This window comes from Arthrobacter sp. 8AJ, from assembly GCF_902506025.1.
Lineage (GTDB): Bacteria > Actinomycetota > Actinomycetes > Actinomycetales > Micrococcaceae > Arthrobacter.
Genome location: NZ_LR733289.1, coordinates 1 through 57,671, shown reverse-complemented (window position 1 = coordinate 57,671; position 57,671 = coordinate 1). Strand labels below are relative to the sequence as shown.

Annotated in this window: 52 protein-coding genes, 3 tRNA genes and 1 pseudogene (1 of these 56 running past the window's edge); 29 read left to right on the top strand and 27 right to left on the bottom strand. The window is 64.4% G+C overall.

Annotation, left to right across the window (positions count from 1 at the left end):
• Positions 1-432, bottom strand: the 5' portion of a protein-coding gene (locus BACI349Y_RS00275; protein WP_159629412.1) for a CCA tRNA nucleotidyltransferase. The gene continues 1,077 nt to the left of window position 1, outside the view; the window shows 432 of its 1,509 coding nt (coding positions 1-432); the start codon lies at positions 430-432; the stop codon falls past the left edge of the window.
• A gap of 208 nt (positions 433-640) precedes the next feature.
• On the opposite strand from BACI349Y_RS00275, the gene BACI349Y_RS00270 reads away from it, so the two are divergent.
• From BACI349Y_RS00270 to trxA, 5 genes are all read left to right on the top strand, one after another.
• Positions 641-1,141 carry an NUDIX hydrolase gene (locus BACI349Y_RS00270; RefSeq protein WP_159629410.1) on the top strand — a complete coding sequence of 167 codons (501 nt, stop codon included), beginning with the start codon at positions 641-643 and terminating at the stop codon, positions 1,139-1,141.
• A gap of 60 nt (positions 1,142-1,201) precedes the next feature.
• Complete coding sequence (gene murJ, locus BACI349Y_RS00265; protein WP_159629408.1) at positions 1,202-3,343, top strand: murein biosynthesis integral membrane protein MurJ; 2,142 nt, start codon at positions 1,202-1,204, stop codon at positions 3,341-3,343.
• 167 nt (positions 3,344-3,510) lie between these two features.
• Entirely contained in the window at positions 3,511-5,196 is a 1,686-nt protein-coding gene (locus tag BACI349Y_RS00260; protein ID WP_201302366.1) for a discoidin domain-containing protein, read from the top strand.
• Between the two features lie 215 nt (positions 5,197-5,411).
• Complete coding sequence (gene trxB, locus BACI349Y_RS00255; RefSeq protein WP_159629400.1) at positions 5,412-6,368, top strand: thioredoxin-disulfide reductase; 957 nt, start codon at positions 5,412-5,414, stop codon at positions 6,366-6,368.
• A 36-nt stretch (positions 6,369-6,404) separates the two neighbouring features.
• A complete protein-coding gene (trxA, locus tag BACI349Y_RS00250; protein ID WP_159629398.1) occupies positions 6,405-6,731 on the top strand; it encodes a thioredoxin in 327 nt (108 codons plus the stop codon).
• A gap of 4,752 nt (positions 6,732-11,483) precedes the next feature.
• On the opposite strand, the gene BACI349Y_RS00245 is transcribed toward trxA, so the two are convergent.
• From BACI349Y_RS00245 to rpmH, 8 genes are all read right to left on the bottom strand, one after another.
• Positions 11,484-12,758, bottom strand: coding sequence for a ParB/RepB/Spo0J family partition protein (locus tag BACI349Y_RS00245; protein WP_159629396.1), 1,275 nt, complete (start codon positions 12,756-12,758; stop codon positions 11,484-11,486).
• Between the two features lie 65 nt (positions 12,759-12,823).
• Positions 12,824-13,906, bottom strand: coding sequence for a ParA family protein (locus BACI349Y_RS00240; RefSeq protein WP_236560665.1), 1,083 nt, complete (start codon positions 13,904-13,906; stop codon positions 12,824-12,826).
• An 89-nt stretch (positions 13,907-13,995) separates the two neighbouring features.
• Positions 13,996-14,646: a 16S rRNA (guanine(527)-N(7))-methyltransferase RsmG gene (rsmG, locus tag BACI349Y_RS00235; protein WP_159629394.1), complete on the bottom strand. Its 651-nt coding sequence runs from the start codon at positions 14,644-14,646 to the stop codon at positions 13,996-13,998.
• A gap of 20 nt (positions 14,647-14,666) precedes the next feature.
• Positions 14,667-15,230, bottom strand: coding sequence for a Jag family protein (locus BACI349Y_RS00230; protein WP_159629392.1), 564 nt, complete (start codon positions 15,228-15,230; stop codon positions 14,667-14,669).
• On the bottom strand, positions 15,230-16,201 hold the full coding sequence (yidC, locus tag BACI349Y_RS00225; protein WP_159629390.1) for a membrane protein insertase YidC: 972 nt from the start codon (positions 16,199-16,201) through the stop codon (positions 15,230-15,232). The genes BACI349Y_RS00230 and yidC overlap by 1 nt, the downstream gene beginning before the upstream one ends.
• A gap of 15 nt (positions 16,202-16,216) precedes the next feature.
• On the bottom strand, positions 16,217-16,609 hold the full coding sequence (gene yidD, locus BACI349Y_RS00220; protein WP_201302365.1) for a membrane protein insertion efficiency factor YidD: 393 nt from the start codon (positions 16,607-16,609) through the stop codon (positions 16,217-16,219).
• Positions 16,602-17,012 carry a ribonuclease P protein component gene (gene rnpA / locus BACI349Y_RS00215; RefSeq protein WP_159629388.1) on the bottom strand — a complete coding sequence of 137 codons (411 nt, stop codon included), beginning with the start codon at positions 17,010-17,012 and terminating at the stop codon, positions 16,602-16,604. Before rnpA ends, yidD begins: the two co-directional genes overlap by 8 nt.
• 40 nt (positions 17,013-17,052) lie before the next feature.
• Positions 17,053-17,190: a 50S ribosomal protein L34 gene (rpmH, locus tag BACI349Y_RS00210; protein ID WP_003800212.1), complete on the bottom strand. Its 138-nt coding sequence runs from the start codon at positions 17,188-17,190 to the stop codon at positions 17,053-17,055.
• Positions 17,191-17,660: 470 nt separating this feature from the next.
• Between rpmH and dnaA the strand changes: the two genes are divergently transcribed.
• From dnaA to BACI349Y_RS00155, 12 genes are all read left to right on the top strand, one after another.
• On the top strand, positions 17,661-19,082 hold the full coding sequence (dnaA, locus tag BACI349Y_RS00205; RefSeq protein WP_159629386.1) for a chromosomal replication initiator protein DnaA: 1,422 nt from the start codon (positions 17,661-17,663) through the stop codon (positions 19,080-19,082).
• A 536-nt stretch (positions 19,083-19,618) separates the two neighbouring features.
• Positions 19,619-20,743, top strand: coding sequence for a DNA polymerase III subunit beta (gene dnaN, locus BACI349Y_RS00200; protein ID WP_159629384.1), 1,125 nt, complete (start codon positions 19,619-19,621; stop codon positions 20,741-20,743).
• A gap of 48 nt (positions 20,744-20,791) precedes the next feature.
• Complete coding sequence (gene gnd / locus BACI349Y_RS00195) at positions 20,792-21,736, top strand: phosphogluconate dehydrogenase (NAD(+)-dependent, decarboxylating) (protein ID WP_159629382.1); 945 nt, start codon at positions 20,792-20,794, stop codon at positions 21,734-21,736.
• A gap of 45 nt (positions 21,737-21,781) precedes the next feature.
• The gene (recF, locus tag BACI349Y_RS00190) at positions 21,782-22,987 is read left to right on the top strand and encodes a DNA replication/repair protein RecF (RefSeq protein WP_159629380.1); all 1,206 of its coding nucleotides are present in this window, start codon (positions 21,782-21,784) and stop codon (positions 22,985-22,987) included.
• The gene (locus tag BACI349Y_RS00185) at positions 22,977-23,531 is read left to right on the top strand and encodes a DUF721 domain-containing protein (RefSeq protein WP_159629378.1); all 555 of its coding nucleotides are present in this window, start codon (positions 22,977-22,979) and stop codon (positions 23,529-23,531) included. The genes recF and BACI349Y_RS00185 overlap by 11 nt, the downstream gene beginning before the upstream one ends.
• Before the next feature lie 378 nt (positions 23,532-23,909).
• Positions 23,910-25,997, top strand: coding sequence for a DNA topoisomerase (ATP-hydrolyzing) subunit B (gene gyrB, locus BACI349Y_RS00180; protein WP_159629376.1), 2,088 nt, complete (start codon positions 23,910-23,912; stop codon positions 25,995-25,997).
• Positions 25,998-26,051: 54 nt separating this feature from the next.
• Positions 26,052-28,730 carry a DNA gyrase subunit A gene (gene gyrA, locus BACI349Y_RS00175; protein ID WP_141158797.1) on the top strand — a complete coding sequence of 893 codons (2,679 nt, stop codon included), beginning with the start codon at positions 26,052-26,054 and terminating at the stop codon, positions 28,728-28,730.
• On the top strand, positions 28,723-29,373 hold the full coding sequence (locus tag BACI349Y_RS00170; RefSeq protein WP_159629374.1) for a DUF3566 domain-containing protein: 651 nt from the start codon (positions 28,723-28,725) through the stop codon (positions 29,371-29,373). The genes gyrA and BACI349Y_RS00170 overlap by 8 nt, the downstream gene beginning before the upstream one ends.
• Before the next feature lie 98 nt (positions 29,374-29,471).
• Positions 29,472-29,545, top strand: a tRNA-Ile gene (locus BACI349Y_RS00165).
• A gap of 71 nt (positions 29,546-29,616) precedes the next feature.
• Complete coding sequence (locus BACI349Y_RS20190) at positions 29,617-29,733, top strand: DLW-39 family protein (protein ID WP_210411329.1); 117 nt, start codon at positions 29,617-29,619, stop codon at positions 29,731-29,733.
• Positions 29,734-29,805: 72 nt separating this feature from the next.
• Positions 29,806-29,881, top strand: a tRNA-Ala gene (locus BACI349Y_RS00160).
• A gap of 83 nt (positions 29,882-29,964) precedes the next feature.
• Positions 29,965-30,921, top strand: coding sequence for a DMT family transporter (locus BACI349Y_RS00155; protein WP_159629372.1), 957 nt, complete (start codon positions 29,965-29,967; stop codon positions 30,919-30,921).
• A 3-nt stretch (positions 30,922-30,924) separates the two neighbouring features.
• On the opposite strand, the gene BACI349Y_RS00150 is transcribed toward BACI349Y_RS00155, so the two are convergent.
• The gene (locus tag BACI349Y_RS00150) at positions 30,925-31,800 is read right to left on the bottom strand and encodes a glycosyltransferase (RefSeq protein ID WP_159629370.1); all 876 of its coding nucleotides are present in this window, start codon (positions 31,798-31,800) and stop codon (positions 30,925-30,927) included.
• 103 nt (positions 31,801-31,903) lie between these two features.
• Positions 31,904-32,845 carry a hypothetical protein gene (locus tag BACI349Y_RS00145; protein WP_159629368.1) on the bottom strand — a complete coding sequence of 314 codons (942 nt, stop codon included), beginning with the start codon at positions 32,843-32,845 and terminating at the stop codon, positions 31,904-31,906.
• A gap of 154 nt (positions 32,846-32,999) precedes the next feature.
• Here BACI349Y_RS00145 and BACI349Y_RS00140 point away from each other — a divergent pair, with 154 nt between their 5' ends.
• From BACI349Y_RS00140 to BACI349Y_RS00130, 3 genes are all read left to right on the top strand, one after another.
• A complete protein-coding gene (locus tag BACI349Y_RS00140) occupies positions 33,000-33,545 on the top strand; it encodes a peptidylprolyl isomerase (RefSeq protein ID WP_141158792.1) in 546 nt (181 codons plus the stop codon).
• A gap of 9 nt (positions 33,546-33,554) precedes the next feature.
• Complete coding sequence (locus tag BACI349Y_RS00135; protein ID WP_159629366.1) at positions 33,555-34,433, top strand: rhomboid family intramembrane serine protease; 879 nt, start codon at positions 33,555-33,557, stop codon at positions 34,431-34,433.
• Positions 34,434-34,977: 544 nt separating this feature from the next.
• A complete protein-coding gene (locus tag BACI349Y_RS00130; RefSeq protein WP_159629357.1) occupies positions 34,978-35,445 on the top strand; it encodes a carboxymuconolactone decarboxylase family protein in 468 nt (155 codons plus the stop codon).
• Between the two features lie 214 nt (positions 35,446-35,659).
• Here BACI349Y_RS00130 and BACI349Y_RS00125 read toward each other — a convergent pair whose 3' ends face one another.
• Together BACI349Y_RS00125 and BACI349Y_RS00120 are read right to left on the bottom strand one after the other, a co-directional pair.
• On the bottom strand, positions 35,660-36,271 hold the full coding sequence (locus BACI349Y_RS00125; protein WP_159634951.1) for a DNA-3-methyladenine glycosylase I: 612 nt from the start codon (positions 36,269-36,271) through the stop codon (positions 35,660-35,662).
• A gap of 34 nt (positions 36,272-36,305) precedes the next feature.
• Positions 36,306-36,557, bottom strand: coding sequence for a cell division protein CrgA (locus BACI349Y_RS00120; protein ID WP_141158788.1), 252 nt, complete (start codon positions 36,555-36,557; stop codon positions 36,306-36,308).
• 173 nt (positions 36,558-36,730) lie between these two features.
• Here BACI349Y_RS00120 and BACI349Y_RS00115 point away from each other — a divergent pair, with 173 nt between their 5' ends.
• The 3 genes from BACI349Y_RS00115 to BACI349Y_RS00105 are packed head-to-tail and all read left to right on the top strand — an operon-like array spanning position 36,731 to position 38,336.
• Positions 36,731-37,525, top strand: a complete 795-nt coding sequence (locus BACI349Y_RS00115; protein ID WP_159629355.1) for a class E sortase — start codon at positions 36,731-36,733, stop codon at positions 37,523-37,525.
• A 2-nt stretch (positions 37,526-37,527) separates the two neighbouring features.
• A complete protein-coding gene (locus BACI349Y_RS00110) occupies positions 37,528-37,698 on the top strand; it encodes a hypothetical protein (protein ID WP_201302364.1) in 171 nt (56 codons plus the stop codon).
• Positions 37,695-38,336: an aminodeoxychorismate/anthranilate synthase component II gene (locus BACI349Y_RS00105; protein ID WP_159629353.1), complete on the top strand. Its 642-nt coding sequence runs from the start codon at positions 37,695-37,697 to the stop codon at positions 38,334-38,336. The genes BACI349Y_RS00110 and BACI349Y_RS00105 overlap by 4 nt, the downstream gene beginning before the upstream one ends.
• Positions 38,337-38,363: 27 nt before the next feature.
• On the opposite strand, the gene pknB is transcribed toward BACI349Y_RS00105, so the two are convergent.
• Genes pknB through BACI349Y_RS00070 form a run of 7 tightly spaced genes read right to left on the bottom strand, consistent with a single transcriptional unit; the run spans position 38,364 to position 47,889 of the window.
• On the bottom strand, positions 38,364-40,370 hold the full coding sequence (gene pknB / locus BACI349Y_RS00100) for a Stk1 family PASTA domain-containing Ser/Thr kinase (protein WP_201302363.1): 2,007 nt from the start codon (positions 40,368-40,370) through the stop codon (positions 38,364-38,366).
• 15 nt (positions 40,371-40,385) lie between these two features.
• Complete coding sequence (locus tag BACI349Y_RS00095; RefSeq protein WP_159629351.1) at positions 40,386-42,116, bottom strand: serine/threonine-protein kinase; 1,731 nt, start codon at positions 42,114-42,116, stop codon at positions 40,386-40,388.
• Entirely contained in the window at positions 42,113-43,573 is a 1,461-nt protein-coding gene (locus tag BACI349Y_RS00090) for a peptidoglycan D,D-transpeptidase FtsI family protein (protein ID WP_159629349.1), read from the bottom strand. The genes BACI349Y_RS00095 and BACI349Y_RS00090 overlap by 4 nt, the downstream gene beginning before the upstream one ends.
• Positions 43,570-44,958, bottom strand: coding sequence for an FtsW/RodA/SpoVE family cell cycle protein (locus BACI349Y_RS00085; protein WP_159629347.1), 1,389 nt, complete (start codon positions 44,956-44,958; stop codon positions 43,570-43,572). Before BACI349Y_RS00085 ends, BACI349Y_RS00090 begins: the two co-directional genes overlap by 4 nt.
• Positions 44,955-46,664 (bottom strand): PP2C family protein-serine/threonine phosphatase, encoded by a 1,710-nt coding sequence (locus BACI349Y_RS00080; RefSeq protein WP_442858391.1) that lies wholly within the window; start codon positions 46,662-46,664, stop codon positions 44,955-44,957. The genes BACI349Y_RS00085 and BACI349Y_RS00080 overlap by 4 nt, the downstream gene beginning before the upstream one ends.
• Before the next feature lie 2 nt (positions 46,665-46,666).
• Complete coding sequence (locus tag BACI349Y_RS00075) at positions 46,667-47,149, bottom strand: FHA domain-containing protein FhaB/FipA (protein WP_159629345.1); 483 nt, start codon at positions 47,147-47,149, stop codon at positions 46,667-46,669.
• Positions 47,146-47,889, bottom strand: a complete 744-nt coding sequence (locus tag BACI349Y_RS00070; RefSeq protein ID WP_159629343.1) for an FhaA domain-containing protein — start codon at positions 47,887-47,889, stop codon at positions 47,146-47,148. The genes BACI349Y_RS00075 and BACI349Y_RS00070 overlap by 4 nt, the downstream gene beginning before the upstream one ends.
• A gap of 395 nt (positions 47,890-48,284) precedes the next feature.
• Between BACI349Y_RS00070 and BACI349Y_RS00065 the strand changes: the two genes are divergently transcribed.
• Positions 48,285-48,367, top strand: a tRNA-Leu gene (locus BACI349Y_RS00065).
• Positions 48,368-48,523: 156 nt separating this feature from the next.
• Here the strand turns inward: BACI349Y_RS00065 and BACI349Y_RS00060 are convergent.
• Positions 48,524-49,243, bottom strand: coding sequence for a FadR/GntR family transcriptional regulator (locus BACI349Y_RS00060; RefSeq protein WP_159629342.1), 720 nt, complete (start codon positions 49,241-49,243; stop codon positions 48,524-48,526).
• A 23-nt stretch (positions 49,244-49,266) separates the two neighbouring features.
• Positions 49,267-50,394, bottom strand: coding sequence for an L-talarate/galactarate dehydratase (locus BACI349Y_RS00055; RefSeq protein WP_159629340.1), 1,128 nt, complete (start codon positions 50,392-50,394; stop codon positions 49,267-49,269).
• 152 nt (positions 50,395-50,546) lie between these two features.
• Between BACI349Y_RS00055 and BACI349Y_RS00050 the strand changes: the two genes are divergently transcribed.
• Complete coding sequence (locus tag BACI349Y_RS00050; protein WP_159629338.1) at positions 50,547-51,476, top strand: NADP-dependent oxidoreductase; 930 nt, start codon at positions 50,547-50,549, stop codon at positions 51,474-51,476.
• Between the two features lie 15 nt (positions 51,477-51,491).
• Here the strand turns inward: BACI349Y_RS00050 and BACI349Y_RS00045 are convergent, their stop codons facing one another.
• Positions 51,492-52,202, bottom strand: a complete 711-nt coding sequence (locus BACI349Y_RS00045) for a TetR/AcrR family transcriptional regulator (protein ID WP_236560664.1) — start codon at positions 52,200-52,202, stop codon at positions 51,492-51,494.
• An 82-nt stretch (positions 52,203-52,284) separates the two neighbouring features.
• Here BACI349Y_RS00045 and BACI349Y_RS00040 point away from each other — a divergent pair, with 82 nt between their 5' ends.
• Together BACI349Y_RS00040 and BACI349Y_RS00035 are read left to right on the top strand one after the other, a co-directional pair.
• Positions 52,285-53,730, top strand: coding sequence for a flavin monoamine oxidase family protein (locus BACI349Y_RS00040; protein ID WP_159629336.1), 1,446 nt, complete (start codon positions 52,285-52,287; stop codon positions 53,728-53,730).
• Between the two features lie 67 nt (positions 53,731-53,797).
• Positions 53,798-54,280, top strand: coding sequence for a pyridoxamine 5'-phosphate oxidase family protein (locus BACI349Y_RS00035; protein WP_159629334.1), 483 nt, complete (start codon positions 53,798-53,800; stop codon positions 54,278-54,280).
• Positions 54,281-54,308: 28 nt separating this feature from the next.
• Here BACI349Y_RS00035 and BACI349Y_RS00030 read toward each other — a convergent pair whose 3' ends face one another.
• Both BACI349Y_RS00030 and BACI349Y_RS00025 read right to left on the bottom strand, forming a co-directional pair.
• On the bottom strand, positions 54,309-54,917 hold the full coding sequence (locus tag BACI349Y_RS00030; RefSeq protein ID WP_159629332.1) for a DUF6919 domain-containing protein: 609 nt from the start codon (positions 54,915-54,917) through the stop codon (positions 54,309-54,311).
• A gap of 60 nt (positions 54,918-54,977) precedes the next feature.
• On the bottom strand, positions 54,978-55,604 hold the full coding sequence (locus BACI349Y_RS00025; RefSeq protein ID WP_159629330.1) for a hypothetical protein: 627 nt from the start codon (positions 55,602-55,604) through the stop codon (positions 54,978-54,980).
• Positions 55,605-55,766: 162 nt separating this feature from the next.
• On the opposite strand from BACI349Y_RS00025, the gene BACI349Y_RS00020 reads away from it, so the two are divergent.
• Positions 55,767-56,147: a VOC family protein gene (locus BACI349Y_RS00020; RefSeq protein WP_159629328.1), complete on the top strand. Its 381-nt coding sequence runs from the start codon at positions 55,767-55,769 to the stop codon at positions 56,145-56,147.
• Between the two features lie 90 nt (positions 56,148-56,237).
• Here the strand turns inward: BACI349Y_RS00020 and BACI349Y_RS00015 are convergent, their stop codons facing one another.
• Positions 56,238-56,639, bottom strand: coding sequence for a DUF5997 family protein (locus BACI349Y_RS00015; RefSeq protein ID WP_159629326.1), 402 nt, complete (start codon positions 56,637-56,639; stop codon positions 56,238-56,240).
• A gap of 58 nt (positions 56,640-56,697) precedes the next feature.
• Between BACI349Y_RS00015 and BACI349Y_RS00010 the strand changes: the two genes are divergently transcribed.
• Positions 56,698-57,423 carry a LysR family substrate-binding domain-containing protein gene (locus tag BACI349Y_RS00010; protein WP_159629324.1) on the top strand — a complete coding sequence of 242 codons (726 nt, stop codon included), beginning with the start codon at positions 56,698-56,700 and terminating at the stop codon, positions 57,421-57,423.
• Between the two features lie 104 nt (positions 57,424-57,527).
• On the opposite strand, the pseudogene BACI349Y_RS20470 reads toward BACI349Y_RS00010, so the two are convergent.
• A pseudogene (locus tag BACI349Y_RS20470) lies at positions 57,528-57,671 on the bottom strand (DUF3618 domain-containing protein); the annotation flags it as partial.

Below are 57,671 nucleotides of genomic sequence, written 5' to 3'. Positions count from 1 at the left end.
CACCAGCTCCATGGAGGGCAGCTTCAGCGCCATGGCGTTGATGGTGAAGTCCCGCCGCAGCAGGTCATCCGTCAGGGAGGAACCGAACGCCACCACCGGCTTGCGGGAATCAGGATCGTAGGCCTCGGCCCGGTAGGTGGTGATCTCGATCTGGAAACCGGCCTTGCGCATGCCGATGGTGCCGAAAGCCCGGCCTATCTCCCAAAAGTTGTCCGCCCATTTCTTGACCAGGGCCACGGTCTGGTCCGGGGTGGCATCAGTGGTGAAGTCGAGGTCGGGGGAGGTCCGGCCAAGGAACAGGTCGCGCACGGGACCGCCCACCAGGGACAATTCGTGGCCGGCGTCCACGAAGCGCTGTCCGAGCTCCAGGACCACCGGGGGCACCTTGAAGTCGACAGTTTGGGAATCAATCTTGTGATGTGCGTGCGCCATAGTTCCTTAAGCTTGGCAGAAACCAGCGCCTTGGCAGTCCAAAAAAGCGTCACGATCCGCGCTGATTCGTGTTCCCCTCCGGAAAGTGCGTCATATCCCGTCCATGTTGGTGTCATGTTCCGGTCATCACGGGAGGGCAACAGTCGTTAGAGTGGACTCCATGGCCCATCCAGTACCGAGCGCTCCAGGCAGGAGGACAAACGCACCATTGCCGTCGGCAATCGGTGCGCACGTTGCCCCTGCCCAGCAGTCGGCACCGGCATCGCTGCCCACGGTTGAGGAAGTGTCAGCCGGCGGCGTTGTGGTGGACACGTCCGACGCCGAATTGAGGGTGGCGATTATCGCCCGCCTTAACAGGGGTGGACGCCTCGAGTGGTGCCTGCCCAAGGGCCATCCGGAGGGCAAGGAAAACAACGAAGAGGCCGCCGTCCGGGAAATCGCCGAGGAAACCGGCATCGAGGGCATCATCCTGGCACCGCTGGGCAGCATCGACTACTGGTTCACCGTCAGCGGCCACCGGGTCCACAAGACCGTGCACCATTACCTGCTGCGTGCCACGGGCGGCGAGCTGACGATCGAAAACGATCCCGACCAGGAAGCCGTGGACGTGGCCTGGGTGCCCATCCAGGAGCTGGCCCGGAAGCTGTCCTTCCCCAACGAACGCCGCATCGCCGACCTCGCCCGCGAGGTCCTGCCCGGACACCTTTAAGCCCGGACGCCGCCGTCGCCATTGCGGTGTTAAGTGCGCGCGGGTGAGACGATGAAGTCGATGTCAGCTACCAACTTTCCTTCCGACCGGTCCGGCCGGCCCGATGACGCCGCGCCCGACGGCGTGCCCCCTGAGCCGGCGGCACCGGACCTTGCGGAGCCTGCAGCGGCAGGCGTCAGCGAGACCCGGTCCAGCGCCATCATGGCTGCCGGGACGCTCGTGTCACGTTTCCTGGGCTTCGCCAAGACCTGGATGCTCGGCACCGCCCTGGGCCTGGGTTCAACGGTCAATGACACGTTCATCAATGCCAACAACCTGCCCAACCTGATCTTCCTCCTGGTGGCCGGCGGCGTGTTCAATGCCGTGCTGGTCCCGCAGATCATCAAGGCCAGCAAGGCTCCGGACAGGGGAGCGGACTACATCAGCCGGCTGCTGACGCTGGCTGTCCTGCTCCTCTTCGGCCTGACAGCGCTGGTTACGCTGGCGGCGCCGGGGGTCATCGAACTGACCACGCAGGGGTATTCGCCACAGCAGAAGGCCCTCGCTGTCACCTTTGCGTTCTGGTGCCTGCCGCAGATCTTCTTCTACGGCCTCTACGCCCTGCTCACCCAGGTCCTGAACGCCAACGGCGCGTTCGGCCCAGCCATGTGGGCGCCCATCCTGAACAACGTGGTGGCCATCGCCGGCCTGGGGATGTTCATCTGGATCTTCGGCACCAACGACGTCAATACCCACACCCTGGACAACTGGGGTTCCACCCAGACGCTGTTGGTGGCCGGGTTCTCCACCATTGGCGTGCTGTCGCAGACGGCCATCCTGCTGGTGCCGGTCTTCCGGTTGAAGCTCGGACTCCGCCCCAGGTTCGGCTGGCGCGGCGTGGGACTTGGCCACGCCGCAAAGCTGAGCGTGTGGACGCTGCTTACCGCCGCCGTCGGGCAGCTGGCCTTCCTGTATGTCATGCGTATCGCCACCATTCCCGGCGCGGAACGCATCCGGCTGCAGGAAGCGGGGGACCCGGCCGCGTCCACCCTGCCCGGCAACGCCGTCCTTGAAGTGGCCAGCCAGCTGTACCTGCTGCCGCACTCGATCATCGCGCTGTCCCTGGCCACTGTGCTGTTCAACCGCATGACCCGCGCCTCCCAGGAGGGCAACCGGGCCGAACTGCGGGATGCGCTCTCGCATGGGCTGCGGACCATGGCCGTCGCCACCGTCTTTGGTGCGCTGGCGCTGTTTGCGCTGGCAGGTCCGCTGGGCATGTTCTTCTCAGGCGGCAAGGTGCAGGACGGCGTCATGCTGGCCCAGACGCTGACCATCCTCGCCCTCAGCACCCCGTTCATGAGCGCCAACTTCATGATGTCCCGCGTCTTCTACGCCAACGAGGACGCCCGCACCCCGTTCTACGTGCAGCTGCTCCTGGCAGTGGTTTATGTGGCCGGTGCGTTCGCCATCCAGTTCCTGCCGGTGGGCCAGATCATCTATGCCATCGCCGTCCTCTACATGGTGGGCAACATCCTCTCCGTGGTCATCAGCGCATTCTTCCTGCGCCGCATGCTGGGGCACCTCGATGGTGCGCGGATCGCCAACTCGTACATCCGCATGGGGTACGCGGCCCTGGGCTCGGCCATTGCCGGCGCAGGTGCCCTGTGGCTCATGGGCAGCTACAACGCGGACGGATTCGCGTGGAGCGGCCGCCTCCAGGCACTCGTGACGCTCGCCGTCGTCGGACCGGTCATGCTGGCCGTGTACTTCCTGCTCCTCCGGGTGTTCCGTGTCTCTGAACTCAGCGACATGCTGCGGCCCCTGCTGGGACGGATCGGCCGGGGCGGCCCAGCCGCTGCTCCGGAAGCCGGGGACGCGCCGTCGCCCTCTCCTTCCGAGGGATCCTCCACTGACCGCGGGAACCACCCAGAGCGTGCCACCACCTCCGTGGACACCGGCCTCATTCCCCGGATTTCCGGCGAGTTCGACGCCGTCTCCTTCCGTGCGGGCCCGGACCCCCAGCGTGGGGCCCGCCGCCCGGAATCGTACGACGCCGGCGCGCGGCAGGGTGCCGAAGGCGCCTACCTGCCGGGTGAGGACCAGCCCAGCACGGCCCGTGGAGGACTGCTCAGCGAACAGATTCCGCTTCCCGGCCGCCGTACCTACCAGGGGAAGGCCGGCGAGAACCCGTTTTTCAGCAGCCGGCGCAAGCGTAAAAAGTAAATCCCGTGCGCTGCGGCGCCCGTCTTCTCCGCAGCCGCCGGGAGCGGATCGGCTAGGATCGAACAGGTACAGGGGTAGTTGCATTCAGGGCAGGCCGTGCGACGCGGGCACCTGAAGGGCGGTTGCGTCATCGAGGCCGGCAATCCCGGACAGTCTAGGAGGAACACGTGTCCAACCCGATCGATGTCGGATCAGTACTGGGCGGCCGCTACAAGGTCACCGCCACAGTGTTGGCCTCGCACGACCACGATCTGGTGCTGGATGGTGTGGACCAGGTCCTCAACCGCCCGGTCAGCATCCTGGTTGCCGGACCGGAGAACACCGAGCAGGTTGCGCAGAGCGCCCGCGAAGTGGCCACCGGCGAACGTCCCGGAACGGTGCAGGTCCTGGACCTCGGCGTGACCGAGGACGCCACCTACCTCATTACCAACCACACGTCGGCCGCCGACCTCCTGGACCTGGTGGTGGCCCCCAATCCTCCCTACGTGGAGCCGTTCTTCACGGACACCCTGGGCAGCGAAATCTTCGGACAGGCGCGGTCGCACGAGCCCGAACCATACGACGAGGAAGACCACGTCGAGGCGGGCTACATCAGCTACGCCGACTCTCACCCCAACCAGGTTGATCCCTACCGCTCTGCCCCGGACCGGCCTGCTCCTGCCCGGTCGGCTCCTGCCGTCCCGCCCAGGCCTCCGGTCCGGCCCGCCGCCCAGCAGCCGGCTTCCACCGGCCGCACTGGCGCCGGTGCGGGAGCTGCCGCGGCAGCTGCTGGTGCCGCTGTATCAGGTGCCGCGGCTGCTAGTGCCGCGGCCCCCGCGTCGAAGACGGGGACTGGCTCCTCTCGGACTGATCCCAATGCCACCGCCGCGCAGCCTGTTGCGCAGAATGCTGCAACCTCGTCGGAGCGTTCAGTCTCCGCAGAGGCGGATACGGGCCCGAACGATACCGCTGCTGTGGCCCACACTGCGGCAGGTGCCCAGCCTTCCACCGGGGAACGCAAGCCCAAGGTGTCCCTCTGGTCCAACGACGACTACGCCCAGGCGGGGGACCAGGACCCCTACGAGGACACAGACGATGCTCCGGAGGAACCCCGCCCGGTCAGGAGCAAGTCGGCGCTCTTCGCCCGCGCCGCAGCACCCGCCGCCGCCGATGTGTCGTTTGCTGACCGGGACGACTACGACGATGACCGTGATGAGTCTGAAAACCAGCCCCGGTCGATGCGCTGGCTCGTTGGGGGCCTGCTGGCTGTAGTGCTGATCGCCGGCCTGATCTTCGCCGTGACCAACCTGGGAAGCCTCTTCACGTCGGAGCCGCAGGCCAAGCCGACGGCTGCTCCTGTTACCAGTGGCGCCCCGCAGAACTCTGCACCGGCAACGCAGGCAGCCCCGTCCGCGCCGCCGGTGGTCCCGCCGGCCATCGAAAGTGTCACCCGCCAGGGGAACTTCGATTTCGCCGCGACCTTCGACGGAGACCTGGTCAAGGCATATGACGGCAACGCCGCCAGCTACTGGTCGGACATGGAGTTCGCCACTGAGAACTGGGGTGGCCTGGCTCCCCAGGGCGTCCCGCTGGTTGTGAAGTTGAAGGGCACTGCCACCATCTCTTCCATCACGCTCTCCCAGCTCGGGGGATCGGGCGGCAACATCACCGTTTACACCAACGACAAGCCTTCCATGGACGGCGCCAAGGCAGTCGGGACGAACAGCTTCACGTCCACTGACCTGAACATGCCCCTCCCGGAACCCGTCCAGGCGCAGTACGTCATCGTATCGATCAATGCACTGCCCAAACTTGCGGCGCCCAAGACCCGGTACGGCTACGGTCTCCGGCTCGCCGAAATCAAGGTCCAGTAGCCCTTAGTCGCAATAGTGCACCCCTGCTGCTGGAATCCATTCCCCAGCAGCAGGGAATGTAGTCTACAAAGAGCGCCCTGCGACGGCTGGACCTCTGTCTCCTGCGATGGCCCACGGTGTCCGGGCGCTGGAATATTCAGCACCCGGACACAGTTGTGCCATGTGGCCGGCCTCCACCGGGAGGCGAGTCGAACAAGGAAGAGGTTCACGGTCCAGTGACCATCGAAGAGAAGACGGCGTCGGACGTTCGCGACGTCATTATTGTGGGCTCAGGTCCGGCGGGCTACACGGCCGCCGTCTACACAGCCAGGGCAAACCTCAAGCCTTTGCTGCTGGCTGGTTCGGTAACCGCCGGCGGCGAACTGATGAACACCACGGACGTGGAGAATTATCCTGGGTTCCCGGAAGGCATCATGGGCCCGGACCTGATGGAAAACTTCGAGAAGCAGGCGGCACGGTTCGGGACGGAGATCCAGTTCGAGGATGTAACTGCCCTTGAGCTCGACGGCCCCGTCAAGACGGTCACCATCGCTACGGGGGAGACCTTCAAGGCAAAGGCTGTCATCCTCGCCACCGGCTCTGCGTACCGGGAATTGGGCCTGCCCAATGAGAAGCGGCTCTCGGGCCACGGTGTGAGCTGGTGCGCAACCTGTGACGGTTTCTTCTTCAAGGATCAGGACATCGCTGTCATCGGCGGCGGCGACTCCGCCATGGAAGAGGCGCTGTTCCTCACCAAGTTCGCGAAATCAGTAACGGTTGTCCACCGCCGTGACTCGCTGAAGGCATCGAAAATCATGGCCGACCGCGCACTCGCCCACGAAAAGATCAACTTCGTCTGGAACAGCACCGTCGATGACGTCCTGGGAACCGAGAAGGTGACCGGTCTTCGGCTGAAGAACCTTCTGGACGGCTCCCTGTCCGATCTTCCCGTCACCGGTGTATTTGTCGCCATCGGCAATGACCCCCGCACTGACCTCGTCAAGGGCGTTCTGGATCTGACCCCGGAGGGAACCATTGCCGTGGACGGGAGGAGCTCCCGCACCAGTCTCCCGGGTGTCTTCGCTGCCGGTGACGTTGTGGATCCCACCTACCGCCAGGCGATTACCGCCTCGGGTTCGGGATGTGTTGCGGCCATCGATGTTGAGCACTACCTGGCAGACCTGCCCGCATAATCTGCGCCACTGTTATTCGAAGAGAAAGATAAGGTTATGAGCAACGCAAAAGATGTGACTGACGCAAGTTTCGGCACCGATGTCCTGTCCGCCGATAAGCCGGTAATTGTTGATTTCTGGGCCGAATGGTGCGGTCCCTGCCGCAAGCTCGGACCAATTCTGGATGAAATTGCAGTGGAATACGGCGAAAAGGTTGACGTCGTCAAGGTCAACGTCGACGACAACCCCGCCATTGCTGCCCAGTACGGAATCACTTCCATTCCGGCCGTCTACCTATTCCAGGGCGGCGAAGTGAAGAACACTGTTATCGGTGCCAAGCCGAAGCAGTTCTTCGAGAAGGAATTCTCTGACGTTCTGTCCTAGTATCGGGGGACCCTGCGGGTTTAGCCGGGGTCTAACGGAAAGTGGCCATCGCCTTCGGGTGGTGGCCACTTTTTTGCCTGTGCTCCGGAGATCTGGGGCTCTGGAGTCATGGTGGTAGACATGAGACGTGTGTGCAGGTGTGCGGATGGTCCGAAGCCTGCGCCTGGGTGCCCGTTGCCGGTACGTTTCACGTGAAACACGACCGGCCCGGAACGCGTCTCTGCCAACCGTGCCGATTCACTACCATCGAGCCACCTGGCCTATGCCGGGCAGTGTTGATCATAAGCAGCCTGTCATATGTCAGCTACCGATATTTTTTTGATTGAGCAACACATTCTGGCAGTGGCAGCAGCATGCCAGGCGAATCGACGACGGGAAGAAATCGACGACGGGAAGATTCATAAGGTACCTTTGCGAGGCGTTGAGGCCCCGAGGTCTGGGGAGCCCGCAGCGTAGAGCACTCAGCACCGTCAAAGGCCGCCGAAACGTCTTTACCGATGAGCCTGGGACAACGTTTAGACCCCTGTTTCACGTGAAACATGCACACAGTGCCCACATCTAGCCCTCTAGATCGGGGCGGGCAAACCTCTACGCTCCTGAGTACGTCACCATTCAGCGGAAGCAGCCTACGGGAAGGCTCCACCTGCGGGCGGATCGGCCGGAACAGAGTTGGCCTACATTCGACAGGTGAGCGCCTGGTCGTCCGGATGCAAATATCCATTGTCCAGCGTGCTTCCTGCGCCATTGCAGAAAGCAGGTACCCGCATCGGAGACGCATATATCAGAGTCGAAGGTATAGGGACCTGGATGCTGGCCTTCTGCGTCGGCTACAGGACGAGCGCCGAGCAGGGAACCCGCAGCCGCCTACATCCATGTTGGATGTGGCTGGACAGCACGTGCACAGGCGGGCGAACCTGGTAGCTTGGGCGCGCGTGTTTTGGGGTTGCGTACAAAAGATGCTGCAGCACACCATCGCGACGATAGGTCACCATAGTTTGACGATCACCGTGCGTATAGCGGGTACCAAAAGCGTCTACCGGGTACAAGACGCTTAGCCGCACGGATCCGTAGAGGTTGGCGCGGCGCGGGGGATGAATGCGGGCGACTCAGTAACGCGCGCGCCAGCCTGGGCCACGCTTGGGGGTATGGCGTGGCCACCATTGAAGCGTGGTGAACGATCTGAAAGCCCACGTGCCCTTCGGTGGACGCCCGATGTCCACTCACAGATTCAGAAGCAACTCAATCACGCTTTTAGGAACTCCGACGGACTCTCGCCTGCCATCCAGCTACTCCTGAGCTGTTTCACGTGAAACAATCCCTGGCGACGGCCGGCATGTTTCACGTGAAACATGCCGGCCCAGAATACTGAGAGCGCAGCTATGTGGCGGGTCGAATATGGACTCTGCGGCTGCTTCGTCATTCTACTCGAGAGAGAGAGGGGGACCGCGCCGACATTCGGGAGAGGGCAGCGATTGGTATCGCAGCCGACGGGCGGAACAGTTGACGTTCCGGATAACAGGGAACCGCCGCTATCCAGCTGGCAGCTGGCCTGTATCCGGTGGCCCGGGTACGGTGGTCGGTGTGGAAGGATGGAGCGCCCGCAGCCTCTGGAGGCTAGGGCCCACGAAGCGCGTGTCATATTCAAATAGGAACGCCATCATAGCGGGTCCTGGGCTCCGGAACGTCGGCTCCTCGCGCTTGAGTGTCCGCCACTGGAATCTGCTGTCCTATGCAAGGTTACAGGAGGCACGAGTGAGGCTTGCCCCCGCCCTGAACATGCATCCAATGTAGGCACATATGTTGCCGCTCGAAGCACTCAGCTCAGACCGTTGTGCCTCTCAGGGCCACACTAGGGCCAAGCGGACTTACGGACTGCCCGCGAAAGACAGCGCTGAATACTGCAGCTGTCCGCTGACTCCGTCACTGGCACCATACCCACAAGCGGCAAGGGACTGTGATCTTATCCACACTTTTATCCACAACATAGCGACTCAGTAATCCACACACTTATCCACAGGCTAGCGGCGCTTCCGAGTCTGCGTCCGCTGGAGCTATCGTGGGACCCGTGGCCGGCATGCCCCATACTGAGGTCTTGTCGTGTGAGCCCTCCGACGTGACACGCTATCCGTGGGGCCCCTAGCCACGCATCCAAGGGTAGCTCCGTAACCAATTTGAGTAGTCTATACATCGTCGGCGCGCGAGTATGGTGAACCCCAGCTGTTTCACGTGAAACATCCGCGAACACATGCGGCGTTATTGGTTCCACGGCCCTAGTCGCGCGGTTTTGACCGACTCTTTGCGGCACTCCCGGGGGTGAGTCCCGGTGCAATGCTGGCGCGTGATATCCCCAACGTTATCCACAGGGATATCCACCGGGCATTTGCCCTTCTCGTTAGGGCAGGAGCAGATTCTGCTGCCCTGGCCCGGGCGCCCAGAAACGGGGGTGCTGCCTGGAAGACTCCCGCCCGCTGGTGACTCCAGTCGGAGACAGGTCCTTCCCAGGCGACGGGCAGGAACTCATACGCAGACAGGGGGACTGCACGTCTGCAGGGGCCGCCCGCCTACCCGCGCGCGCGGCTGGACTGCTGCAGGCTCACAACCGGCAACCAGCTGTACAGCATCCCAAGAACTGCAGGACGCCTCGGGGGAGGACCAACGCGTGACAGGAGATGGAACCGTCCGACTGGACCGGTAACACGAGTAGCGGCTCTCCCCAGATGTCAGGCCCGGAGGCTCAGCAGTACGTAGCCGGTCACTTAGAGAGCGCGACATTCCCTCCGTAGCGGGCTACGTTCCTGAGCGTAGTGCCGAAGTGCCAACAGCACCGACGACGTGCACCAGTCGGTCAAATTAATGTCGCAGACTACAGAACAACGCCATAGAGAGGACGGCAAAAAAGAGACCGAGCCCAAAGTATGGGGCTTCCTACCTGCCGGCGCTCAGCATACCGGGAAGTGCCACATGACCGAGAGCTCCAAGGTGAGTCGAACCCTCAGCGCCTCAGCGCGGCCACGCAGCAACGCAGCCACGCAGCAACGCAGCAACGCAGCAACGCAGCAACGCAGCAACGCAGATAACCCTACGTCGCCGCGGCACGGCTGGGAGCCCAGACAGTCACCGGGACCACCGCGTGTAGAGGCATGGCTATTGTCGCCCCCGGCCGATACTAGGTGCCTCGGTTCTGAGACTAACCGGCTAGCAAGTCTCCATTACTCGGAGGACTGCAGTCGCGCTGACGCCCCTTGACGCCTGATGGGTCTTTGTAGGCGGGGGAGTCCGCAGCACTGCCCGCTCTCTGCCTTAGTTACTAATAGCTAGTTGTCTCTCCTAGCGAAACGCCTGCACCGCTTGTTTCACGTGAAACGCTCGCAAGCCCTAGAATCGGGGTTTCGGCGGTATTGACGCACAGGCGCCACGACCCGGTAGGGATGCATCTGATTGTCTACTTCAGACGTGGACATCTGAGGTGGGTCCTCGTCGGTGCATGGCAGATGAGGTTTGCCGAGCCTCTTGAGGCCACCCCGCGCCCGGCCGCCAGTATCGGGCGGCATCCGCCCACGGTATAACGCAATGCAGTGCAAGGTTTCACGTGAAACGTCCACGCTCACCACGGGTCACTGTATGTTTCACGTGAAACCGGCACACGGTCCGGCCAGCATAAGCTCTTCCCTCAAACGTCCCCGTCTCTTGGCCGAGCGAAAGTTCCACACATCGGCGTCGTGTTCCCACAGGATCGGCAAAAGCTGGGTTCCAGCGGATACGCCGAGTAGACCGTCCGTAAACTACGAAAGCGGATTACGGCGCAGCACACGCTGCCTCGCCGGGGGCGAGGCACACGCCGAGGCGGCTGGTAGTGGCAGAAGATAACGCATACTGACGCCACTGATTGCGGGGGACTCCTTCGGTGTTGTGGCCGCATCAGCGCACGGCTCATGGGCCGCCACGGCGCTCATCCCGCTCATTCCCGTATGCAGTACGGATCAACAGGGGATGACAAGTGCAGCGCACCAGGAGACAGCGTCTAAAGACGGCTGTAGGCGCTAACTCACGGAATGAGCGCACCACAGACCATGTCCTGCCGCGGAGTGGCGTGTACTTGGGAGATCGCGGCCTGTGACTACATCCGCTCAAGTCGCCGCCGAACGTCGCCGCTTCTCCTAAGCAACTGCAATGTCCGTGGTACAACGCACTTTTCACCTACTACTGGGCGGCAAAAGGGCCCACAGTGTCGCTCTTTATATGACAATCGCCCCGTATTTGGGGGTGCGAGCACCAGTACGGCTGGGTCAGAGGACTCGGTAGTTCTGGCCTACCAGGGGTTTCACGTGAAACGTAGACGCGGGGCGTTGACGCGGTGAAACGCAGTCCCCGCCGGGATTCAGCACGCTTGGTTGAACCGCAGAAGCGCGGGTCGGAGCCTTCATGAACCGTTCCCTGTCCGCGCAAATTACGGCGAAACACTCCTCGACCAGGAGTCCTTCAGACACTCATTTCCAAACTCTTCCGACGGGGAAGGCGCGGGCTGCTCCACGCCTGCCGGCCATCCGAAACCGGTATGCTTACGACGGTGTCTGCCGCAATCCACCTCTCCTGCGCGGACAAGGGGCAGCGAAACCACAAGACGCCGGTAAGGGGTCGCAGGTCTGAGCACATCCACCTAACAGCGGGCCGCAGGGTAGGCTGGATAAGCTCCTAGGCCACCTAAGACATAAAAAAGGCCCGATTCACAAAGAATCGAGCCTTTCTCGGGGATTAGTTACTGGAACCCGGAGCCAGGACGTCCATGATCCGGTTCAAGTCCTCAACGCTGGCAAACTCGATACTGACCTTGCCTTTCCTGACGCCCAGCGAGATCTTGACGTTGGTGTCAAGACGGTCGGAGAGCGAGGATGCAAGATAGTCCAGCCGCTCGTGCCTGGCACCGGGGCGCGGAATGTTGTTCTTGGCAGGCTTGGCAGGATCCTGGTAGAGGGTCACTGCTTCCTCTGTTGCCCTGACCGACATTCCTTCCGCCACGATCTTCTGGGCCAGCCGTTCCATGGCTGCTGCATCCGGAAGCGACAGAAGGGCCCTGGCATGGCCTGCGGAAAGCACACCGGCGGCCACGCGGCGCTGCACCAGCGGGGGCAGCTTGAGGAGGCGAAGCGTATTGGACACCTGGGGCCGGGAACGGCCGATACGGTCGGCCAGCTGCTCGTGGGTGGTGCCGAAGTCCTCCAGGAGCTGCTGGTAAGCCGCCGCCTCTTCCAGGGGGTTCAGCTGGCTGCGGTGAAGGTTCTCGAGCAGGGCATCCCGCAAGAGGTCGTCATCCGTTGTGTCCCGGATGATCGCGGGAATTGTTTCCAGCCCTGCTGCCTGCACAGCACGCCACCGGCGCTCACCCATGACAAGCTCATAGGGTTCGCTACCGTCTTCGGTTGACGTACGGACCACAATTGGCTGCAGGACGCCGATTTCCCGCACGGAATGAACAAGCTCGGCCATGTCGTCTTCATCAAAGACGCTTCGGGGCTGTTTCCGGTTGGGATGGATATCGGCAACGGAGATTTCCGCGAAACGGGCGCCCGGAACCTCCACGAGTTCGACACCGGAGTCCGCTGGACTCGTTACCCCGGCAGCAGCAGATGCTTCCACTGAGGGGGCAGGTCCAGCTGCTGCCTTCACCTCAGGGTTGGGTGCGGGCGCCTTTTTGGCGGGAGCCCTTTTCGTTGGAGCGGTAGCTGCAGCTGATGCTGCCGCCTTCTTCCCGTCTACACTGACCTTGGCCCCAGTGGACTCGGCAGCCGCCGGCCTGGCTGAGGACCGGTTGCCCGAACCCGCGGAATCCTTTGCCTGGGTCTTGGCAGCGGCGGGCGCGGCAGGCGTCGCAGGTTGCTCCAACGGTTCAGTCTTCTTCCGGCCCTCGGGGAAGAAGAGATCCACGGGCCGGGACACCGCCCCACCGTTACCGGAGGACCCATTGGCTGCGGCGGAACTAGGAATCAGCGCGCCAAGACCGCGGCCTAGGCCCCGTCGCTTCTCGCTCATGGGTAAATCCCTCCAGTGGTAGACCCAGGACCAGCCTGGCTCCGTGCGTTGCGGTATTGAAGATTCTAGCGTTCGGCTATTTCAGCAGCGGCTTCCAAGTAGGACAGTGCACCACTTGAGGAAGGGTCGTACGTCATGACGGTCTGCTGGTAGCTGGGGGCCTCGGAGATCCGCACAGACCGCGGCACGACGGCCGAAAGCACCTGCTCGGGGAAGTGCTGGCGCACCTCGGCGGCTACCTGTGCAGCGAGGTTTGTGCGGCCGTCGTACATGGTCAGCAGGATGGTGGAGACAACAAGATCTGCATTGAGGTGCTTCTGGATCATCTCAATGTTCTTGAGGAGCTGGCTGAGGCCTTCCAAGGCGTAGTACTCGCACTGGATGGGGATCAGTACCTCGTTGGCCGCACAAAAAGCGTTGACGGTCAGCAGGCCCAGGCTCGGCGGGCAGTCGATGAAGACGTAGTCCAGGCGCTCTTCGCCGTTCTTCTCGCGCACCTTCGCGTAGACGTCGATGGCCCGCCGCAAACGCTGTTCGCGGGCCACGAGCGATACCAGTTCAATTTCCGCACCGGCAAGGTGGATGGTGGCCGGCGCACAGATGAGCTTTCCGATGTCCGGGCACGGGGCAACAACATCAGCCAGCGGGACGTCATTGATCAGGACGTCGTAGATGCTGTCCACGTCTGCGTGGTGTTCGATTCCCAAGGCAGTGGAAGCATTGCCCTGCGGATCGATATCGATGACCAGAACGTTGAGTCCGGCAGCAGCCAGCGCGGCGGCGATGTTCACGGTGGTGGTGGTTTTGCCCACACCGCCCTTTTGGTTGGACACCGTGAAGATCCGGGTCTTCTCAGGGCGCGGGAGCTTTCGTCCCATCAGGCGCTCACGGCGCTTCGTCTCGTGGGCAAGCTCGCGGGCGATGGGGCTTGAGTCGTCGATGGCGTCGATGACGTTGGAACGACCGCCGGGGGTTGTTTCACGTGAAACCGCGCTACCGGACGAGGGCGAGGCAACCGTCTTAGGGTGATTACCGCCCCGGCCCGGAGCCATAGCGGTGCCCGCCAGTCCTGACCCAGCGACAGAACGTGCCGACCCCAAGGACACAAACGGCGGGATCCGTTGTGCGGAGGCTTCACTACTGGTCACTGGGGCACACTCACTCTCGTTCAGCCAATTTTGCTGCCGTTGTCTAGCCTAACTGCTCGCACCTGCTGACAGCCGTCAGCGGGCCCGCGTTAGGACTTCTTTTGGGACTTGTTCACCACGATGCGGACCACCGTGGTGGGCTCTTCCAGCAGGTTGTCACCCACCGTCAGCACCGAGATCTCCACACCACCCAGCTTCCGGATGGTCTTTGCCGCCTTCTCGATCTCTTCGCCGGCGCTGCGGCCCTTGATCGCCACCACTTCACCGCGCCCTCCCAACAGGGGGATGGTAAGGCCGGCGAGGTTGGTCAATGCCGATACGGCGCGGGCGGTCACAACGTCGGCCTCCACGTGACCCACGGCCAGCTCGGCCCGGGTACGCATCACCGTGACATTGTCCAGGCCGAGGTCATCAACCACTTCCTGGAGCCAGATCACCCGGCGCTCCAGCGGTTCGATGAGGGTCAGCTCAAGGTCGGGACGCGCGATCGCAAGGCAAAGGCCAGGCAGTCCTGCGCCGCTTCCGACGTCGGCCACATGGCTCCCGTGGGCGATCTCGCTTTCAATGACCGCGCAATTGAGCACGTGGCGGCTCCACAGCCTGGGAACCTCGCGCGGGCCGATCAGGCCCCGTTCCGTCCCGGACGTAGCGAGGTGCTCAACGTACCGCTTGGCCAGCTCGAGGCGGTCGCCGAAGATCTTCTCAGCAGCGCGAAGCTCTGCTGCCGTGATGTCAACCATAACTATTGGGTCAGCATTCTCTAGTCTGCGGAAACAACAATGTGGCGTCCGGCGCCTTCGCCCTCGGACTCGCTGACCAGGCCGAGATCGGCAACGGCGTCGTGCACGATCTTGCGTTCGTAGGCGCTCATCGGCTCAAGGGCCACCGACTTGCCGGTTTCCTTCACGGAAGCCGCGGCCTCTTCGGCGATCTTCTGCAAATGCCCGGTACGTTCCTGCCGGTAGCCGTTGATGTCCAGGACAAGCCGCGAACGGTTCTCCGTTGCGGACAGCACTGCCAGGCGGGTGAGCTCCTGCAAAGCTTCCAGGACTTCACCGTCCTCACCAACCAGGCCTTCCAGCCCCTCGGCCTCATCCTCGGCGACGATGGAGATGTAGGTCCGTCCGTTGCGGACCTCGATGTCGATGTCGCCGTCGATGTCGGCAATGTCCAGCAGCTCTTCCAGGTAATCGGCAGCCACGTCGCCCTCTTCTTCGAGGCGACTTGCGGTGGAGCCCTTGGGGGACGAACCATCCTGGCCCACGGACACGTCCTGATCTTCGATTTCTTCAGTAAAGGCGTGTTCGGTGCTCTCAGCTGACATTACTTCTTCTTCCTGTTCTTGCGCTGGGGCTGGACGCGCTGCGCCTTGATCTCAACTGCGGCCGCCGCTGCGGCGTCCGCTGCTTCATCCCGCTTCCCGCTGAGGACGGACAGGGCCGGCAGGCCCTTGGCGGCACGGCGTTCGGCGAGGGCCTTGGCTGCGGGGGATCCCGGCGTCGGCATGCGGCGGATGACGAAGAACTGCTGGCCCATGGTCCAAAGGTTGGTGGTGGTCCAGTAGATCAGCACACCGATGGGGAAGTTGATGCCACCCACGCCGAAGACGAGAGGCAGGATATACAGCATCATCTTCTGCTGGCGCATGAACGGGCTGGCCATGGCTTCTTCAGACATGTTCTTGGCCATGATCTGCTTCTGGGTGATGAACTGCGAGGCCGTCATGGCAATGATCATCACGATGGAGAGCACCACGACGGCGACCTGGCCGCTGCCGCCCCCGCCGTGCAGCAGGGAAGCGGACAGCGGAGCACCAAAAATGCTTGACGCATCGAACTCGACTACCTGCTCGTGGCTCATGGCCCCGATGCCGGCGCCCTGGTCCTTGGCGGCGGAAATACCGGAGAGCACCTGGAACAGGGCAAAGAAGAACGGCATCTGGATCAGCATGGGCAGGCACGCCGAGAACGGGTTGGTCCCGTGCTTCTTGTACATGGCCATCTGTTCCTGGGCCATCGCCTGGCGGGACAGCTGGTCAGTCTTGCCCTTGTACTTGTCCTGGAGCTTCTTCAGGTCCGGCTGCAGCAACTGCATGCCGCGCTGGGCCTTGATCTGCTTGACGAATACCGGGATCAGTGCGGCACGGATCACCAGCACCAGTCCGATGATGGACAGTGTCCACGTCCAGCCGTTCGCGGCGGGCATCCCGATAGCGCTCAGGCCATCGTGGAATCCAATCATGATGATGGAAACCAGCCACTTGAACGGGGCCATGATTGTTCCAAAGAAGTCCATACTTATCCCTATTCGTCAGGCCGCACTGCGGCCTTCTTCATCAGTCCGAGCAACCAGGTACCTGTCCGGATTGTTCAGCACAACAATTGTGGGGGTCTGGCCTGGAGGCCATTCCCGGCCGCCGGCGGGGACGTGGTCCACTCCACCGGCGTTCCATGGGTGGCAGTGGCCAAGCCGGCGCGCGGCAAGCCAGCTTCCCTTGACCGCGCCGTGGACGGTGACCGCTTCAAGGGCATAGGCCGAGCATGAAGGGAAGAACCGGCAGACCGGACCGTACAAGGGAGAAACCACCTTGCGGTAGGCCATCAGCAGAAGGATGAGGATGTTCCGGGGCAGGTTCCAAAGGAACTTCCCGACGGCGGCAAACACTGTGCGGAGACGGGCGACGACGGCGGTGGCGTTAGGCACGCGGTGTCCCCTCCTGTGTTGTACCGGCTGAACCCCTGGCAGCAGCCCGCGAAGGGCGGCCGCCCAGCCGGTTCAGCGTAGATTCCAGTGCAGCGTTGTAGTCCGACAGCAGCTGGTCCCAGCTGGCGGAAGCGGACGCAGGAAGCGCCCGCACCACGATAGCGAGTCCTGTGCCGTGCTCGCGCAACGAGGCAGCACCCGCTTCTCTCAGTCTCCTCTTAACGAGGTTCCTGACCACAGCGTTCCCTACACTTTTGGAAACAATGAACCCGATCCGGCTGGGTTCGTCGGCAGCAATGGCTGCCGCATATAACACTACGTTCCGGCGCCCATTGCGGACACCGGAACGTACAGTTGTTGAAAAATCAGTTGAGGTCCTCAGGCGGTTGCGGGTGGCCAGCACCTTAAACTCGCAAAGGGATGTCTACCGATAAGCCAGTTATTTAGGCCGACAGTTCGGTGCGGCCCTTGCCACGACGGGCTGCCAGGATGGCACGGCCGGCACGGGTACGCATACGAAGGCGGAAGCCGTGCTTCTTGGCTCGACGGCGGTTATTCGGCTGAAAAGTCCGCTTGCTCACGTTAGTTACTCCAGTGGATCAAAGGTGCGCCCACCCGATCAGTAATGGGGAAGAACTGGCCGACGCTAAGTTTTGTATATGCACGCTTCCCCCGGCTGCTCCAGGCGCGTTGCGCTTGGATGTTCAGATGGGGCCAAAAAGCGGACACAAAGGACTTCACAACGTTAGGGCAATCTGCAAGCCCGAGTCAAACCGGGGCGGCCCATCACGGCTGTCCCCAGCTGTTCCTAACCATCCCCAACAGCCTGTGGATGAAGTGGCTCACAGGGGCGCTTCCGGAACCACAACCGTGTAATTATCCACAGCCGGATAGCCAGCTATCTTCTAGGCTTTTCATCCCCTAGAGTGTCCCAGTAGCCGATTATCCACGGACTGTGCATAACCCTGTGGATTAAGCTGGGCCAGCACCCTGGTTCCGGACTTGGGGCTGCAGGCAATGCAGGCATAGCAAGTTTTGAGGGAACCGATTGATGACAGTAGACGAAGCCAACCACGCCAATACTGTCGGAAGTTCCTGGCGCCGGGTTGTCAGCCTGCTGGAACAGGACCACCGCGTTTCCCCACGCCAGCGTGGCTTTGTCATCCTCGCCCAGGCGCAGGGCCTCATTGGTTCCACGCTCCTGGTCGCCGTACCCAACGAGCTCACCCGCGAGGTGCTCCAGACCCAGGTCAAGGAAGCCCTCGACGATGCACTGCACAATGTCTTCTCCGAAGACATCCGCTGCGCCATCGATGTGGACACCGATCTGGTCCCCATCCACGAGGAACCCGAACCCATCGTCGAGCCGGCTTTCGCACCGGACCAGGTCATCGAGCAGAAACCGCAGCCCATGCTGCCCAGCACCTCGCACGAATTCGGCCGGCTTAACCCCAAGTACGTCTTTGACACCTTCGTGATTGGTTCCTCGAACCGTTTCGCCCACGCTGCCGCCGTTGCTGTTGCCGAAGCACCTGCCAAGGCATACAACCCGCTCTTCATCTACGGTGACTCCGGTCTGGGCAAGACCCACCTCCTGCATGCCATCGGCCACTACGCCCGGCGCCTGTACAGCGGGATCCGCGTCCGGTACGTAAATTCCGAGGAGTTCACCAACGACTTCATCAACTCCATCCGTGATGACGAGGGCACGAGCTTCAAGACGACCTACCGCAATGTGGACGTCCTGCTGATCGATGACATCCAGTTCCTGGCCGGCAAGGACCGGACGCTGGAGGAGTTCTTCCACACCTTCAATGCCCTGCACAACAACAACAAGCAGGTGGTCATCACCTCGGACCAGCCGCCCAAGCTGCTGGCCGGCTTCGAGGACCGCATGAAGTCGCGTTTCGAGTGGGGCCTGCTGACGGACATCCAGCCGCCGGAACTTGAGACCCGAATCGCCATCCTTCGCAAGAAGGCGCTCAGCGAGGGCCTGTCGGCGCCGGATGATGCCCTCGAGTACATCGCATCCAAGATCTCCAGCAACATCCGCGAGCTTGAAGGTGCACTGATCAGGGTGACGGCGTTCGCCAGCCTGAACCGCCAGCCGGTGGACGTGGCCCTTGCCGAGATGGTCCTGAAGGACCTGATTACCGACGACGGCGCCCAGGAGATCACGTCCGCCCAGATCCTCCAGCAGACAGCTGACTACTTCAAGCTCAGCATGGAGGAACTCTGCAGCAAATCCCGGACCCGGACGCTGGTGACCGCACGCCAGATCGCCATGTACCTCTGCCGGGAGCTGACGGACATGTCACTTCCCAAGATCGGCCAGGAACTCGGCGGCCGCGACCACACCACCGTCATCCATGCCGACCGGAAGATCCGCGAGCTGATGGCGGAGCGCCGTGTGATCTACAACCAGGTGACAGAGCTGACCAACCGCATCAAGCAGCAACAGCGCGACTCCTGATCCACACCGCGCCCGGCACTCTATACCTTATTAACAGGAGGATGTGGATAAGCCTGTGGATACTTAAGGGGACAAGCGCGGTTAATGGGCTTAAAACCCTTAAGCCGTCTGTGGATCGTTAAAATGGCCCTTTGCGTTGTCCCCATCCACACCCTGTTTAAAACCCACTTAACGCACAGCGGGTGAACAGGGCTTAAGCGCGGAACCACGCGGCAGGACCGGGTTATCCACAGTTTCCACAGCAGTTATTAACACTACTAATCCCAAAAAATTGAAATCCCTCAAACAACAAGAACGATCCGCGCATCCGACACAGGGGGCCTGCCGGCCCCCGGCGGACTGGACCGGACCCTGGGGGATGGGTTAATCCCCGATCTTCCGGCTAAGCTGTCAGCAGCGCTCCCATCCCTGGGTTTTCGTGTGGTTTCCGTTTTCGCGGACCATGCACCAGCCGGGGTGCGCCCAACTTCTTCCGGAGTTTCCTGCGAAATTCCCGGGTTTCACATGGCAGCAGCAATGAAAGGCGGCACCCTTCCGTGAAGTTCAGAGTCGATCGGGACGTCCTGGCAGAAGCCGTCACCTGGACAGCCCGGTCGTTGTCTCCGCGGCCGCCCGTGCCCGTCCTCTCCGGCCTGCTTTTGAAGGCTGAAGCGGGAACCGTCAGCCTTTCAAGCTTCGACTACGAGACTTCGGCGCGGCTCGAAATCACCGCAGACATCAGGGATGAAGGCACCATCCTGGTATCCGGCCGGCTGCTCGCGGACATCTGCCGCAGCCTGCCTTCTGCTCCCGTGGACGTGGAAACCGACGGCAACAAAGTCACGCTCACCTGCCGCCGAAGCAGCTTCCATCTCGCGACCATGCCTGAGGCCGAATACCCACCCCTGCCGTCCCTGCCGGCCATCAGCGGAACCGTCCCGGGAGATGCCTTTGCCCAGGCCGTCTCACAGGTCATCATCGCGGCAAGCAAGGACGACACCCTCCCCATCCTCACGGGTGTGCGGATGGAGATCGAGGACGATCTGATCACGCTGCTGGCCACCGACCGTTACCGGCTCGCCATGCGCGAAGTTCCGTGGAAGCCGGTCACGCCAGGCATCTCCACCAGCGCCCTGGTCAAGGCCAAAACCCTCAACGAGGTAGCCAAAACGCTTGGTAACAGCGGCGACATCAACCTCGCCCTGTCCGACGACGACAGCCGGCTCATCGGCTTCGAAAGCGGCGGGCGCACCACCACGTCGCTGCTGGTGGACGGGGACTACCCCAAGATCCGCTCTCTGTTCCCCGAGTCCACCCCCATCCACGCCACCGTCCAGACCCAGGAGCTCGTTGAAGCTGTCCGCCGTGTATCCCTCGTGGCAGAGCGCAACACTCCGGTCCGACTTGCCTTCACATCAGGGCTGCTGAACCTCGATGCCGGCACCGGTGAGGACGCTCAGGCATCGGAAGAACTCGAAGCCCAGCTGTCCGGTGATGACATCACGGTCGCTTTCAACCCGCATTACCTGATCGAGGGACTCAGCGTCATCGAGACCAAGTTTGTCCGGTTCTCCTTCACCACAGCTCCCAAGCCCGCCATGATCACGGCCCAGGCGGACGCAGACGGCGAAGACCAGGATGACTACCGCTACCTGGTGATGCCGGTCCGGCTTCCCAACTAGTTCCCATCGGGGCCCAGCCTTCGCAAGCTCAGGCCGGGCCCCTCGCCGATGGGGCCCTACCCACGCCAACCCCGTTCCTCCCACTTAGCGCAGAAAAGAGTTCCACTCATGCACATTGGACTGATCGGCCTCGGCAAAATGGGGTTCAACATGCGTGAGCGCCTCCGCAAGGGAGGACTGGAAGTCACCGGTTACGACCGGAACCCGGACGTTACTGATGCTGCCAGCGTCGATGAGCTGATCGCCGCCGTACCGGCGCCCCGGATCATCTGGGTGATGGTGCCCTCGGGCCCCATCACGGACGCCGTCATCACTGAACTCAGCGAAAAGCTGGAAACCGGCGACCTTGTCATTGACGGCGGCAACTCCCGGTTCACCGAGGACCAGAAGCACGGCGAACTCCTCGCCGCCAAGGGAATCCGCTTCGCGGACTGCGGCGTGTCCGGCGGAGTCTGGGGCCTGCAGAACGGCTACGGACTCATGGCCGGCGGCGACGCCGCGGACATCGAACGTGCCCTGCCTGTCTTCGATGCGCTGCGTCCCGAAGGTGAAAGGGCGGACAGCTTTGTCCACGTCGGCGGCATCGGGGCAGGCCACTACGCCAAGATGGTCCACAACGGAATCGAATACGGCCTCATGCAGGCCTACGCCGAAGGCTACGAACTGCTCGCCGCCAAGGACATCGTCACCGATCTCCCCGGCACGTTCAGGGCATGGCAAAAGGGAACGGTAGTCCGTTCATGGCTCCTTGACCTTATGGTGAAGGCCCTTGACGAAGATCCCGGTTTGGCCTCCATTGACGACTACGTGGAGGATTCCGGCGAAGGCCGGTGGACCGTGGAGGAAGCCATCGCCAACGCGGTCCCCGCCCCGGCCATCACCGCCGCGCTGTTCGCCCGGTTCGCATCCCGGGAAGACACCTCGCCCGCCATGAAGATGGTTTCTGCGCTGCGCCACCAATTCGGCGGCCACGCAACCCGCCCCGCCAAGTAGCACCCACCGGGGACCAGCAGAGTTCCCAGAATTGCCGAAAACCGCGTGTATCTGGAACACCTTTCCCTGACCGACTTCCGCAGTTACGCCCAGGTTGACCTCACCCTGGGACCGGGCGTCACCGTCCTGGTAGGTTACAACGGCATCGGCAAGACCAACCTGATGGAGGCCATCGGGTACCTGGCCACGCTCAGTTCCCACCGGGTCAGCTCGGACGCGCCCCTGCTCAGGTTCGGGACGGAACGTGCACTGGTCCGCGCGCGGCTGGTCCGGGGCACACAGACCACGGTCCTTGAGCTGGAGATCAACGCCGGCCGCGCCAACCGGGGACGCATCAACCGCAGCAACCCGGTCCGGGCCCGCGACATACTCGGCATCTGCCAGACAGTCCTGTTTGCCCCCGAGGACCTGGCATTGGTCAAGGGCGATCCGTCCAACCGCCGCCGCTTCCTTGATGAGCTGCTGGCCAGCCTTATTCCGCATCATGCCGCCACCCGCAGTGACTACGACCGTGTCCTGAAACAGCGCAATGCCCTGCTGAAATCGGCCCGCGCCGGAAAATTCACCACAGCACACGAATCCACCCTGGACGTGTGGGACCAGCACATGGCCCGGGCGGGCGCGGAGTTGCTGCACGCGCGCCTGGAACTGGTTGAACGGCTCCGCCCGCACCTTGCCCGGGCCTATGCCCAACTCACGGACGCGTCCAAGCCGGCGGATGCCACCTACCGGTCAACGCTCCAAAGCCAGATGGACGACGACGGCGTCCCGGCGGGAAGCGCGCAGCGCTCCGCAGCAGGAGGTACTGCAGACGGCCAGGATGATCTCCGGCTTCTCTCCGTGGAACAGCTCACCGAACGCTACGTGCAGGCATTCGCTGAATCCCGCAAGAAAGAACTGGAACGGGGCATATCCCTGGTTGGCCCGCACCGCGACGAACTGGAGCTCATGCTCGGACAGGCGCCAGCCAAGGGATACGCGTCGCATGGGGAGACCTGGTCCATGTGCCTGTCCCTTCGGCTGGCCTCGTACTACGTGATGCTTGACGACGCCCGGACCGGAGGTTCTGCTCCCATCCTCATCCTGGACGACGTCTTTGCCGAACTGGACGTCCAGCGGCGGCGTAAACTGGCGGCAATAGTCTCCGGCGCGGAACAGGTCCTGGTGACCGCCGCCGTCGACGCCGATATTCCGGAAGAACTGTCCGGGCGGCGGGTGAAGGTCATCCCGGGAGGTATCGATGAGCAGTGACCAGGGCGGCGGGCTCCAGCCCGGCCGCGAGCCTGACGACATCGATGCGCCGCAGGCGGCGCTGAACCGGATGCGGGAAGCCGCGGCAGCACGCGGCGAAGTCCGGCGGAAAGTTGCACGGCCCGGTTCCGCAAAGGCTAAAGGCAGTATCCGGGACACCCGCGGCTTCAGCCAGTTCCACGCCACTGGCCGGGACCCGTTGGGCCTGGGGAAGGTGGTAGGACGGCTGGTGGCGGAGCGGGGCTGGAGCTCACCTGTGGCTGTCGGCTCGGTCATGGCGGAGTGGTCCACGCTGGTGGGGCCGGAAATCTCTGCCCACTGCACCCCGGAAAGCTTCACCGACACCACCCTGCACGTGCGGTGCGATTCCACTGCCTGGGCCACCCAACTTCGTCTCCTGAGCAGCAGCCTGCTCGACAAATTCCGCCGTGAACTGGGAGACGGGGTGGTCACCAGCATCCAGGTGCTGGGACCCTCCGCACCAAGCTGGCGCAAGGGCGGACGCAGTGTCAACGGCCGTGGTCCGCGGGACACGTACGGATAGGCCAGGACGGCAGCTCTTGAAACTGCGCGCAACGGCGTGTAGGGCGCTGTAAGGACCGCAGCGTGTATAGGCACCCGGAGGGCGTACCGCTGGGCCGCCCTAGGCGCGGCCAAGAGCCTCGCACGGCCATATTCAGTGGCGCTGAAGGCCCCGGAATGCGGGGATATGTCCTGGTTCACGGTAGAATTGATGCAGATAACTGGGCGCGGATGAAACGTTGACTTCAGTCCGTTCTGCGCGCGCTCTCCGCGCGCGGGGCGCGGACCACCAACCGTCAGCAGGTCACCGGCGCCATAAGTTTGTGCCTGTTGGCGGGTGGCTTTTCCCTGGGAAAGGCACCGGCCGGCCATCATCGAGAACAGAGGAGTCGCAGCGCCTGTGGCTAACGACAATACAGATATTCTGGCAGCAGATACAGCAGTCGAGGATGGCCGCACCCCTGATACTCCACCCGCGGCAGCCACGCCAAGGGAATACGGCGCCAGTGACATCACCGTGCTGGAGGGCCTTGAAGCTGTCCGCAAGCGTCCGGGCATGTACATCGGCTCCACCGGACCCCGTGGCCTGCACCACCTGGTCTACGAAGTGGTGGACAACTCGGTGGATGAGGCGCTTGCCGGTTACTGCAGCCATATCGAGATCGTCCTGCAGGCCGATGGCGGCGTGAAAGTGGTCGATGACGGCCGCGGCATTCCGGTGGATATGCACCCTACGGAGCACAAACCCACCGTCGAGGTGGTCATGACCATCCTGCACGCGGGCGGCAAGTTCGGCGGCGGCGGATACGCCGTTTCCGGTGGCCTGCACGGTGTGGGCATCTCGGTGGTCAACGCACTGTCCAGCCGCGTGGATACCGAAGTGCGCCGCCAGGGGCACGTGTGGCGGATGTCCTTCGCTGACGGCGGCAAGCCGCAGGGCAGCTTGGTCCAGGGCGAAGAGACGGACGCCACCGGCACCACCCAGACCTTCTACCCGGACCCCGCGATCTTCGAAACCACGGAGTTCGATTTCGAAACGCTGCGCGCCCGCTTCCAGCAGATGGCCTTCCTCAACAAGGGACTGCGGATCACCCTGACGGATGAGCGCGCGCCAGCCGGGGACGACGCCGACGGCGACCTGGACCTTGACGACCTCAGCACCGAGGGTGAAGTCAGCGCCGAACACCGCACCGTGGTGTACCAGTACAACGAAGGCCTGCTGGACTACGTCAGGCACCTGAACTCTGGCAAGAAGGTTGAGGTGGTCCACGAGGACGTCATCGCCTTTGAAACCGAGGACACCGAGCGCAAGATCGCCCTGGAAATGGCCATGCAGTGGACCAGCGCCTATTCCGAAAGCGTCCACACCTACGCCAACACCATCAACACCCATGAGGGTGGCACGCACGAAGAAGGCTTCCGCGCTGCCATGACCTCCCTTATCAACCGGTATGCCCGCGAAAAAGGCATTATCAAGGAGAAAGACGACAACCTCACGGGCGACGACATCCGCGAGGGCCTCACCGCCGTCATCTCGGTCAAGCTGGCCGAGCCCCAGTTCGAGGGCCAGACCAAGACCAAGCTCGGCAACTCCGAGGTCAAGGGCTTCGTCCAGCGCGTGGTCACCGACGGGCTGGGCGACTGGCTGGAGCGCAACCCCGGCCCCGCCCGCGACGTGATCCGCAAAGCGATTTCCGCCGCGCAGGCCAGGATGGCTGCGCGCAAGGCCCGCGACAATGCCCGGCGCAAGAGCCCGCTGGAGTCCTTTGGCATGCCCGGCAAGCTTTCGGACTGTTCCTCAAAGGACCCGGAAAAGTGCGAGGTCTACATCGTGGAGGGTGACTCGGCCGGTGGTTCCGCCAAGCGCGGCCGCAACCCCGAGACCCAGGCCATCCTTCCCCTCCGCGGCAAGATCCTCAATGTGGAGCGCGCACGCCTGGACAAGGCCCTGGGCAACGCAGAAGTGCAGTCCATGATCACTGCCTTCGGTACCGGCATCGGCGAGGACTTCGACCTGGCCAAGCTGCGGTACCACAAGATCGTGCTCATGGCAGATGCCGACGTGGACGGCCAGCACATCACTACGCTGCTGATGACCCTGCTGTTCCGTTACATGCGACCCCTGATCGAGAACGGCTACGTGTACCTGGCCCAGCCCCCGCTGTACCGGATCAAGTGGTCCAACGCCCCGCATGACTACGTGTACAGCGACCGCGAACGCGACGCCAAGCTCGTGTCGGGCCAGGCCGCCGGGCGCCGCATCCCCAAGGACAACGGCATCCAGCGCTACAAGGGCCTTGGCGAGATGGACTACACCGAGCTGTGGGACACCACCATGGACCCCGACCACCGCACCCTGCTGCAGGTGACCATGGACGACGCCCTGGCTGCCGACCAGATCTTCTCCGTCCTCATGGGCGAAGACGTCGAATCCCGCCGCAACTTCATCCAGCAGAACGCCAAGGACGTCCGGTTCCTGGACATCTAAGGATCCGCTCCAACGTATTCGGAACCAGACATATACCTGAAACGGAAATAACTAATGAGCGACGAAATCCCCGAGAACTCCGCCCCTGAGGGCGGAACTCCGGACACCGTTCTTGAAGGCGACGTGCTGATCGACCGCGTGGAACAGGTGGACCTGCAGACGGAAATGCAGCGGTCCTACCTGGACTACGCCATGGCCGTCATCGTGGGCCGTGCCCTTCCCGACGTCCGCGATGGCCTCAAGCCCGTGCACCGCCGCGTGCTGTACGCGATGTTCGACGGCGGTTACCGCCCCGACCGGTCCTTCAACAAGTGCGCCCGCGTGGTGGGTGAGGTCATGGGCCAGTACCACCCCCACGGCGACACCGCGATCTACGACGCCCTGGTGCGCCTCATCCAGGACTGGACCATGCGCTACCCGCTGGCGCTGGGGCAGGGAAACTTCGGATCCCCCGGCAACGACGGCGCTGCCGCACCGCGGTATACCGAAACCAAGATGGCGCCGCTGGCCATGGAAATGGTCCGGGACATCGACGAGGAGACCGTCGATTTCCAGGACAACTATGACGGCAAAAACCAGGAACCCACCATCCTGCCGGCCAGGTTCCCCAACCTGCTGGTCAACGGTTCTTCAGGTATCGCCGTGGGCATGGCTACCAACATCCCGCCGCACAACCTCCGGGAAGTAGCCGACGGCGTGCAGTGGTACCTCTCCAACCCGGGTGCCACGCGCGAGGAACTCCTCGAGGAATTGCTGGTGCGGGTCAAGGGCCCGGATTTCCCCACTGGAGCCACCATCCTTGGCCACAAGGGCATCGAAGACGCCTACCGCACCGGCCGCGGATCGGTCACCATGCGCGCAGTGGTCGCGGTAGAGGAACTGCAGGGCCGCACGTGCCTGGTGGTCACCGAACTTCCGTACCAGGCCAACCCGGACAACCTGGCCATCAAGATCGCCGAACTGGTCAAGGACGGCAAGATCCAGGGCATTGCCGACCTCCGGGATGAAACGTCCGGACGCACCGGCCAGCGCCTGGTGATCGTGCTGAAGCGCGACGCCGTGCCCAAGGTGGTGCTGAACAACCTCTACAAGCACACCGAGCTGCAGAGCAACTTCTCCGCCAACATGCTGGCCATCGTGGACGGCGTGCCCCGGACACTGAGCCTTGATGCGTTCATCCGCCACTGGGTCACGCACCAGATGGACGTTATCGCACGCCGCACCCGGTACCGCCTGCGCAAGGCGGAGGAAGAAGCCCACATCCTTCGGGCCCTCCTCAAGGCGCTGGACATGCTGGACGAGGTCATTGCCCTCATCCGCGCTTCCAGCACCACCGAGGCCGCACGGGACGGGCTGATGGAGCTGCTGGACATTGATGAGCTGCAGGCCCGGGCCATCCTGGACATGCAGCTGCGCCGCCTGGCCGCCCTGGAACGCCAGCGGATCCAGGAGAAGCACGCAGAACTCGAAGCCCTGATCACCGAATACAAGGAAATCCTGGGGTCGGAGCAGCGCCAGCGCGAGATCATCAGCACTGAGCTGGGCGAGATCGTGGACAAGCACGGCGATGACCGGCGCACCAGGATCCTCATGGGCTACGACGGCGATATGTCCATGGAGGACCTCATCCCCGAAGAGGAGATGGTGGTCACCATCACCCGCGGCGGCTACGTCAAGCGCACCCGCAGCGACAACTACCGGTCGCAGCAGCGCGGCGGCAAGGGCATCAAGGGGGCCCAGCTGCGTGGTGACGATGTGGTGGAGCACTTCTTCGTCACCACCACCCACCACTGGCTGCTGTTCTTCACCAACCTGGGCCGGGTCTACCGCGCCAAGGCGTACGAGCTGATGGAAGCGGGCAGGGACGCCAAGGGCCAGCACGTTGCCAACCTGATGGCATTCCAGCCCGACGAACACATCGCCCAGGTGCTGGACCTCAAGGACTACCAGCAGGCGCCGTACCTGGTGCTCGCCACCAAGAGGGGCCTGGTGAAGAAGACCAGGCTGGAGGACTACGACACGAACCGTTCGGCAGGCGTGATCGCGATCAACCTGCGTGACGGCGACGAACTGGTCTCCGCCCAGCTTGTCTCGGAAACCGACGACCTGTTCCTGGTGTCCCGCAAGGGCCAGTCCATCCGCTTCACCGCCACCGATGACGCACTGCGCCCCATGGGACGTGCCACATCCGGCGTTACCGGCATGAAGTTCCGCGAGGACGACGAACTGCTGGCCGCGGACGTGGTCACCGACGGTTCGTTCGTGTTCATCGTGACCGAAGGCGGGTACGCCAAGCGCACGGCGGTGGAGGAATACCGCCTGCAGGGCCGTGGCGGACTGGGTATCAAGGTCGGCAAATACCAGGAAGAGCGCGGCCACCTCGTGGGTGCACTGATCGTCCAGGAAGAAGATGAAGTCCTGGTGGTCATGGAGGGCGGCAAGGTTGTCCGTTCCTCCGTTGCCGGGGTTCCTGCCAAGGGCCGCGACACCATGGGCGTCATCTTCGCCAAACCTGACAAGAATGACCGGATTATCGAGGTGGCGCGCAACAGCGAACGCGGTCTTGAGGACGAGGAATCCGCCGGGGATGACGTAACGTTGGCTGAAGATGGCGGGACCGCTGGGGAATCCGCCGCGCCAGCAATGGCAGAAGAATCACCGGCCGTTGAGTCAGAGGACGCCTCGGGCGACGCTGAGCCGAACGAAGACAACACGGAGGTAACGAGTGAGTAATTCCGACTCATTTCCCAAGCCGAACAGTACTGTTCCCGACGGGAACCGGCCTTCAGCGGCACCCCGCGTGAACGCCCCCGTTCGTCCGCCGCAGCGGCCCGCTGCGCCGGCCGGCGCTCCAGGCCAGCGCCCCGCCGTCCCTGGCCAGCGGCCGCAGCAGGGCGACCGCCCCGTGCAGCCCGGCCAGCGCCCCTTCCAGGGCCAGCCCGGACAGCGTCCTGCACAGGGCGCCTCCAGCCAGGGAACCCCTGGCCTGGTGAAGCCGGCTCCGAAGGCAAAGGTCCGGCGGGCCCGGCTCCTGATCAGCAAGGTGGACCCGTGGTCCGTCCTGAAGATGGCATTCCTGCTGTCCGTGGCACTGGGGATCGTGACTGTGGTGGCCGCCATTGTCCTGTGGACAGTCCTGGACCTCACCGGGATCTTTGACCAGGTGGACAGCCTGCTCGGCACGCTCGCCGGCTCGGAAAGCGGCGGCTTCGAATTGAAGAAGGTAGCTTCGCTGGGCCAGGTTGCGTCGTTCGCCACCATCATTGCCGTGGTCAACGTAGTCCTGCTGACGGCACTGTCCATGCTATCCGCTGTCCTCTACAACATCTCCGCCACCCTGGTGGGCGGCATTGGCGTGACCCTCACCGACGATTAGGAAGCCATTTTCGCCGGGCCCGCACCGGTGAAAAGGCCCGATTTGAGATCGGGCCGGGGTGTGCTGTAAAGTCATGTCTCGGCCCGATGAGGGATTGAGGGCGTATAGCTCAGGCGGTTAGAGCGCTTCGCTGATAACGAAGAGGTCCCAGGTTCAAGTCCTGGTACGCCCACGGAACCTGTGCAGGTTTCAAACGGAGGTTTGGTCCGGAGTTATCCGGTATCGGATCGGAACGGGGAGCATGTGAAAAAGTTGCTTGTACTGGCAGCGGCAATCGCAGGCTTCCTGGTCTACCGGAAAGCACAGGAATCCGAAGCCCGGAAGACGGTCTGGAGCAAGTCAACCGATACGGTGGACTAGGCGGGACACCCGCTCCGGGAGCCTGTCAAGGGCTCCCTGGTTCTAGGGTATGATGGACGGGTTGCTTCTTATGGGGGCATGGCGCAATTGGTAGCGCACCTGCTTTGCAAGCAGGGGGTTCGGGGTTCGAGTCCCCGTGCCTCCACCATAAGGAAGTCCCGGTCAGCGGAAACGCCGGCCGGGACTTTTTGCTTTCCATCTGCGCAAGGAACCAGTACCAAGGGGGCTGCATTGAACTACTTCTTCGCGGCCCTGGGAGTCCTGGGCGTTGCATCATCGGGGCCCTTGATCGCGGCCACGCTCGGCGCCACAAGTGTCAGCGCCCTTGCCATCGCATTCTGGCGCAACGCCATCGGCGCGGCCGTCATGGCCTCCCCCACCCTGGTCCGGGCACCCGGCCAGTTCCGCAGGATCAGCCGCAGCGAGTTTCGCTGGTCGATGCTGGCAGCCGTCGCGCTTGCCCTGCACTTCGCCTGCTTCATCACATCCCTTCAGCTGACATCCGTAGCAGCCGCTACTGCCCTGGTCTGCCTGCAGTCAGCCTGGATTGCCGTCTTCCAGCTCTTCCGCGGCATCCGCCACCGCTGGCAGGTCCTGGCGGGGCTGGGAATCGCCTTTGGCGGGGTCGTGGCGATCACCGGCTTCGACATGGGATCTTCCCCGCAGGCCCTCACAGGAGACCTGCTGGCGGTGGCCGGGGGCGCCCTTGCCGGCCTTTACACGCTCGCGGGTGGCAAGGCACGGCAGAGCATGACAACAGGAACCTACACCACGCTCTGCTACGGAATGTGCGCCGCTCTCGTGGCCGTCCTTGCCTTGTTCGCGGGCCAGCCCCTGGCGGGGTTTGAGCCGGCCGGGTGGCTGGGCATCGCAGCAATCACCGTCTGTGCCCAACTGGTGGGCCACACCGCCTTCAACCACCTGCTGGCCACCATGAGCCCCCTCATCGTCTCCATGATCATCCTCCTGGAAATCCCGGGGGCAGCGCTGTTGGCAGCCGTGTTCCTGCACGAGACGCTGCCCGCAGGAACTTACGCCGGGCTCGGCCTGATCCTGGCGGGACTCGCCGTCGTGGTCCTCGGTCAGAGGAACAGCAGGGGCCAGGGGAATGGCAGCCGGGGCAGCCGTGGAACGGCACCGCAGGAGGAACCGCCGTCGGACCGCCTGGCCGGGCTGGGAACTGACTGAGCGCTACTGACCGCCGCGGCGGACCGGCTGGGCCGTGTTAACGGTGTGGATGGCCCTGAGGAGCTTGGCCGGAAAGTACACCGAGAAGAAAACCACCATGGGGGCCTTCAGCGCCATCTTCCTGACGTTGTGGGCTTTGTAGGTCCGGTCGAACCGGGTGACGTAGTAGCGGTAGTCCCGCGGTGAATCCTCAAGCCGTCGCGCGGACATCCCGGACACCATCTGCGGCCAGTAGCGCACCGGCAGTTCATGGTCGGCCAGGTGCAGGGACAGGTCGATGTCCTCGTGCATCTCGTCCTTCTCGTCCCGGCAGGTCTCGGAACGGATGGTCTCCCAGGCCGTGGCCCGCAGGGCCATGTTGGAGCCGAACAGGAAATGGTACTGGTGCTTGGCCAGCTTCAGCATGAGCTGGCGCATCTTGTCGTCCGCCTTGAGTCCGAACCGGCGCATCGGCATGTCGTAGTAGACCACCGGGCCGGTAGCGGCCTGGACCGACTGGTCAGCGAAGGCCTTCTGCACCTGTTCAACCCAGTCGGGTTCGACGATGGAGTCAGCGTCAATCCGCCCCAGGATGTCCCCGGTGGCACTGTCCAGCCCGAAGTTCCTGGTGGGGATGAGTCCCTGTTCCCGGTCCTGGCTCAGGAGGATGATGGGGCTTTCCGGATACTCCAGCTGCATCTGGCGCACAATGTCAGCGGTCCGGTCCTTCGAAAGGTTGTCCACCACGATGATCTCGTGGGCGGGAACGGACTGGTAGATCGCAGCTATCAGGCACTGCCTGATCACGCTCTCCTCGTTGTACGCCGGGATGACGATTGACACGCGGAGCTGTACGGCTGCGTCGTTCACGGCATCCCCAGAGGATCGATTGGCTGACATCACTTCAAATCTAGCATCCTGGAAAGATGTCTCCGCGGACGGGAAGAGACACAAAAAGGGGGCCCCGCCGTCAAACGGAGCCCCCTTGTGTGAATGGCGAAGATCAGGCCTGGCTGCTGCCCTTGTCTTCATCGGCAACCGTCTTGGCGCCGCCTTCGGTGTCGTCGGCAACGTGCTTGGCCTTGTCGGCGGCATCGGCTGACTTATCAGCGACCGTCCCAGCTGCGTCCCCGGCCTTGTCCGCGGCAGCACCGGCCGCGGATGCGGCTGCGGAAGTGCCCTTGTCGGCGGCGTCGGCAGTGGTTGCCTTGACGTCGCTGACGGTAGTGGCCGGAACGGGTGCCGGGGTGGGGGTGACCGGCGAGGGGGTCTTCCAGGGGTCCTCGACCGGCTTGGACGCCTTCCATGCGGCAACGCCCGCTGCAACCGCTGCGGCCACCACACCGAAGATCAGCCAGCCACGCTTCTTGGGCTTCTCCGGCTGGGCAAGCTGCACGTCCATTGCGCGGCTTGCCCCTGCCGCGGCTGCTTTCAGCTGCGTGCCGGTGGCCTGGGCCTGCTCCTGGAGGGCGTGGATGATTCCCACGTCCCCAAGCTTCTGCGCCACTGCGTCAACCCGTGCCGGGGTGTTTTCCAGGGTGCGGTGAACGGCGCCGGACGCCACGCCAATCTGGTCCGAGAGCTTGGGCAGGTACTCCACCACTACCCGGTCCCGGGCGTTCAGGACCACCGGGGTGGCCTTGTCCAGGGCCTCGTGCAGCCTGGGCGATGCGCCTTCAACCACGTCATTGATCTTCGGGGCCAGGTGGGCCAGTCCGTCCTGGATCCGGGGAGTCACTGTGGCAACGCCGTCGGCCAGGCTGTGGGCCGCCGTCTTCAGGCCTTCCTGGATCTTGGGAGATGCGCTGTCCAGGCCCTGCTGCAGCCGGGGAACAGCCCAGTCCACGGCAGCTTCCACCCGGGGGGCCGCCCAATCCTTGGCGTTTTCCACCGCACTGGTGACCGACTGCTCAAGGTCACGGGCAATACGATCCGATTTCTTCACAACTACCTCCCGATTAATGTGACGGTTCTGTCGCTAGCCTACGTGCCCAGATCACCACGGGCTATTCACTCTGCGGATTTTAGGGGGATTTCACCCAGCGCGGAACTGCCCCCGCAGCCGTGGCTGCCCAGAACCGGCATGGGAGAATCAACCTATGACTGCCATCGCAACTGCAAAAGCAACCATCCACACCAGCCTCGGCGACATCGTGGTTAACCTCTTCGGCAACCACGCGCCCAAGACGGTCAAGAACTTCGTGGGCCTTTCCACCGGCGAGCAGGCCTGGACCCACCCGGAAACCGGCGAGGACAAGACCGGCACGCCGCTTTACAACGGAACCATCTTCCACCGCATCATCAAGGACTTCATGATCCAGGCCGGCGATCCCCTGGGCCGTGGAACCGGTGGCCCCGGCTACCGCTTTGACGACGAGATCCACCCTGAACTGAGCTTCAACCAGCCCTACAAGCTGGCCATGGCCAACGCCGGCATCCAGATGGGCAAGGGCACCAACGGTTCACAGTTCTTCATCACCACCATTCCCACGGACTGGCTCCAGGGCAAGCACACCATCTTCGGTGAAGTGGCTGACGAGGAATCCAAGAAGGTCGTAGACGCCATCGAGGGTGTCCGCACCGGCATGGGTGACCGCCCGGTCGAGGACGTCACCATCAACAGCATCGACATCGAACAGCTGTAACGCCCCACCATGAGTTACGGAATTCCGTCGGCTGAGCCGTCCGCCCAGGTTCCGGTATGCCCCCGGCACCCGGACCGGCCGTCCTATGTGCGCTGCCAGCGCTGCGGGCGCCCCGCCTGCCCGGACTGCCAGCGGGCGGCCGCCGTCGGATTCCAATGCGTTGACTGCGTCAACGAAACACGACGTACGACGCCGGAAGTACGGAGCGTCTACGGCGGTGCCGTTGCCACTGGCAAACCTTTGGTGACGTACGGCCTCATTGCAGCCTGCGTTGTGGTTTACGCACTGCAGATGCTGATTCCCGGGGACTGGGTATACAAACAGTTCGCGTACAACAACATCTTTGCCGCCCCTCAGTACGGCGCGTTTGAGCCGTGGCGGATGGTGACCTCGGCCTTCCTCCATTCCCCGGATTCGCTGCTGCACATTCTCCTGAACATGTACACGCTGTGGATTTTCGGCCAGGCCCTGGAGCCCATCCTTGGCCGGGTCCGCTTCCTGGCGCTGTACCTTATCTCCGCCTTTGGTGGTTCAGTGGGCTACCTGCTGATGAACCCCGTGCTGGTGCCAGGGCAGGGCCTGGTGGGATTGGTGGGCGCCTCCGGTGCCATCTTCGGCCTCTTCGGCGCCATGCTGCTGGTCCAACGGCAGCGCGGCGGGGACACACGGCAACTGTGGGTCCTGATTGCCATCAACGGCGTCATCGGCTTCCTGATTCCCCATATCGCCTGGCAGGCCCACCTGGGCGGGCTCATCACCGGCGGCCTCTGCGCCGCGGTTCTTGCCTACACACCCCGGGGACGCCGCCAGGGCCTGCTCCAGGCACTGGGGCTGGCCGCCGTTTTTGCGCTGCTTGTGGCCGCCAGCTGGGTGCGCGTGACGCTTTAGCCGCCACATATCCACGACCAACCGGAATGCCCCCGTCACCGTTGGTGACGGGGGCATTCGTGTTTTCCACAGCGCTTTTCCACAGTGTTGGTAACTTACATAGCTGTAGTTCAGGTGATGGATCGGCCCATCCCGGCCCTTGGCGGCTTACGCCGGGGCAACAGCCGGGCGCTTCTCCACAGCTGTGGATAACCTGTGGGGATATTGCTGTGCGTAAGTGGATAAGAGGCACTTTCCGGGCGCCTCTGTGGAAAAACCGGCCCATGGAACGCCCGCCGGACCGCTCTGCCGGCGTTGGCGGAGGGTTATCGACATCGGTATCCACACTGTTAATAAGTCACAATGCTGTTGTTCGGAGTCCCGCGCGACCCGTAGCAGTAAGGGCAGGGCCGGCCTAGGGCACCGCTTTCCACGCGGTTTCCCACAGCTGTGGATAACTTGTGGGTATCGCATTGTTGGTAAGTGGATAAACACCAGAGGGTCGCGCTCTGGCCGCCTGCCTATGATGGTTGCCTGCCAAGCCGCCCAACCGACAAGGACATCCGTGACTGCCACCGAGCACCTGTATCTTGATAAACAGCATCCGGCCCTGTGGAGGGCGATCAGCGGCCTGGGCCTGAAGGTGCAGGAAGCGGCAGAAGAGGCTGGGATCGGGAGGGGCCTGTTGGAACTGCTCAACGTGCGGATTTCCCAGATCAATGGCTGCGCCTATTGCCTGGATCTCCACGTGCGGAAGGCCGGCGAGGAGGGAGAAAGTGCGCAGCGGCTGGCGGTGTTGCCTGCCTGGCGTGAGACCGCCCTGTTCACGGACCAGGAGCGGGCCGCGCTGGCCTTGGTGGAAAGCATCACCGAACTCCCGGGTGAGCGGTCACGGGAGCACGCGGAGGCCTACGCGCGGGAGCGGCTCAGCGCCGAGGAGTTTTCGGCCGTGAGTTGGCTTGCCGTGACCATGAACGCATTCAACAGGGTGTCCATCACCAGCCATCACCCGGTCCGGCGGACCCGCCCGTAGTCTCCAGCGCCGGCCCGTCGGGACGTGTCCCCTTCAGGCTCCTGGACTTATCCACAGGTATTCCACACTGTTAATAACCACATTTTCCCGGCAGCTTTTGGCGGAAGGGTGCCGCACAGGGATGCTGGCGCCTTCTACAGAATCCCTGGGGAAGGTTGTCCACAGTGTGGATAACCTTCCCAACAGTTGGGGATAACGGGCGGCGGTAGGGTCTTTAGGCCTGCATGGACCAAATTCCGGAGGAGCCGCGGCGGTGGCTGTCCAGCAGATGGGTGTCCACTATTCCCACGGCTTCCATCAAAGCGAACATGGTGGTGGGACCCACAAAGGAGAAGCCCCGTTTCCGGAGCGCCTTGGACAGGGCCACCGATTCCGCCGACTGCGTGGGGACATCGGCGGCCACCGCGGGCTCCGGGGTGCTGGCCGGGCGGAAGCTCCAAACAAAGTCCACCAGCCCGCCGTCGTTGCGAAGTTCCAGTGTGGCCTGTGCATTCTTGACCGCGGCAAGGATTTTGAGCCGGTTCCTGATGATTCCCGGATCCTGCATCAGCCGTTCCACGTCCTCGCCGCTGAACAAGGCCACCTGTTCGGGGTCGAAGCCGGCAAAGGCGGCACGGAAGGCAGGGCGCTTGCGCAGGATGGTGGCCCAGGAAAGACCTGCCTGGAAGCCCTCCAGGCAGATGCGCTCGTACATGCCCTGCTCGTCAGTGACGGGCAGTCCCCATTCCTGGTCGTAATAGTCGCGCATGAGCGGATCCGTGGCGGCCCAGGCAGGACGGGCCAGGCCATCCTCGCCAACGATCACTCCGCTGGACTCGGGCGCCAGTGTGGTTCTCCTTGGAACAGTTCCGCGGCAGGCGCTACGAGCGCCAGCGGGTGGTCATCAGGAACCCGACGATGGCGATGCCGAAGCCCGCCACGATGTTCCAGGACTGCCAGGCCTGGACCGGGAAGCGTCCCTCGCTGATGTAGAAGGTGATGATCCAGAAGAGGCCGATGATCATGAGGCCGAACATGACCGGCTTGAACCACACGGGGTTGGGCTTGTACGCCTGCGGGGATGCCGGCTGGGCGGTGCTGGCGGTCTTCCTGCGAGGCTTTGACTCGGGCACTGGCTCTCCTTGGCGGGCTGGGCAAGCTCGGCGGCCCGGGCTTGGTATCCTGCAAGAAGGAAATTGCCAGCGGTCTGCGCGATCTTGGTCAAATCTGGATTCTTACTAGCAGCCAATTCTAGCCGCAGTTGATGGGCACCCGGTGCCCAGGGTGAATGCCCGGAGGGGAACGCGTGGTATTGCAGGAGAAGGCGGAGCCCGCCACTGCGCCCGCGCGCCGTCGTGCCCTCCTCACTGGCACCATCTCGGTGCTCGGCGAGCTGCTGATTACTGCCGGCGTCATCCTCCTGCTGTTTGTCGCGTGGCAGCTGTGGTGGACCAACGTGGAATCCGACGCCAAGCAGAGCCAGGTCATCAAGGAATTCGCCCAGGACCTGGGCAGTGCCGCTCCCGCGACGGCCGCCCCGGCCCCCGCGGCGCCCCCTGCCGCCGGCGAGGATTTTGGCAAACCCGTGGTGGGTACCGCTCCCGGCCACGCCGGCACCATCGGCATCATGTACATCCCCCGGTTCGGCCCCACCTACACGCGTCCCATCGTCCAGGGGACCAGCCAGGACGTGCTGGATACGCTGGGCCTGGGGCACTACAGCAATACGGCAATGCCCGGTGCGGTGGGCAACTTTGCCGTCGCAGGGCACCGGCAGACGCACGGGGCGGTGCTGGACAACATCCACACGCTGGTGCCCGGCGACAAGATCTACGTGCAAACCAAGGACGGTTACTACGTCTACGTCTTCCGGAACAACCAGATCGTGATGCCCTCCCGAACTGACGTCCTGGAACCTGTCCCCACCCAGCCGGGCGTCGCGCCCACCGAAAGCTACCTCACCATGACCAGCTGCAACCCCCGCTTCGGCGCGGAAGAACGCATCATCGCCTACGCCCTGCTGGACAGTTGGCGGCCGGCAGCCGCAGGGCCGCCTGCTGAGATCGCGGCGCAGGTTGCAGCAGCCACCGGAAGGAGCTGACCGTGTACGCCTGGATTTTCCGCCACCTTCCCGGGCCGCTCTGGCTCAGGATCATCATCTCGCTGGCACTGATCTTCGTGGCCCTGGTCCTGATGGTCCAGTTCCTTTTCCCCTGGATGTCCCACTTCACCCAATTCACCGACTCAACGATTGGTTCCGCAGACCAGCCATGACCACAACCAAGATCCTTGTAGTGGATAACTACGACAGCTTCGTCTACACCCTGGTGGGATACCTCCAGGAACTCGGTGCCGAGACCACGGTGGTCCGGAACGATGACGTCACCCTGGCCGAGGCCATCGAGCTTGCCAGTACCCGGGACGGCGTCCTCATTTCCCCCGGTCCCGGAAATCCTGCGGAGGCGGGTGTCTGCATCGAGCTGATCAAGTGGTGCGGTGAGAACAGCGTTCCCATGTTCGGCGTGTGCCTGGGACATCAGGCCCTGGCAGAGGCCTTCGGCGGCAAGGTGACCCACGCCCCCGAGCTCATGCACGGCAAGACGTCCCAGGTGGAGCACACCGGCACCAGCGTGTTCGCCGGCCTCCCCTCCCCCGTCACTGCCACCCGCTACCACTCGCTGGCGGCGGTCCGGGAGTCCATTCCCGAGGTCCTGGAAGTGACGGCGCAGACCGCGTCCGGCGTGGTCATGGGGCTGCAGCACCGGACTGCACCGTTGTGCGGGGTGCAGTTCCATCCCGAATCGGTCCTCACCGAAGGCGGGTACCAGATGCTCGGCAACTGGCTGGAGTCGCTGGGCATGAAGGGTGCGGCCGCGCGGGCTGCGAAGCTAAGCCCGCTGATCCAGCACTAGCAGGGCCAGCCCCCGCCAGGCCGGGCGTCAGCCCTTCCTGGTGGGCTTCGGCGTCGGCGTTGCTGTCGGCGTGGGCGTTTCCGTGGGGGTTTCCGTGGGCGCCGGCGGGGGCGGCGGAGCCTTGGCCACCACGACGGTGATGGTCTTTCCCTGGTCGACGGCGGCGTTGACGGGGTCGCTCTGATCCGTGACCCTGCCGGGCTCCACCTGCGAGTTTTCCGCCTCGACCACTGAAGCGACCAAGCCACGTTCCTTCAGGGCGGCCTCGGCCTCTTCACGTGTCATGCCGCGCAGTTCGGGGACAACCACCTTGCCGGTGGAGACGATGAGCTCCACGCTGGTGCCCACGCCGACGCTTTGCCCCGGCGCCGGGTTGGAGGTGATGACGATCCCGGCGGGGACAGTGGCGCTGTTGGCAGTGGTGGTTGACGGAGCGCCAACCAGCCCCACCTGGCGGAGGATGTCCCGTGCCGCGGCCTCGGTCTTGCCGGGGAGACTGTCCGGGATCTTGACCGAGCTGGGGCCGTCGGAGACGTTGAGGATTACGTCGGCCCCCGGATCCAGGGAACCGCCGGCCGCGGGATCCGTCCCGATGGCGGTCCCCTTGGGCACCGTGTCGTTAGCCGACCTGGCGATCCTGGGGCGAAGGCCCGCGTTGTACAGCTCCTGGAGCGCAGCGGTTTCCGTCATGGACGCCACCGATGGGATGGCTACCTTGGGCGGAGCGGGAGCGGGACGGTTCACCGTTTGGTACAGCCACAGCCCGCCCCCCGCGAGAATCAACAGGGTGAAGATCACCAGGGTGGCAATCCAGGCACGACGGCGGGACTTCTGGCGGCTGGTCCGCTCGCGTTCGGGAGCGAGGCCGAGCGGGAGCGGGCCGGCCCCGTAGGCATCCGCACCGTACCCATCCGGCCCGTGCCCATCCGAATCGTGCCCATCCGCCAGCTCCAGCGGAACCGCGGAACCGCCGTCGTCATGGAACAGGCTGGTGGCAGCCAGCCGCCCCGTGGGCGCGTCGTCAAGGAAGCCTGCCCCCGCAGCAGCAAATGCCTCGGTGGGCGGAGCCGCCTGGGGTACGTGGTCATTCGGATCGGTGGGTGCCTCGGACGCCGGCACGGCCGGGACGGCCACTCCGGCCTTTGCAGCGCGCAGGGCACGCCGGAAAGCGGCCGCATCCTGGAACCGGTCCGCGCGGTTCTTCTGCAGCGCCTTGGCGAGGACCGTGTCCAGCGCCGGTGACACCTCGGGGTTGAGGCTGCTGGCCGGGTCCGGGATTTCGCGGACGTGCTGGTAGGCCACGGAAACCGGGCTGTCCCCGACGAACGGCGGCCGCGAAGTCAGCATTTCGTAGAGCAGGCACGCGGCGGAATAGAGATCGCTGCGGGCATCGACGGTTTCGCCCCGGGCCTGTTCCGGCGAGAGGTACTGGGCCGTTCCCACCACTGCCTGGGTCTGGGTCATGGTGGCGGAGGAATCGGCGATGGCCCGCGCAATGCCGAAGTCCATCACCTTCACCGAGTTGGTGCCCGGGCAGTACATCACGTTGGCAGGCTTGATGTCCCGGTGCACAATCCCGGCCTTGTGGCTGTATTCGAGGGCCCCCAGGACGCCCAGGCAATAGTCGATCGCCTGGCTGATGGTGACCTCGTTGCCGCGGATCAGTTCGCGCAGGGTCCTGCCCTCCACGTACTCCATGACGATGTACGGCACCCGTACGTCCTCGGCGGAGCCGTCGTGGACCACGTGTTCCCCGGTGTCGAAAATCGCCACGATGGAGGGGTGGTTGAGGGCGGCCACCGACTGCGCTTCACGTTTGAACCGTGCCTGGAACTGCGGATCCCGGGCCATGTCGGGCCGCAGCAGCTTGATGGCGACTGTCCTGCCCAGGCGGGTGTCGGTGCCCCTGTAGACGTCCGCCATGCCGCCGCGGCCAATGAGGTTACCCAGCTCGTAGCGCCCGTTCAGGACACGCCGGTTATCCACCGGCAGGCTGTCCTCCCGGTGCAACGGTGTGCGTGGTGACTCATTCACTGGTGGTCCCGACGGTCAGGGTGCGCAGGTTGGGGGTACTCCCGGCGTCTGGCCGGCCGCACAGGTTGCCAGGGGCGAGATGGGCGTCGGTCCCGCCACCGGGGACGAGGACGTGGGGGCAGGGCTTGGCGCCGCCGTGGTGGGCGCGGGGCTGGGAGCCGTGGCGTAGATGACGGTGATGAGCGAACCCTTGGGCACCGTCCCGGTGGGGTTGAGCTCCAGCACAGTACCAGGCGTCTCGGTGCTGCTCTCCTGCGGAAGGACAGTCACCTGGAGTCCCAGGCCCGCCAGCGCGGACTGGACCTGCCGGTAGTCCTTGCCAAGGTACGCCGCCGGTATGACGTTGACCGTGGCCTGGGTGGGCTGCGTGGTGGGTGTGGGCGTCGGCGTGCTGCGCGTCTGCGTGGGCGTGGCCGAGGCGCTGGTCCGCGTGGGCGTCGCGGACGACGGCGGTGCACTGCTGGCGGTGGCGCTGGAGCTGGGGTTGCCGGCCGGCGAGAAGAGCCCCACCTGGTTCAGGAGGAATCCCACCAGGGCGAAGAGGAGCAGCAGGATCAGGGCAACCAAGGGCCAGGTCCACGGGCTGCGTCCCTTGCGCCGGGGCTCATCGGAGGGCGCGTCGTCGTACGTTTCCTCCTCCTGGTCCCAGTTCCGCTCGGCAGCCAATGCGTTGGCGCGGGCCAGCGGCCCCTGCGCACGCTCCCCGCCATCGGCTGATGCGCCGTGGGCGCTGGCAGCCATACCAGCCGCAGCGCCTGCCGCGGCCGCGCCCATCACCGGGAGGGCGGATGTGGCGGTGGGGGCCGAGTCACGCTGTGTGCCGATGACGCCCGTGGGGGCCGTGGCCGTGTCAACGGGTGCGGTGATGGGGCCGGTATCGGCGTCGAAAAGAAGCATGCCGGGCACCGCGGCACGGGCAGCGCCCACATCCCCGTTACGGATGGCTTCCGCAGCTTCGGCGAGCTTGATGGCATTCGCCGGGCGGTCCTTGGGGTCCTTGGCCAGCATGGACATCAGGAGCGCGCGGACCGGCGTGGGCAGGCTCTCCGGAAGGGGCGGCGGGGCGTCGTTCACCTGGGCCAGGGCAATGGCGATCTGCGATTCGCCGGAGAACGGGCGGTGGCCGCTGAGGCACTCGTATCCGATGACGCCCAGTGAGTAGATGTCCGACGAACCGGTTGCGGTCTGGCCCGTTGCCTGTTCGGGCGCCAGGTACTGCGCGGTACCCATGACCTGCCCGGTCTGGGTGAGGGGCACCTGGTCGGCGAGGCGGGCGATGCCGAAGTCGGTGACCTTGACCCGCCCGTCAGGGGTGATCAGGAGGTTGCCAGGCTTGACGTCGCGGTGGACAAGGCCCTGGGCGTGCGCAACGGCCAGGGCGCGGGCGGTCTGCGCGATGATCGACAGCGTACGGTCGGGCGAGAGCACCTGCTCGTGTTCGATGATGCTGCTCAGCGGCTGCCCCGGGACCAGTTCCATGACCAGGTAGGCTGAGCCCTCTTCTTCGCCGTAGTCGAAGACGTTGGCGATCCCCACGTGGTTCAGGAGGGCGGTGTGGCGGGCCTCGGCGCGGAAGCGCTGGAGGAATCCCGGGTCGCCGGTGTACTCCTCCTTCAGCACCTTGATGGCGACGATGCGGCCCAGGACGAGGTCTTTGGCCTTCCAAACTTCCCCCATGCCGCCGATCGCAATCCGCGTGGTCAGCTGGAATCTGCCGCCGAGGGTGATTCCCGTTGTAGGCCTCACTTATTCAACACCGCCTCAAAAATCTTCTTCGCGTTAGGACTGGTCAGCTTTGCTCCCGCGTAGATGTCTACGCCTTCCATGACGATCGTGACGCTGACCTTGGGATTGTCAGCGGGGGCGAACCCGGTGAACCACGAGTTGTTGGTTCCGTTGCCGAGCTCGGCGGTGCCGGTCTTGCCCGCGACCTGCACGCCGGGCACCGCAGCACTCTTGGCGATACCGTCCGTCACCACGCTGGTCATCCATTCGGTGATTTGCTTGGCGATCTCCGGGCTGGTGGACGTCCTGAGCTGGGCCGGCTGTGGCTCGTCAATAACGCGCAGATCAGGGGACCGCAGCGTTTTGACCAGGCTGGGCGCCATCTGGACGCCGCCGTTCGCGATGGCGTTCGTCATCATGTTCACCTGCAGTGGCGTCACCCGGACATCCTTCTGGCCGATGGCGGACTGGGCCAGGCCCGGCGCGTCCAGCTTGTCGGGGAACCCGTTCCCCGTTGCGTGGCCAAGCTTCAGCTGGTTTCCAACGTCCTCGCCGAACCCGAACTTCTTGTACTGGGCGGCAATGGCGTCACGGCCAAGGTCCAGGGCGATGCTGGCGAACGGCGTGTTGCAGGACTGCTGCAGGGCGAAGGCGAACCCCGCGGTGTCCTTGGTGTAGCAGTTGCCGCCGGCGTAGTTGGGAAGCTTGTACTGGATGCCGTCGAAAGGCATCTCGGCGGGGTTGGGCAGGACGCTGTCCTTGTTGTACTTCCCCGACGCCAGGGCCGCGGCAGTGTCCACCAGTTTGAAGACCGATCCCGGAGCGAGCAGCTCGCCGGTGGGGCCGCTGACGTTCTGGTTCAGGTTGATGCCGGGGACCTTCACCAGTTCGTTCATGTTGGCGCCTTCGGCGGCGGCGTCCTGCGTGGCGGCGAGGTTCGGATTGTAGGACGGCTTGGATGCCATGGCCAGGATGGCACCGGTTTTGGGGTTGGTGACCACGATCGAGCCGCGCTGGCCGTCCGGGATCAGGCTGTAGGCGAGCTGCTGGATCTGGGGGTCGATGGTCAGTTCCACCGAGGCGCCCTTGGGCTGGTTGCCCAGGAAGAGCTGGCCCACCCGGTCAAGGAAGAGCTGGTCCGAGTTGCCTGCCAGTTCGGCGCCCATGGCCTGTTCAAGGCCCGTGGCTCCGTAGTTCTTCGAGAAGTAGCCGGTGATCCCGGCATACAGCTCCGGCTGGGGGTAGGTGCGCTGGAACTTGCAGGTCTCCGAGCCGGTCTCCACCGACTCGGCGACGGGAGTGCCGCCAACGATGATGGCGCCGCGGTCATTGCAGTAGTTCTGGAGAATGGCGCGCTGGTTCAGCGGATTGGTCTTGAGATCGTCGGCGCCCACCACCTGCACAAAGCTGATGGCGCCGAAGAGCAGCGCAAACATGGCCACTGCGGCTACCCATGAGTGTCGGATTGCCTGGTTCACGCCTGCTTCACCGCCTCGGTTGGAGTGTCAATGCCGGTTGCCGCCGCCACGCCTGCGGGCGGGAGCGGAGTGGTGTCCACGGGTCCGCGGGCGGCGTGCGAAATCATCAGGAGCAGTCCCACGATGATCCAGTTGGCCAGGAGGGACGATCCGCCGGCCGCGAGGAAGGGGGTGGTGAGCCCGGTCAACGGAATGAGCCGGGTGACGCCGCCGATGACCACGAAGCACTGGAGGGCGACTGCGAAGGAAAGGCCGCAGGCGAGGAGTTTCCCGAACGCGTCCCGGGTGCCCAGGGCGGCTCGGAAGCCACGGGTGATGAACAGCAGGTACAGCAGGACCACGGCGAACAGGCCGATCAACCCCAGTTCCTCGCCCAGTGAGGCGATGATCATGTCGCTGTTGGCGAAAGGGACAAGGTCCGGACGCCCCTGGCCAAGGCCGGTGCCCACCAGGCCGCCATTGGCCATGCCGAACAGGCCTTCGATGACCTGCCGGCTGCCGTTCTCATAGACGTCGGGGGAGAAGGCGTTGAGCCAGCCGTAGACGCGCTGCTGGACGTGGGCGAACACCTGGGCCGCCACGAAGCCGCCGCCAATGATCAGGGCCAGCCCGATCACCACCCAGCTGATCCGGCTGGTGGCCACGTAGATCATGACGATGAACAGGCCGAAGAACAACAGGGAGGAGCCCAGGTCGCGCTGGAAGATGAGCACGCCGATGCTGACCAGCCAGGCGGTGATCATGGGGCCCATGTCCTTGAACCGCGGGAACTGCATGGGGCCGATCTTGCGGCCGGCGAGCAGGATGAGGTCGCGGTTGGAGGACAGATACCCGGCGAAGAATATGGCCAGTGTAATCTTGGCGACTTCGCCGGGCTGGAACGTCATGGGGCCGACCCTGATCCACACCCTCGCGCCCAGGATTTCACCGGCGCTGATTCCCGGGACAAGCGGCAGGATCAGCAACAGGGCCGAGGCTGCCAGCGAGATGAAGGTAAACCGGCGCAGGATGCGGTGGTCCTTGAGGAAGAAGACCACGGCGATGGCCACTGCCATGGCAATGAGGGTCCACCGGAGCTGGTTGTTGCCGGTGTCCTCGCCGGGAGCATCAAGCCGGTGGATCATTGCCAGGCCCAGGCCGTTGAGGGCGACAACGATCGGAAGTATTACTGGATCGGCATATTTAGCGCGGAACCGCAGGACGCCGTGGAACACCAGGGCGGCCGCTGCCAGCAGGCTGGACTGGAACCAGAAATCCGAGTCGAAAGCCTTCTCCTGGTCCACGCCCACCATCATGTTGGCGCCGATGCCGACGGCAAGGGCCAGCAGCAGCAACGCAAGTTCCACGTTGCGGCGAGGCTTGGGCATGGTGTTTACCTGGCTCATTTGGCCGCCTCGCAGGTGATGGTCGGAGTAGGTGAGGGTGACGGTGCGGACGGCGCCGGGGCAGGAGCGGACGCATCCGGTGCCGGTGGCGGCGCCGCTGCACTGGCAGGGGGCGCACTGTTGGAGGGTGCCGGGGCACTGGCGGACGCGGAAGGCTTGGGGCACTCTTCCTCGGGCGAAGTTGTTCCGGTGAGCTCCAGGTTCTTGACGATCCGCTGGGCGTCGTAGAGGTCATTGGCAGGCACCGTCTGCCGCACGCGCTGCTGCGAGAACGGCGGGAGGGAGTCCATGCGGATATCCGTCACTGCTTCCAGGGAGGAAAGCTGGATGGGACCCAGCCGCTGCGACACCCCGTTGTAGATGGCCACGCGGGAGTCGAACTCGCCCACGTAGTAGCGGGTCTGCGTCCATGCGTAACCAAGCCAGAGGCCAACGGCCACCACTACCAGGACGGCGGCCGCGATGGACCAGGTCAACCAGCGGCGGGGACGCAGTGGCGGCAGGGTGTCTTCCCCGTCTGCCGGTTCCGCCTTGTGCGTCAGGAGCGTTGCTGCCCGCCGGGCCACCGTACGGCCGGCGACGGTGGGGATGGAACCGGACTCCGCGGCAGCAGCAGCGGCGCCCACCAGTTCATGCGGGCGGGAGGCCAGCTCTTCGCGCAGGACCTCGGCGGAGAGGTGTTCCCCAAGGTGGGGGTCGGTGCCGCCGGAGTCGGCCGGGCTGGCGTCGCCGTCCTTGGCGCCGGCGCCGTCTTCCGTTTCCTTGGCAGGCCCGGTACCTGGCTTGGGAGCTCCGGCTTCCGAACCGGCCGCCTCCTTGCCATCGGCCGGCACGGCGGCAGCAGCCTGGGCTGCGGGGGAAGCATCCGCCGCGGCAGCGGGCTTGCTGCCCTGCACCGGCGGGACAATTTCGACGGCTGCCGTGCTGACGTCGTCGGGCGTTTCCTCCACGATGTCCACCATGACCACGGTGACGTTGTCCGGGGAACCGGCCTCAAGGGTCAGTTCAACAAGGGTTTCGGCGCACTCATGCAGGTTGTGGGTTTCGCGGACAGTCCGCTCCACCGCATGCGCGGCCACATAGTTCAGTCCATCCGAGCACAGCAGCCAGCGGTCCCCGGGCCGGGCGTCCAGGGTGTCCAGGTCCAGCTCGGGGCTGGCATCGACGTCACCCAGGACGCGCATGAGGACGTTCTTGTGCGGGTGCGTTTCCGCTTCCTCAGGCCGCAGCCGGCCTTCGTCGATGAGCCGCTGGACGAAGGTGTGGTCCACGCTGACCTGCTTGAATTCACCGTCGCGGAGCCGGTAGGCGCGTGAGTCGCCGATGTGGGCGAAATGCAGTTTGTCGTCCGCCAGCAGCAGCGCAGTGACGGTGGTGCCCATACCCGCGAGCTTCGGGTTGATGTGCACCAGTTCAGAGAGCAGGGAGTTGGCAGTTTGGATCTCATCGGCCAGCACGGTCCCGGCGTCCGCCCCGTGGTTCGGGCTGTCCAGGTGGATCATGTCCAGGACGGTCGCAGCTGAGGCAACATCGCCGCCCGCGTGGCCGCCCATGCCATCCGCGACCACTGCGAGATGGCGGCCGGCGTAAGCGGAATCGTCGTTCTTGGAACGGATCCGGCCCACGTCCGACCGCGCGGCGAAGCGCATGATGAGGGGCCGCTGAGCCGGACTGGAGCCGGTTGCGGGGTTTTCAGCCTCGGCCACAGTTACGGCCTCAATTCAATGACCGTCTTGCCGATTCTCACGGGTACCCCTGGCTCGACAGGCAGGGCACGGGTAAGTTGCTGGTCTCCCAGGTAGGTTCCGTTGGTGGAACCAAGATCTTCAATGAACCAGCGGCTGCCCTGCGGAAAGAGCCTGGCATGGCGGCCGGAGGCGTAATCGTCCTCAAGGACCAGGGTGGCTTCCTGGGCGCGTCCCAGCAGGATGGGGCTCGCTGCCAGGGGCACGGTCCGGCCCTTGAGCGGACCTTCGAGCACCACCAGCTGCCGGGCCTGCTGTTTCACGGGCTGTGGCGGCGCTTCGGCCAGTTCGGGGTTTCGCCGGATCTGGCGGGCTGTGGGTGCACCGGCCGCAGCCTTGCGGCCCAGCATCAGGTCCCGGCGCATGGCGGAGACGATGCTGAAGATCAGGACCCAGAGGAGCAGCAGGAAGCCGAACCGCAGCGCGGTGATGGTGAGGTCGCTCATGCGTGGCCACCCTGGTTGGCAGGAAGCAGGCGGAAGATGATCTTTGTCCGTCCCATCGTGATGGTGGAGCCGTCTGTGAGTTCGGTGCTTCCGGAAACCTTTTGGCCGTTGACGTAGCTGCCATTGGTGGATCCCAGGTCCACGGCGCTGGTGACACCGTTGGCCGTGCGGATCTCCAGGTGGCGCCGGGATACGCCCGTGTCTTCGATGTGGATGTCCGCCTCTGAGGACCGGCCCAGGATGATGGACGGGGCGTTGAGCGAATAGCGCTGGCCGTCAATGTCCAGCACCGGCTGGAGCCTGACAGGCTGCCGGCTCGGGGCCGCCGGAACGTTGGGCTGGGGCTTCGGCTGGGCGGCGGATCCCTGGGATTTTTCGGTGGAGGAGGCTATTTCGAAATCCCCGGCGCGGAGTTCGGAGTCGCGCCGGAACGAAATGCGGACGGGGCCCTGGAGGGTGTAGCCCTGGCTGCGGACGTGGTTGATGACCACGTCGCAGAGTTCTTCGGCCAGCGGCGTGCCCCATTCCTGTGCGCGGCCAAAGTCATCGTCACTGAGCTGGACGTCGAAGACGTTGGGTACCAGCGTGCGTCCGGCCGCCACGGTGAGGGCTTTGTGGTCCACCTCGCGGCGGAGCCGGCTGGCGATCTCAACGGGCTCAACCTGCGCTTTGGAACCGGTGGAGAAGACGCCGCGGACGGCCTTTTCAATGCCACGTTCAACCTTGTCCAGCAGACCCATGGTTCTTCTCCTTTCCCCCCGGCTCCGGGGCAGTAGTTGTTGCTGGCCAGCACCTGCAGGGCAGTCCATCGTTGCGCGGTGATGCCCGCGGGCAGTGGCCACTCCTACATCCGATACTAATGGCCAGCCCTGCGAATGACCTTAATCCACAACGGCCGGGCGCCGGCAAAAGTTCGGATGCGTGACTGCTCCGGGCTGTGGCGGCGGAGAATCCGGGGCGGGGCTGATTACCCAGTGATGCCTGCTTTTGCGCGGCTTTTAGCCTGTCGTAGAGGGCCGCGGGAGGGCGGACGGGGGCCAATTGGTAATTTGCGGCATCTGTCCGTTATGCTTGATCTCGCTGCTTTTACGAGGCGCGGAACGGGAAACCGGTCCGGCTGAGTGGAGGAAGTTGCGCGCGAGTGGCGGAACGGCAGACGCGCTGGCTTCAGGTGCCAGTGTCCGAAAGGGCGTGGGGGTTCAAATCCCCCCTCGCGCACGCAAATGGAAGAGCCCCGGTCTTGGACCGGGGCTCTTTTGCGTTTCCCCATGGATCAGCGGTTCTGAAGGATCGCCCCCGCGCAAGGACTTCGCACCCGCGCGTTCCAGGGTGGTTCGTCCGGTGGCGGGTGCGTTGAGCGCCTGGCCGGCGGCGCTAACGGACGGGCCCCTGGCTGGACGGGCGCGCTGAAGCCTTGAACCGGCGTCGTGAGTTGGCCAGGTGGCTGCGCATGGCTGCCGCCGCGGCAGCCTCGTCACGGTCGGCGATCGCCTCCAGGATGGACCGGTGCTCCTGGACCACCTGGTCAAAATGGTCCCGGGCGTAATGCTCGACGCCGGTCATCAGGCGGGTGCGGGGCATGGCAATCATGGTCTGGCCCAGGGCCGCCAGGCAGTCCGAGTAATAGGGGTTGCCGGATGCTGCGGCCACGGCCCGGTGGAACTCGAAGTCCGATTTCATGGCATGGGCAGGATGGCCCGCGCTTCCGGTGAAGGCGTCCAGTGCCGTACTGGCGGCGCGCAGTTGCCGGTCCGTGTGGTTCCGGGCGGCCAGGGCCGCAGCCTCCGTCTCCACGCCCATGCGGAAGGCCAGCAGGTGCAGCCGGTCCTCTGTAGTGGCCACGGGGCGGACTCCGGGCACTGCCAGCGGCCCTTCCGCGGGCGGAGTAAGGGCGAAGCTGCCGCGGCCGCGCTCGGTTTCGACGAGGCCCTCCGCCTGCAGCCGGGTGAGGGCGGCCCGCACCACAGTGCGGCTGACGCCGAAGTCGCTGATGAGCGTGTTCTCGCTGGGCAGCTTCTCGCCCGGCTGGATCACGCCGTCCACGATGCGGTTGCGGAGGTCAGCGGCAAGGTCAGCGGTGAGGTTCCGGCTCATGGCTCAAGGGTACGGCGTCGGGGTTACGCGCCGAACTCAACGCTTTCGGTGGTCCAGGCCCGTGCCTGGTCGCTCAGTGTGACGCCCAGGCCTGGGCGGTCGGGGACGATCATCCGGCCGTCCTTGGTTTCCAGGCGCTCGTTGAATAAGGGGTCCAGCCAGTCGAAGTGCTCCACCCAGGGCTCGCGCGGATAGGCGGCAGCGAGGTGGAGATGGATCTCCATGGCGAAATGCGGGGCAAGTCCCAGTCCGCGCTCGTCCGCAAGGGCGGCGAGGCGGAGGAATTGGGTGATGCCACCGACGCGAGGGGCGTCGGGCTGGATGATGTCGCAGCCGTTCGCGGCAATGAGGCCCTTGTGCTCGGCCACGGAGGCAAGCATTTCGCCGGTGGCAATAGGGGTGTCCAGGACCTGCGCCAGGTGGGCGTGGCCTTCGAAGTCGTAGGCGTCCAGCGGCTCTTCAATCCAGATAAGGTCGAATTCCTCGAGGCGGCGGCCCATGCGCAGGGCGGTGGCGCGGTCCCACTGCTGGTTGGCGTCCACCATGAGCGGAACGTCAGGACCGATGTGGTCGCGGATTCCGGCAACGCGGCGCAGGTCTTCCTTGCTGTCCGGCAGGCCCACCTTGATCTTGATGCCGCCGATGCCCTCCTCGATCGACTGGGTGGCGCGAGCCTTTACCTCCTCCAGCGTGGCATTCAGGAAGCCGCCGGAGGTGTTGTAGGTCCGCACGGAGTCGCGGTAGGAGCCAAGGAGCTTGGCCAGCGGCAGTCCGGCGCGCTTCGCCTTGAGGTCGTACAAAGCGATGTCGACGGCGGCGAGGGCCTGGGTGGCGACGCCGGACCGTCCCACGGATGCGCCTGCCCACAGGAGCTTGGTGTAGATCCTGGCGATGTCGTTGGGGTCCTCACCGATGAGGCCTTCGGCAACTTCCTTGGCGTGGGCGTACTGGGCCGGCCCTCCGGCACGCTTGGAGTAGCTGAAGCCGATCCCTGAATGGCCCAGTTCGGTGGTGATCTCGGCGAACAGGAAGACCACCTCGGTCATGGGCTTCTGCCGGCCGGTGAAGACCTTGGCGTCGCTGATGGGAACGGTGAGGGGAAGCCTGGCGGTGGACAGCCTGACATGCCGGATGAAGTCGACGGTGCTCATTTAATCTCCTTGGGCGGGGCGGGCTCCTTCGCCCACCCTCTTAGGATATAAGTCACATACTTGTATTACAAGTAGGTGGGGCCGTCCGTGCGATGCGCCACTTACGGTGCCCGGCCGGAATAGCTGCAGGCCAGGAGGCTGTTGACGCAGGCATGAAGGCGATTACTTACAGCGAATACGGCAGCCCCGACGTCCTTGAGCTCACTGAGCAGCCCATGCCGAAAGTGGGACCCGGAATGGTCCTGGTCAAGGTCAAGGCGGCTTCGGTAAACCCTGTGGACTGGAAGATCATGGCCGGCTACCTGGATGCTGCGATGGACCTGCAGTTCCCGGCGGTTCCGGGATGGGACGTGGCGGGCGTGGTGGAATCCGTGGGAATCGATTCCCAGCAGTTCAAGCCCGGGGACGAAGTCATCTCCTACGGCCGCAAGGATTATGTCCACGGCGGCAGCTTCGCCGAATACATTGCCCTTCCTGAAAGGCTCCTGGCCCGAAAGCCCGCCACCCTCGAATGGAACGAGTCCGCAGGGCTCCCGTTGGCCGGATTGACTGCCTACCAGGTCCTGAACCGCCTTGGCCTCGCGTCCGGCGAGACCGTGCTGATCCACGGAGGGGCCGGCGGCGTGGGATCCCTGGGCGTCCAGATCGCCGTGGCCCTGGGCGCCCATGTCATTGCGACGGCGTCGGAAAAGAACCACGATTTCCTCCGGTCCCTGGGCGCACATCCCATCACCTACGGTGACGGCCTTGCCGACCGGGTCCGGTCCCTCCGCCCGGACGGTGTTGAGGTGGTTGCCGATTTTGTCGGCGGCAATCTTGAGGCTACCCTCGCGGTGCTTGCCGACGGCGGCAGGCACGCCTCCATCGCCGACAGTGACGTGGAGGAACATGGCGGAACCTGGATGTGGGTAAGCCCTGTGGGCGCCCAACTCCAGCAGCTTGCGGATCTGGTGGACGACAGGAAGATGCGGGTGGAGGTCGCCGAGGTATTTCCGCTGGACCGGGCCGCCGATGCATTCCGGCTCAACATGGCCGGGCATACCCGCGGCAAGATTGTTGTGGCAGTGGACCAAACCCCCTGAGGTCCGTGAGGGCCGCTAGGTCCTGATGGCTCCGAAACCGGCAATCAGGGCCTCGAGCCCAAGCTGGAAGGCGGTATCGGCCGGGCGGCCACGTTCCTGCCCGGCCGGCCCGTCCTGCCCGTGGCCCGAACTCCGCACGGCCGCGGTGAAATGCGGCGTGGATTCCGCCATGGAACCGGAATCGAAGATGTCCTCCGGTGCCGTGACGTCGTACGCAGAGCCGAAAATAAAGGACTCCAGCGCCACGATGGCGGGGACAATGCGCTCCCGGGGGAACCCGGCGTCGAAAAACCCCTTGCTGACGGTTTCATACATGGCAAGGGTCTGGGGGGCGTCCGTCACCGGCAGGACTGCGATAACGGGAATGAGCGGGGTATGTTCGGCGAAGACATCCCGGTAGCTCCACGCCCAGGTGCGCACGGCGTCTTCCCAGCTGCCGCCCCCGAAACCTGAGACGTCCACCAGTGACATCAGGTGGTCCTCCACCAGGAGCAGTACGTCCTGTTTGGATTTCACATGGTTATAAAGGGCGGAAGGTGCCACGTCGAGCACCTTGGCCAGCGCCGCCATGGTCAGGCCGTCATAACCTTTCCGGCTCACCAGTTCCAGGGCGGCTGCCGTGATCCCCGCCTTGTCCAGCACTGCAGCCGACGGCCGGCCTGCCCGCCTCCTCTGTGCGCCGCCGTTGCTGGCGGAGCGCCCCTGTGCGGCTGATACTGCCGGCATTGCTGCCCTTTCGTCGGTGTCCCCTGCATTATTCCATCCAGCACTTCCGCTCCCGGCAGGCACCGGCTATAGTTCTAGCTAAATGAATGGCATTCATTTAGTGGTCCCCGTCACCGAGGGCCGCAGAGAGGACATCATGCTGAACCTGAACCGCGACGTCGTGGTCGTTGGAGCCGGGCCGTCCGGACTCACCGCCGCCCGTGAACTGAAGAAGGCCGGCCTCACCGTCGCCGTGCTTGAGGCCCGCGACCGGGTGGGCGGCCGCACCTGGACCGACACCGTTGATGGGGCCATGCTCGAAATCGGCGGACAGTGGGTCTCGCCGGACCAGACCGCCCTCCTGGAACTGCTCCAGGAACTGGGCCTGGAGACCTATCCGCGCTACCGCGAAGGAGAGTCCATCTACATTGGCGCCGACGGCTCACCCGTGCGCTACACCGGGAACACCTTTCCGGTGGACCCGGACACCGCCGTCGAAATGGACCGCCTGGTGGCGCTGCTGGACGGACTCGCCGCGGAGATTGGACCAACCGAACCCTGGGCGCACCCCAAAGCGCGTGAACTGGACACCATCTCCTTCCACCACTGGCTGCGGCAGAACTCGGCCAATGAGGAAGCCTGCAGGAACATCGGCCTGTTCATCGCCGGCGGCATGCTCACCAAGCCCGCGCACTCCTTCTCCGCCCTGCAGGCCGTCCTGATGGCCGCCTCGGCCGGCTCCTTCACCCACCTGACGGACGAGGACTTCATCCTGGACCGCCGCGTGGTGGGTGGAATGCAGCAGGTCTCGCTGCTGCAGGCGCAGGAACTGGGGGAGGACGTGGTCCTTGGCTCCCCGGTCCGCACCATCAACTGGGAGCCGGATGCCGACGGCGGCCACCGCGTCACCGTTGAATCCGACCGGGCCACAGTGAACGCCCGGTTCGTCATCATGGCCGTGCCGCCCAACCTCTACTCCCGTGTCTCCTTCAATCCGCCGCTGCCGCGCCGCCAGCACCAGATGCACCAGCACCAGTCCCTGGGCCTGGTCATCAAGGTGCACGCCGTCTACAGCACCCCGTTCTGGCGGGACAAGGGACTTTCCGGGACCTGTTTCGGGGCAGACGCCCTGGTCCAGGAGGTGTACGACAACACCAACCATGGCGATGCCCGCGGCACGCTGGTGGGCTTCGTCTCCGATGAGAAGGCCGACGCCGTTTTCGAGTTGAGTGCCGAAGAGCGCAGGAAGGCGATCCTCGACTCGATCGCCGGTTACCTGGGCGCGGAAGCCCTGGCGCCGGAGGTCTACTACGAGTCCGATTGGGGTTCCGAGGAGTGGACCCGCGGCGCCTATGCCTCCAGCTATGACCTGGGTGGACTCCACCGCTACGGCAAGGACCAGCACGCCCCCGTCGGCCCCATCTACTGGTCCTCGTCCGATCTCGCCGCTGAGGGCTACCAGCATGTGGACGGCGCCATCCGCATGGGCCGCATCACCGCGGCGCGCATCGCAGAAGTTGCCAAGGTTCCGGTGGCATCCGGCTGGTAAATAAGCATGCTTACTAATAGGCTGGCGACGGGGAGCGTCCCCGACTTTTCGACGAACGAGGTGAGGCATGACTGACGCCCAGAGCATCAGCAAGGTTACGGAGATCATCAACGATTCCAAGATCGGAATGGTCACCACCATCAACGAAGCAGGCGCCCTCGTCAGCCGGCCGCTGGCGGTCCAGGAGGTCAAGGACGACGGCGACATGTGGTTCTTCACGGGCCTTGGCACCTCGCAGGTAGCGCACGTCCAGGCCGACCCGCGCGTCAACGTCGCCTTTGGCAAGAAGACCGAATGGGTGTCCGTTGCCGGAACCGCGGAAGTGGTCACGGACCGGGCCAAGATCCACGAGATGTGGAACCAGGTTGTTGAAGCATGGTTCCCGGACGGCCCGGACACCCCCGAGGTGTGCCTGCTGCGGGTCGATTCGGATTCTGCCGAGTACTGGACCAGCCCGGGCGGCACCGCTGCCACGGTGCTTCAGTGGGTGAAGTCAAAAGTCACCAACAGCCGCATGAGCGTCGGCGAAAGCGGCACTGTGGAGCTGTAGCGCAGGCTGTTGACAAGGGGCGGGGCGGCTACTGCTGCTCCGCCCCTTTCAATGCCTCCAGGACTGCAGGCAGCAGCACGTCATTGCGGCCCCACACAGGATCCAGGATCTCCACATACCAGGAATCCGCGAGCAGGAGGGCCAGCGCATCGTTGGTCTCCCCGGCCCAGTCCTGGATCTGGGCCTCCTCCACGGGGTTCTCGCTGGAGCCGAGGACCGTGGTGATCTCTGCTCCGGCCAGGGTCACGGGAATGGCGGCGCTGCTTGCCTCGCCGGGAGCGTGGACTACCGTCACCAGCTCCGTGCGGGTGGAAAGTGCCAGCAGGCTCCGCGCGGTTTCGGCGCTGCAGAAGCCGGTGACGTACTGCCGCTGCGCCGCCCCATCAGCCAGGATGCCCGGCTGGGACTCCTTCGTGAACAGCCCGCTGCGGTTCAACTCTGCCAACGGCGCGGCCAGTGGTTCCGTCTCGGCGTCGAACGCCGCAGCGAAGTGGCCCGGCTGGTACGAACTCCCGCCTTCCAGCCACCGTGCCGTCAGCTCACCGGCGGCCTCCAGCGTGGTGGCTTGCCGCCAGACCCCGCGGTCCTCCAGCAGCCGGCCGTACTCGTCATGGACAGGCAGTTCCTCAGGCTTCATCTTGGGATGCTATCGCCGGGCCTCCGCGCCGATCCAACCCCTTCGACACAGCAGTTAACTTCAGCCGGCCTGCTTCATTGGCATGGCCGCCGGAATTCCCGCCGCCCGTTCCGCTGCTGCGAGCGATGCAGCCAGGCTGCCGACGGCGTCCGGGTAGCCCTTGTGCGTGGCGGTCCGCAGTTGGTCCGCGGTCCGCATGGCCTTGACCAGTGCCGACGTTTCCGGCAGCCGCACGTCGGTCAGTGCCGGGTAGTCGATGCTGCAGCCGGGATCCAGTTCGTAGCGCCGCCAGCGGACTATGAGCTCATCATGCTGTATCCGCGCGGCCTGATGCGCGGAGAGCTGCTCCCGGTATTCACGCCGGGCTGCGCGCCACGCCAGGAACTTTGGGCTGCCCCGGTAGGCCGCAAGGCCCGAAGCCGCAGCTGCTCCGGCCAGCACCAGCCCCGCCCAGGGAGAAACCAGGGCCGGGATCAGAAGGGCCGGAAGCGCCACGCACGAACCGAGGAACAGGTCCCAAAACAGCTGGTCAGGAGCCTCCGGTGCGCCGCTTGCGGGTGCCAGGGACCGTCGTCGTACAACGAAAACCGTGGCGGCGACGCTGGCAACCAGCACGGCACCGCACAGCAGGACCACCCCCGCACCTTGAAGCAGTCCCTGGGTCAAGGACTCCGCCACGACTGACATCCTGCACCTCCCGCGCCCGTCATTCCCCACAAAGACTCGGCCCCGGCCGGAAAGCCCGGGCTGGTCCTTCCATTGGACCGTCTTCCAGGCACAGCGTCAATGGCTGCAAAATGCGGAGGCAGGCACTCCAAAGGGCGCCATGGTGGGCGGTAGCGTGGGACCATGCGACTCAAAATGTGCAGCATCCACGTCCAGGACCCCGCGGCCGCCCACGCCTTCTACACCGGCACGCTCGGCTTTGACACCCTCATGGCCATGCCGGAGTACAACCTGTACATCATTAAGGATCCGGGGGCGGCCGACAGTTCGGTGGGGCTGCTCCTGGAGCCCAGCGACAACCCGATCGGCGCGAGTTACATGAACGCCGTGCGTGAGGCCGGCCTCCCCGCCATCGTTTTCGGGGTACCCGATGTCCAGGCAGAGTATGACCGCCTGTCGGCCGCCGGGGTCAGCTTCAAGACTCCGCCCACCACGGACTCATTTGGGACCAGCGCCGTGTTCGACGACGGCTGTGGTAACTACATCCAGATCCATCAGGACTGACGGCCCGGGATGCAACAGAAGCTTGTCCGCGCATCCGGACGCTGAGGCTCCGGACGGGCGAACAAGCTTCTGAAAGGGCGGCGGTGCAGGCTAAGCCTGGGCGCGGTCCTTCTTTGCCTGCTTCTTCGCGGCCTCGTCCTTGACCCGCTGGGCCTCGGCACGGACTGCAGCGTGCGTGGCGCGTTCGGTGACGAGCCACTGCGGGGGAGCCTGCAGCAGTGCGGTGATCTCCGCCGTCGTGAGCGCTTCCTCCACGCCGCCGCGTGCCAGGCCGCTGATGGACACGTTCAGCTTCTGGGCCACCACGGGGCGGGGGTGCGGCCCATTGCGGCGGAGTTCGGCAAGCCATTCCGGCGGGTTGGCCTGGAGTTCGGCGAACTCCTCGCGGGTAATGGTTGAATCCTGGAACTCCTGCGGGGTGGCCGGCAGGTAGATGCCAAGTTTCTTGGCAACGGTGGCCGGCTTCATGGACTGGGAGTTTGCAGAGGTCATGCTTCAAGGGTATCCGGGCGGCGGGTACTGTGAAGACGTGCCCGCCGACAATGCCCCCATGCCTGATGCCCAGCCCGCCCCCGACGAGGCGGCGCCGCGGGTGCTGCGCGTCGCGTATGTGGCAGGGGTGACGCCGGGCAAGTGGATCCGCCGCTGGGAAGAGCGGATGCCCCATATTCCCCTTGAAGCATTCATGATCGACGACGGCGTGCAGCGCCAGGTGCTGGATGGCGGCCAGGCTGACATGGCCTTCGTCCGCCTTCCGATTGACCGGGACGGCCTCAGCGTCATCCCGCTCTACGAGGAACAACCCGTGGTGGTTGCCCCCAAGGGCCACGAGATCTCAGTGTTCGAGGAAGTGGCCCTTGCCGACCTTGCCCAGGAGTCCTTCCTCGATACTGCTGCCTTGGGCGGCCCGGAGACGGCGCTCCAGGTGGTGGCCTCCGGGGCCGGGCTGCTGGTCCTCCCAATGTCAGTGGCGCGCCACTTCAACGTCAAAGACACCGTGGCGCGCAGGCTCACCGGGGCGGTGGAGACCGAAATCGCCCTGGCCTGGCCCGCGGAGGCCACGGACGACGTGCTGGAGGAATTCATTGGCGTGGTGCGCGGCCGCACCGCCCAGAGCTCCCGCCAGCCCTCCGCCCAGCCGCAAAAGGTGAAGAAGGAACCCAAACCGGACCGCCGCGGCACCGGAACCAAAAAAGCGCCCAAGGTGGCCCAGCGCTATGCCCCCAACCCTGACAAGGGCCGCGGCAAGGGATCGCGGAAGAAGGGCAAGCGCTAGCCCCCATGAGCCCACCAGGCACCTGGTTGTTGACCGAATAATAGAAAGCCGGCCCCGCATGATGCGGAGCCGGCTTTGCTGCAGTCCGTCGCTGCCCGCGCGGACTAGGTGTTTTGGATGGTGTCTTTGGCGTCGGTTGCGCGGTCTTTGACGTCGGTGGCTGCGTATTGGCCTTCGGTTTTGACGTTTTGGGCGGCGTCGGTGGCGGTGGCCTTGACGTTTTCCATGGCTTCCTGGGCGGGTTCCTT

Bases quoted from the DNA above. Each gene is read 5' to 3' on its own strand.
- BACI349Y_RS00045 (WP_236560664.1), bottom strand. From the start codon at position 52,202: ATGCCGGCAGTATCAGCCGCACAGGGGCGCTCCGCCAGCAACGGCGGC.
- BACI349Y_RS00015 (WP_159629326.1), bottom strand. From the start codon at position 56,639: ATGACCTCTGCAAACTCCCAGTCCATGAAGCCGGCCACCGTTGCCAAG.
- BACI349Y_RS00105 (WP_159629353.1), top strand. From the start codon at position 37,695: ATGACCACAACCAAGATCCTTGTAGTGGATAACTACGACAGCTTCGTC.
- BACI349Y_RS00050 (WP_159629338.1), top strand. From the start codon at position 50,547: ATGAAGGCGATTACTTACAGCGAATACGGCAGCCCCGACGTCCTTGAG.
- BACI349Y_RS00020 (WP_159629328.1), top strand. From the start codon at position 55,767: ATGCGACTCAAAATGTGCAGCATCCACGTCCAGGACCCCGCGGCCGCC.
- trxA (WP_159629398.1), top strand. From the start codon at position 6,405: ATGAGCAACGCAAAAGATGTGACTGACGCAAGTTTCGGCACCGATGTC.
- rsmG (WP_159629394.1), bottom strand. From the start codon at position 14,646: ATGGTTGACATCACGGCAGCAGAGCTTCGCGCTGCTGAGAAGATCTTC.
- BACI349Y_RS00150 (WP_159629370.1), bottom strand. From the start codon at position 31,800: ATGTCAGCCAATCGATCCTCTGGGGATGCCGTGAACGACGCAGCCGTA.
- BACI349Y_RS00185 (WP_159629378.1), top strand. From the start codon at position 22,977: ATGAGCAGTGACCAGGGCGGCGGGCTCCAGCCCGGCCGCGAGCCTGAC.
- BACI349Y_RS00135 (WP_159629366.1), top strand. From the start codon at position 33,555: ATGAGTTACGGAATTCCGTCGGCTGAGCCGTCCGCCCAGGTTCCGGTA.
- BACI349Y_RS00055 (WP_159629340.1), bottom strand. From the start codon at position 50,394: ATGAGCACCGTCGACTTCATCCGGCATGTCAGGCTGTCCACCGCCAGG.
- dnaA (WP_159629386.1), top strand. From the start codon at position 17,661: ATGACAGTAGACGAAGCCAACCACGCCAATACTGTCGGAAGTTCCTGG.
- gnd (WP_159629382.1), top strand. From the start codon at position 20,792: ATGGGGCCCTACCCACGCCAACCCCGTTCCTCCCACTTAGCGCAGAAA.
- gyrA (WP_141158797.1), top strand. From the start codon at position 26,052: ATGAGCGACGAAATCCCCGAGAACTCCGCCCCTGAGGGCGGAACTCCG.
- BACI349Y_RS00140 (WP_141158792.1), top strand. From the start codon at position 33,000: ATGACTGCCATCGCAACTGCAAAAGCAACCATCCACACCAGCCTCGGC.
- BACI349Y_RS00230 (WP_159629392.1), bottom strand. From the start codon at position 15,230: ATGTCAGCTGAGAGCACCGAACACGCCTTTACTGAAGAAATCGAAGAT.
- BACI349Y_RS00040 (WP_159629336.1), top strand. From the start codon at position 52,285: ATGAATGGCATTCATTTAGTGGTCCCCGTCACCGAGGGCCGCAGAGAG.
- BACI349Y_RS00070 (WP_159629343.1), bottom strand. From the start codon at position 47,889: ATGGGTCTGCTGGACAAGGTTGAACGTGGCATTGAAAAGGCCGTCCGC.
- yidC (WP_159629390.1), bottom strand. From the start codon at position 16,201: ATGGACTTCTTTGGAACAATCATGGCCCCGTTCAAGTGGCTGGTTTCC.
- BACI349Y_RS00245 (WP_159629396.1), bottom strand. From the start codon at position 12,758: ATGAGCGAGAAGCGACGGGGCCTAGGCCGCGGTCTTGGCGCGCTGATT.
- BACI349Y_RS00085 (WP_159629347.1), bottom strand. From the start codon at position 44,958: ATGAGCCAGGTAAACACCATGCCCAAGCCTCGCCGCAACGTGGAACTT.
- BACI349Y_RS00030 (WP_159629332.1), bottom strand. From the start codon at position 54,917: ATGAAGCCTGAGGAACTGCCTGTCCATGACGAGTACGGCCGGCTGCTG.
- BACI349Y_RS00025 (WP_159629330.1), bottom strand. From the start codon at position 55,604: ATGTCAGTCGTGGCGGAGTCCTTGACCCAGGGACTGCTTCAAGGTGCG.
- murJ (WP_159629408.1), top strand. From the start codon at position 1,202: ATGTCAGCTACCAACTTTCCTTCCGACCGGTCCGGCCGGCCCGATGAC.
- BACI349Y_RS00010 (WP_159629324.1), top strand. From the start codon at position 56,698: ATGCCTGATGCCCAGCCCGCCCCCGACGAGGCGGCGCCGCGGGTGCTG.
- BACI349Y_RS00060 (WP_159629342.1), bottom strand. From the start codon at position 49,243: ATGAGCCGGAACCTCACCGCTGACCTTGCCGCTGACCTCCGCAACCGC.
- BACI349Y_RS00075 (WP_159629345.1), bottom strand. From the start codon at position 47,149: ATGAGCGACCTCACCATCACCGCGCTGCGGTTCGGCTTCCTGCTGCTC.
- BACI349Y_RS00035 (WP_159629334.1), top strand. From the start codon at position 53,798: ATGACTGACGCCCAGAGCATCAGCAAGGTTACGGAGATCATCAACGAT.